At 58.1% G+C, this 57,671-nt stretch carries 48 protein-coding genes and 2 tRNA genes (1 of these 50 running past the window's edge); 36 read left to right on the top strand and 14 right to left on the bottom strand.

Annotated features, from left to right (window positions below; all coding sequences use genetic code 11):
- From HMPREF2920_RS01360 to HMPREF2920_RS01350, 3 genes are all read left to right on the top strand, one after another.
- Nucleotides 1–736, top strand: the end of a protein-coding gene (locus tag HMPREF2920_RS01360) for an ATP-dependent helicase (RefSeq protein ID WP_070601186.1). The gene continues 2,759 nt to the left of window position 1, outside the view; 736 of the gene's 3,495 nt are visible here — the last part of the coding sequence; the start codon falls outside the window, past its left edge; its stop codon occupies nucleotides 734–736.
- A gap of 115 nt (nucleotides 737–851) precedes the next feature.
- Nucleotides 852–1,919: a potassium channel family protein gene (locus HMPREF2920_RS01355; protein WP_070601184.1), complete on the top strand. Its 1,068-nt coding sequence runs from the start codon at nucleotides 852–854 to the stop codon at nucleotides 1,917–1,919.
- A gap of 119 nt (nucleotides 1,920–2,038) precedes the next feature.
- Nucleotides 2,039–4,108, top strand: coding sequence for an ATP-dependent DNA helicase UvrD2 (locus tag HMPREF2920_RS01350; RefSeq protein WP_246816254.1), 2,070 nt, complete (start codon nucleotides 2,039–2,041; stop codon nucleotides 4,106–4,108).
- 26 nt (nucleotides 4,109–4,134) lie between these two features.
- On the opposite strand, the gene HMPREF2920_RS01345 is transcribed toward HMPREF2920_RS01350, so the two are convergent.
- Nucleotides 4,135–5,070 (bottom strand): TOMM precursor leader peptide-binding protein, encoded by a 936-nt coding sequence (locus HMPREF2920_RS01345; RefSeq protein WP_242458713.1) that lies wholly within the window; start codon nucleotides 5,068–5,070, stop codon nucleotides 4,135–4,137.
- A gap of 68 nt (nucleotides 5,071–5,138) precedes the next feature.
- Between HMPREF2920_RS01345 and HMPREF2920_RS01340 the strand changes: the two genes are divergently transcribed.
- On the top strand, nucleotides 5,139–5,669 hold the full coding sequence (locus HMPREF2920_RS01340) for a YgjP-like metallopeptidase domain-containing protein (RefSeq protein WP_016422236.1): 531 nt from the start codon (nucleotides 5,139–5,141) through the stop codon (nucleotides 5,667–5,669).
- A 4-nt stretch (nucleotides 5,670–5,673) separates the two neighbouring features.
- Here HMPREF2920_RS01340 and HMPREF2920_RS01335 read toward each other — a convergent pair whose 3' ends face one another.
- Complete coding sequence (locus HMPREF2920_RS01335; protein ID WP_070601180.1) at nucleotides 5,674–7,176, bottom strand: zinc-dependent metalloprotease; 1,503 nt, start codon at nucleotides 7,174–7,176, stop codon at nucleotides 5,674–5,676.
- Nucleotides 7,177–7,315: 139 nt separating this feature from the next.
- Between HMPREF2920_RS01335 and HMPREF2920_RS01330 the strand changes: the two genes are divergently transcribed.
- Entirely contained in the window at nucleotides 7,316–8,389 is a 1,074-nt protein-coding gene (locus tag HMPREF2920_RS01330; protein ID WP_070601179.1) for a YlbL family protein, read from the top strand.
- A gap of 37 nt (nucleotides 8,390–8,426) precedes the next feature.
- On the opposite strand, the gene HMPREF2920_RS01325 is transcribed toward HMPREF2920_RS01330, so the two are convergent.
- From HMPREF2920_RS01325 to HMPREF2920_RS01315, 3 genes are all read right to left on the bottom strand, one after another.
- The gene (locus HMPREF2920_RS01325) at nucleotides 8,427–9,854 is read right to left on the bottom strand and encodes an alanine/glycine:cation symporter family protein (RefSeq protein ID WP_070601177.1); all 1,428 of its coding nucleotides are present in this window, start codon (nucleotides 9,852–9,854) and stop codon (nucleotides 8,427–8,429) included.
- 69 nt (nucleotides 9,855–9,923) lie between these two features.
- The gene (locus HMPREF2920_RS01320) at nucleotides 9,924–10,349 is read right to left on the bottom strand and encodes a fluoride efflux transporter FluC (RefSeq protein WP_070601175.1); all 426 of its coding nucleotides are present in this window, start codon (nucleotides 10,347–10,349) and stop codon (nucleotides 9,924–9,926) included.
- Nucleotides 10,346–10,765, bottom strand: coding sequence for a fluoride efflux transporter FluC (locus HMPREF2920_RS01315; protein WP_246816247.1), 420 nt, complete (start codon nucleotides 10,763–10,765; stop codon nucleotides 10,346–10,348). Before HMPREF2920_RS01315 ends, HMPREF2920_RS01320 begins: the two co-directional genes overlap by 4 nt.
- 283 nt (nucleotides 10,766–11,048) lie before the next feature.
- Here HMPREF2920_RS01315 and pgm point away from each other — a divergent pair, with 283 nt between their 5' ends.
- The 6 genes from pgm (at nucleotide 11,049) to HMPREF2920_RS01285 (ending at nucleotide 15,687) form a co-directional block, all read left to right on the top strand.
- Nucleotides 11,049–12,704 carry a phosphoglucomutase (alpha-D-glucose-1,6-bisphosphate-dependent) gene (gene pgm / locus HMPREF2920_RS01310; RefSeq protein WP_070601171.1) on the top strand — a complete coding sequence of 552 codons (1,656 nt, stop codon included), beginning with the start codon at nucleotides 11,049–11,051 and terminating at the stop codon, nucleotides 12,702–12,704.
- A 54-nt stretch (nucleotides 12,705–12,758) separates the two neighbouring features.
- A complete protein-coding gene (locus HMPREF2920_RS01305; protein WP_070601168.1) occupies nucleotides 12,759–13,199 on the top strand; it encodes a MauE/DoxX family redox-associated membrane protein in 441 nt (146 codons plus the stop codon).
- A gap of 161 nt (nucleotides 13,200–13,360) precedes the next feature.
- The gene (locus HMPREF2920_RS01300) at nucleotides 13,361–14,092 is read left to right on the top strand and encodes a DsbA family protein (RefSeq protein ID WP_070601166.1); all 732 of its coding nucleotides are present in this window, start codon (nucleotides 13,361–13,363) and stop codon (nucleotides 14,090–14,092) included.
- Between the two features lie 175 nt (nucleotides 14,093–14,267).
- A tRNA-Ala gene (locus HMPREF2920_RS01295) sits at nucleotides 14,268–14,343 on the top strand.
- Between the two features lie 134 nt (nucleotides 14,344–14,477).
- On the top strand, nucleotides 14,478–14,912 hold the full coding sequence (locus HMPREF2920_RS01290; protein WP_070601164.1) for a pyridoxamine 5'-phosphate oxidase family protein: 435 nt from the start codon (nucleotides 14,478–14,480) through the stop codon (nucleotides 14,910–14,912).
- 178 nt (nucleotides 14,913–15,090) lie between these two features.
- The gene (locus HMPREF2920_RS01285) at nucleotides 15,091–15,687 is read left to right on the top strand and encodes a TetR/AcrR family transcriptional regulator (RefSeq protein WP_246816246.1); all 597 of its coding nucleotides are present in this window, start codon (nucleotides 15,091–15,093) and stop codon (nucleotides 15,685–15,687) included.
- Between the two features lie 127 nt (nucleotides 15,688–15,814).
- Here HMPREF2920_RS01285 and nadE read toward each other — a convergent pair whose 3' ends face one another.
- The gene (gene nadE, locus HMPREF2920_RS01280) at nucleotides 15,815–16,666 is read right to left on the bottom strand and encodes an ammonia-dependent NAD(+) synthetase (protein ID WP_070601163.1); all 852 of its coding nucleotides are present in this window, start codon (nucleotides 16,664–16,666) and stop codon (nucleotides 15,815–15,817) included.
- A gap of 38 nt (nucleotides 16,667–16,704) precedes the next feature.
- On the opposite strand from nadE, the gene HMPREF2920_RS01275 reads away from it, so the two are divergent.
- From HMPREF2920_RS01275 to HMPREF2920_RS01225, 11 genes are all read left to right on the top strand, one after another.
- Nucleotides 16,705–18,186 carry a sugar porter family MFS transporter gene (locus HMPREF2920_RS01275; RefSeq protein ID WP_141744329.1) on the top strand — a complete coding sequence of 494 codons (1,482 nt, stop codon included), beginning with the start codon at nucleotides 16,705–16,707 and terminating at the stop codon, nucleotides 18,184–18,186.
- A 251-nt stretch (nucleotides 18,187–18,437) separates the two neighbouring features.
- Entirely contained in the window at nucleotides 18,438–18,560 is a 123-nt protein-coding gene (gene ykgO, locus HMPREF2920_RS01270; protein ID WP_005511141.1) for a type B 50S ribosomal protein L36, read from the top strand.
- A gap of 752 nt (nucleotides 18,561–19,312) precedes the next feature.
- On the top strand, nucleotides 19,313–19,537 hold the full coding sequence (nrdH, locus tag HMPREF2920_RS01265) for a glutaredoxin-like protein NrdH (RefSeq protein WP_005511161.1): 225 nt from the start codon (nucleotides 19,313–19,315) through the stop codon (nucleotides 19,535–19,537).
- Nucleotides 19,538–19,622: 85 nt separating this feature from the next.
- Complete coding sequence (gene nrdI, locus HMPREF2920_RS01260; protein WP_049181994.1) at nucleotides 19,623–20,045, top strand: class Ib ribonucleoside-diphosphate reductase assembly flavoprotein NrdI; 423 nt, start codon at nucleotides 19,623–19,625, stop codon at nucleotides 20,043–20,045.
- 174 nt (nucleotides 20,046–20,219) lie between these two features.
- The gene (gene nrdE, locus HMPREF2920_RS01255) at nucleotides 20,220–22,364 is read left to right on the top strand and encodes a class 1b ribonucleoside-diphosphate reductase subunit alpha (protein ID WP_187400023.1); all 2,145 of its coding nucleotides are present in this window, start codon (nucleotides 20,220–20,222) and stop codon (nucleotides 22,362–22,364) included.
- Nucleotides 22,365–22,599: 235 nt separating this feature from the next.
- The gene (gene deoD / locus HMPREF2920_RS01250; protein ID WP_016422251.1) at nucleotides 22,600–23,325 is read left to right on the top strand and encodes a purine-nucleoside phosphorylase; all 726 of its coding nucleotides are present in this window, start codon (nucleotides 22,600–22,602) and stop codon (nucleotides 23,323–23,325) included.
- A 50-nt stretch (nucleotides 23,326–23,375) separates the two neighbouring features.
- Complete coding sequence (locus tag HMPREF2920_RS01245) at nucleotides 23,376–24,821, top strand: MFS transporter (protein WP_016422252.1); 1,446 nt, start codon at nucleotides 23,376–23,378, stop codon at nucleotides 24,819–24,821.
- 338 nt (nucleotides 24,822–25,159) lie between these two features.
- Nucleotides 25,160–26,176 carry a class 1b ribonucleoside-diphosphate reductase subunit beta gene (gene nrdF, locus HMPREF2920_RS01240; RefSeq protein ID WP_016422253.1) on the top strand — a complete coding sequence of 339 codons (1,017 nt, stop codon included), beginning with the start codon at nucleotides 25,160–25,162 and terminating at the stop codon, nucleotides 26,174–26,176.
- 328 nt (nucleotides 26,177–26,504) lie between these two features.
- On the top strand, nucleotides 26,505–28,205 hold the full coding sequence (ctaD, locus tag HMPREF2920_RS01235) for an aa3-type cytochrome oxidase subunit I (protein WP_048732989.1): 1,701 nt from the start codon (nucleotides 26,505–26,507) through the stop codon (nucleotides 28,203–28,205).
- A 284-nt stretch (nucleotides 28,206–28,489) separates the two neighbouring features.
- A complete protein-coding gene (gene serB, locus HMPREF2920_RS01230) occupies nucleotides 28,490–29,782 on the top strand; it encodes a phosphoserine phosphatase SerB (RefSeq protein ID WP_070601161.1) in 1,293 nt (430 codons plus the stop codon).
- On the top strand, nucleotides 29,782–30,579 hold the full coding sequence (locus tag HMPREF2920_RS01225; protein ID WP_070601159.1) for an aminoacyl-tRNA hydrolase: 798 nt from the start codon (nucleotides 29,782–29,784) through the stop codon (nucleotides 30,577–30,579). The genes serB and HMPREF2920_RS01225 overlap by 1 nt, the downstream gene beginning before the upstream one ends.
- Here HMPREF2920_RS01225 and HMPREF2920_RS01220 read toward each other — a convergent pair.
- The 3 genes from HMPREF2920_RS01220 to HMPREF2920_RS01210 all read right to left on the bottom strand — a co-directional run bounded on the left by HMPREF2920_RS01220 (nucleotide 30,576) and on the right by HMPREF2920_RS01210 (nucleotide 35,769).
- Nucleotides 30,576–32,159: an AMP-binding protein gene (locus HMPREF2920_RS01220; RefSeq protein ID WP_070601158.1), complete on the bottom strand. Its 1,584-nt coding sequence runs from the start codon at nucleotides 32,157–32,159 to the stop codon at nucleotides 30,576–30,578. The genes HMPREF2920_RS01225 and HMPREF2920_RS01220 overlap by 4 nt on opposite strands.
- Before the next feature lie 182 nt (nucleotides 32,160–32,341).
- Complete coding sequence (locus HMPREF2920_RS01215) at nucleotides 32,342–34,330, bottom strand: ATP-dependent DNA helicase (protein ID WP_172954634.1); 1,989 nt, start codon at nucleotides 34,328–34,330, stop codon at nucleotides 32,342–32,344.
- Between the two features lie 128 nt (nucleotides 34,331–34,458).
- Complete coding sequence (locus HMPREF2920_RS01210; protein WP_016422259.1) at nucleotides 34,459–35,769, bottom strand: nicotinate phosphoribosyltransferase; 1,311 nt, start codon at nucleotides 35,767–35,769, stop codon at nucleotides 34,459–34,461.
- Nucleotides 35,770–35,850: 81 nt separating this feature from the next.
- Between HMPREF2920_RS01210 and clpS the strand changes: the two genes are divergently transcribed.
- From clpS to HMPREF2920_RS01170, 8 genes are all read left to right on the top strand, one after another.
- Nucleotides 35,851–36,144 carry an ATP-dependent Clp protease adapter ClpS gene (gene clpS / locus HMPREF2920_RS01205; RefSeq protein WP_005511165.1) on the top strand — a complete coding sequence of 98 codons (294 nt, stop codon included), beginning with the start codon at nucleotides 35,851–35,853 and terminating at the stop codon, nucleotides 36,142–36,144.
- A 30-nt stretch (nucleotides 36,145–36,174) separates the two neighbouring features.
- Nucleotides 36,175–36,726, top strand: a complete 552-nt coding sequence (locus HMPREF2920_RS01200; RefSeq protein WP_070546264.1) for a DUF2017 domain-containing protein — start codon at nucleotides 36,175–36,177, stop codon at nucleotides 36,724–36,726.
- A gap of 85 nt (nucleotides 36,727–36,811) precedes the next feature.
- A complete protein-coding gene (locus HMPREF2920_RS01195; protein ID WP_070601156.1) occupies nucleotides 36,812–37,915 on the top strand; it encodes a P1 family peptidase in 1,104 nt (367 codons plus the stop codon).
- 16 nt (nucleotides 37,916–37,931) lie between these two features.
- Nucleotides 37,932–38,606 (top strand): rhomboid family intramembrane serine protease, encoded by a 675-nt coding sequence (locus HMPREF2920_RS01190; RefSeq protein WP_016422263.1) that lies wholly within the window; start codon nucleotides 37,932–37,934, stop codon nucleotides 38,604–38,606.
- A gap of 108 nt (nucleotides 38,607–38,714) precedes the next feature.
- Nucleotides 38,715–39,581: a glutamate racemase gene (gene murI, locus HMPREF2920_RS01185; RefSeq protein WP_370546129.1), complete on the top strand. Its 867-nt coding sequence runs from the start codon at nucleotides 38,715–38,717 to the stop codon at nucleotides 39,579–39,581.
- 73 nt (nucleotides 39,582–39,654) lie between these two features.
- The gene (locus tag HMPREF2920_RS01180) at nucleotides 39,655–40,437 is read left to right on the top strand and encodes an MBL fold metallo-hydrolase (protein ID WP_042388494.1); all 783 of its coding nucleotides are present in this window, start codon (nucleotides 39,655–39,657) and stop codon (nucleotides 40,435–40,437) included.
- Nucleotides 40,438–40,505: 68 nt separating this feature from the next.
- A complete protein-coding gene (gene rph / locus HMPREF2920_RS01175) occupies nucleotides 40,506–41,267 on the top strand; it encodes a ribonuclease PH (protein ID WP_049193334.1) in 762 nt (253 codons plus the stop codon).
- Nucleotides 41,264–41,965, top strand: a complete 702-nt coding sequence (locus tag HMPREF2920_RS01170) for a non-canonical purine NTP pyrophosphatase (RefSeq protein WP_016422267.1) — start codon at nucleotides 41,264–41,266, stop codon at nucleotides 41,963–41,965. The genes rph and HMPREF2920_RS01170 overlap by 4 nt, the downstream gene beginning before the upstream one ends.
- Before the next feature lie 22 nt (nucleotides 41,966–41,987).
- Here the strand turns inward: HMPREF2920_RS01170 and HMPREF2920_RS01165 are convergent, their stop codons facing one another.
- Nucleotides 41,988–42,341: a DUF3817 domain-containing protein gene (locus HMPREF2920_RS01165; protein ID WP_005511118.1), complete on the bottom strand. Its 354-nt coding sequence runs from the start codon at nucleotides 42,339–42,341 to the stop codon at nucleotides 41,988–41,990.
- Nucleotides 42,342–42,374: 33 nt separating this feature from the next.
- On the bottom strand, nucleotides 42,375–42,770 hold the full coding sequence (locus tag HMPREF2920_RS01160; protein ID WP_016422268.1) for a hypothetical protein: 396 nt from the start codon (nucleotides 42,768–42,770) through the stop codon (nucleotides 42,375–42,377).
- Nucleotides 42,771–42,972: 202 nt separating this feature from the next.
- On the opposite strand from HMPREF2920_RS01160, the gene HMPREF2920_RS01155 reads away from it, so the two are divergent.
- From HMPREF2920_RS01155 to HMPREF2920_RS01135, 5 genes are all read left to right on the top strand, one after another.
- Nucleotides 42,973–43,054, top strand: a tRNA-Leu gene (locus HMPREF2920_RS01155).
- Between the two features lie 156 nt (nucleotides 43,055–43,210).
- Nucleotides 43,211–43,630, top strand: a complete 420-nt coding sequence (locus HMPREF2920_RS01150) for a hypothetical protein (RefSeq protein WP_070601287.1) — start codon at nucleotides 43,211–43,213, stop codon at nucleotides 43,628–43,630.
- Nucleotides 43,631–43,812: 182 nt separating this feature from the next.
- A complete protein-coding gene (locus HMPREF2920_RS01145) occupies nucleotides 43,813–44,010 on the top strand; it encodes a hypothetical protein (protein WP_016422270.1) in 198 nt (65 codons plus the stop codon).
- Between the two features lie 352 nt (nucleotides 44,011–44,362).
- A complete protein-coding gene (locus HMPREF2920_RS01140; protein ID WP_246816257.1) occupies nucleotides 44,363–53,500 on the top strand; it encodes a type I polyketide synthase in 9,138 nt (3,045 codons plus the stop codon).
- Nucleotides 53,497–53,901: a holo-ACP synthase AcpS gene (locus HMPREF2920_RS01135; protein ID WP_016422272.1), complete on the top strand. Its 405-nt coding sequence runs from the start codon at nucleotides 53,497–53,499 to the stop codon at nucleotides 53,899–53,901. Before HMPREF2920_RS01140 ends, HMPREF2920_RS01135 begins: the two co-directional genes overlap by 4 nt.
- A 12-nt stretch (nucleotides 53,902–53,913) precedes the next feature.
- Here the strand turns inward: HMPREF2920_RS01135 and HMPREF2920_RS01130 are convergent, their stop codons facing one another.
- The 3 genes from HMPREF2920_RS01130 to bcp all read right to left on the bottom strand — a co-directional run bounded on the left by HMPREF2920_RS01130 (nucleotide 53,914) and on the right by bcp (nucleotide 57,097).
- Complete coding sequence (locus HMPREF2920_RS01130; protein ID WP_080971516.1) at nucleotides 53,914–55,674, bottom strand: neocarzinostatin apoprotein domain-containing protein; 1,761 nt, start codon at nucleotides 55,672–55,674, stop codon at nucleotides 53,914–53,916.
- Nucleotides 55,675–55,834: 160 nt separating this feature from the next.
- On the bottom strand, nucleotides 55,835–56,494 hold the full coding sequence (locus HMPREF2920_RS01125) for a TetR/AcrR family transcriptional regulator (protein WP_049172878.1): 660 nt from the start codon (nucleotides 56,492–56,494) through the stop codon (nucleotides 55,835–55,837).
- 75 nt (nucleotides 56,495–56,569) lie between these two features.
- Complete coding sequence (bcp, locus tag HMPREF2920_RS01120) at nucleotides 56,570–57,097, bottom strand: thioredoxin-dependent thiol peroxidase (protein ID WP_049172881.1); 528 nt, start codon at nucleotides 57,095–57,097, stop codon at nucleotides 56,570–56,572.
- 150 nt (nucleotides 57,098–57,247) lie between these two features.
- On the opposite strand from bcp, the gene HMPREF2920_RS01115 reads away from it, so the two are divergent.
- A complete protein-coding gene (locus HMPREF2920_RS01115) occupies nucleotides 57,248–57,529 on the top strand; it encodes a DUF3618 domain-containing protein (protein WP_038628049.1) in 282 nt (93 codons plus the stop codon).
- Nucleotides 57,530–57,671: the final 142 nt, after the last annotated feature.

Genomic DNA, 57,671 nt, shown 5'->3' with positions numbered 1-57,671 from the left:
GGATGAGCGTCCTATTGCAGGTGACCTGTCTGAGGTATGGGAAACGGAAACGACCATTCTCGTGGATGAAATCCTTCGGGCTAAGGCCGCGGAGATTCATCTACCAATGCCGACAAGCATGTCCACAAGCGAATACCAAGCCATGATTGCGGATCCGGTCGCGTTTGCTCGTCGGAAAGCACGCCCGGTGCCGTTTAAGCCAAACCGATTCGCCCGCCGAGGTACGGCATTCCACGCTTGGTTGGAGAATCGCTTCGGTGCACACAGCCTGCTGGACGATGAGGATCTGTTCGGGGATCAACTGGATGACTTCCTCGGCACAGAACAAGTCGCGTCCGAACGCGAACTTGAGAAGTTGAAGGCGAATTTCGAGGCATCCGAGTGGGCTGACCGCACGCCAGTGCATGTGGAAGTGCCGTTTGAAATTGCTATTGGGCAACGGCGGGTCGTCGGCCGAATCGACGCGGTGTTTAAGGACAACGGGAAGTGGAGCGTCATTGACTGGAAGACAGGCCAGATGCCGCGCGGAAAGGAAAGGGAAGTAGCGGCGCTACAGCTGGCGATTTACCGCCTGGCGTGGTCGGATAGGCTGCGCGAGATGGGATTGGAAACGGCCCCCGAAGACATTGAAGCCGGGTTCTTCTATGTTTCGACAGGACGAACGCTAATACCAGATGAAGCGCTGCTGCCAAGCAGGATAGAGTTGGACAGGAAAATGCGCGAGCTGATTGGATAATCATCTACGTATGTAACTGCCGCGTGGCCGTGGCCAGTTATCCAGGTGAAAGCAGCAGTTTGTATGCGCTATTTTTCACCTGGAGGAGTTTTCATGAAAGGCAGGCGAGGAGCGGTTGCGTAATCCAATTCGGAAATCTTCGGGATACGAAGCCGGGCTCAATGATCTTCCCGGGCATGCACTGCTGGGAGTCATTGGGCTGCCTGAGTCCGCGCCGAAGAATCCTTGGCGGCTAATCATACGTCGTTTGAACTACGCCGTGTTTTTGCTGCTGATTGCATCCGTCGTGGTCTACTACGACCACGACGGATACACGGAGCCTCTCACCTTCATCGATGCGGTGTATTACTCGGCTGTCAGCCTGTCGACGACGGGCTACGGTGACATCACGCCGGTGACTCAGAGGGCTCGATTACTCAATATTTTGATCATTACGCCACTGCGTGTGGCCTTCCTTGCTCTCTTGGTCGGTACTACTCTGACCGTTTTGACCCAAGAGTCTCGGAAAACCCTGCAAATTCAGCGCTGGAGGAGACAGTTGCGCAACCACACCGTCGTTATCGGATACGGCACCAAGGGTCGTTCTGCCATTGCAGCTCTTCTCGCGGACGGCGTAGATCCGGCAGAAATCGTTGTCATTGATACGGACAAGGAAGCACTCGACCACGCTTCGAATCAAGGCTTGGCGACGGTGCATGGGTCGGCTACTAAATCTGATGTGCTGAAGTTAGCTGGTATTCAGCGTGCCCGCTCTATAGTCGTTGCACCAAACAAAGATGACACAGCGGTGCTGGTCACGTTGTCTGTCCGCGAGTTGGCACCGGGTGCCTCAATTGTGGCTTCAGTGCGTGAATCAGAAAACCGCCACTTGTTGACGCAGTCAGGTGCGGACCAAGTGGTCATTTCTTCTGAAACCGCCGGCCGAATGCTGGGGCTGGCCACAGTGACTCCTTCGGTGGTGGAGATGATGGAAGACCTCCTGAGCCCGGATGAAGGATTCTCTGTTGCAGAGAGGCTCGTCACCGAAGAGGAAATCGGTGCCAGCCCACGGCACCTCGCGGATATTGCACTCGGTGTGGTGCGCTCGGGTGAGCTGTACCGAATTGATTCACCGGAGTGTGAATCGGTGGAGCCAGGCGACCGGCTGCTGTACGTCCGCCGTGTCTACAGCAATGACGAATAGCACTCGACAAGTTTAAAAATGGGGTCTAACAACTTTTGACTTACTCAGAGGCGGATGTGAACGAGCCGGACTATCTAGCTGGGCTGGATCCAGATCAGCGCGAGGCAGCCACGGCTCCGATGGGGCCGGTGTGCATTCTTGCCGGAGCCGGTACAGGTAAGACCCGAACAATTACTCATCGCATCAAGTACCTCATTGACCAGGGGTTTGTGCAGCCGCAAAAGGTATTAGCGGTGACATTTACCTCGCGTGCCGCAGGGGAGATGCGCGAACGCCTGGCAAAGATGGGAACGCCTGGAGTCCAGGCGCGCACTTTCCACTCGGCATCACTTCGCCAGCTGCGCTACTTCTGGCCCCAAGTCGCCGGTGATATGCCCTGGCAGCTGTTGGATGACAAGAAATTCCGTGTTGTCGCCCAAGCAGTACGTCGAGTGGGCTTGGACACCTCTAAGGAAACAATCCGAGATGTCATGGGCGAGATTGAGTGGGCTAAGGCCACTCTGGCCGGTGCGGATCAGTACCAAGCCGCGCTGCGGGAGCATGGGCGCACGGCGCCTCTGTCTGCGGAGAAAATTGTCGATTGCTATCGCGCTTACGAGGACATAAAAACCACCCCTGACGGGCTATTGCTCGACTTCGACGACCTACTCATTCACACCGCCGGTGCGATGGAGAATTCCCGTGCAGTGGCGGAGGAATTCCGCAACCAGTATCGGTGCTTCGTCGTCGATGAGTACCAGGATGTCACCCCGTTACAGCAGCGAGTTCTCAACGCCTGGCTGGGAGACCGTGACAACCTGACAGTTGTCGGGGACGCCAACCAGACGATTTACTCTTTCACAGGCGCGACTCCGCAATACCTGATGAACTTCTCTCGGGACTACCCGGAAGCCACAGTGGTCCGCCTGCAGCGGGACTACCGATCGACCCCACAGGTCGTCGAGCTGGCCAACAATGTCATCGGCCGTGCGCAGGGACGTATCGCCGGCTCGCGGCTGAAGCTGATTGGGCAGCGTGAAGACGGCCCGGAGCCGACTTTCAATCAGTACGACGATGAGCCGATGGAAGCTCGCGCGACCGCGCGCAGCATCAAGCGACTTATCGACGCGGGTACGCCGGCATCGGAGATTGCCGTTTTATACCGGATTAACGCACAGTCCGCAGTTTTTGAGCAGGCTTTGTCCGAGGTAGGAGTCGCCTACCAGGTTCGTGGCGGGGACGGTTTCTACCAGCGTCCCGAGATTCGCGATGCCATCGCAGCACTTGTGCGAGTTTCCCGTTCCTCACGGACTGTTCCGACATTGCAGGGCACGAATCTGTTGGATTTGGTCAAGCAGGTTTTCGCGGGTCTTGGCATGACTGACCAAGAGCCGGAAGGCACTGGTGCCAGGGAACGTTGGCAGTCACTGCGCGCCCTATTCGACCTGTGTAAGGACATCGTTCATGCCAACATCGAGGTCAATATCCAGGCGCTCCTCGGTCAATTGCACACTCGGCAGCAGGCCAAGCATCCGCCGACGCTGGATGGCGTGACGTTGGCTAGCCTGCATGCAGCCAAGGGGCTGGAGTGGGATGCGGTGTTCCTTGTTGGGCTTACCGACGGTTCGCTGCCTATCCAACATTCGCTGAATAAATTCGACCGATCTCCTGCACAGGGAGAGGAAGCCATCGAGGAAGAGCGCCGTCTGTTCTATGTCGGCATTACTCGAGCCCGTGAACATCTGGAGCTATCTTGGTCATTGTCGAGGACAGAAGGCGGCCGCAGGTCACGTCGCCGCACACGATTCCTCGATGAACTCGACATTGATGTCTCTGACTACTCGGCGGAGGCACAGCGAAGCTCAAGGAGCTCTAGTTCCCGTGGTAAGCGTCAGCAGTCCAAACAGTGCAAGGGCTGCACTAAGCCATTGCACACCGATGCGGAGCGGATCTCAGGGCGCTGTGAAGAGTGCCCGGTCAGTGCGGATCCTGCGCTACTGGAAGCATTGCGTGCATGGCGCCTGGAAATGTCGAGAGAAATGACTGTCCCCGCATTCGTGATCTTCTCCGATGCGACCCTTCTGGCCATCGGTGAGCAGCAACCGACTACGCCGGAGGAACTTCTGCAGATTCCCGGAATTGGAGAAGCGAAGCTCAATCATTTCGGCGAAGGCATCTTGGGAATCGTCAATTCTTTTGTGAATTCCTAGTCAGATTCTGCTCAAGGCACTTCGAATTACATGAACTGCATCTGCGAGTTGCCATGACCACACACTGGGCACTGCGGGTGGGGAGCAACCGTAGTGCGGGTGATATCGAGGCTTTCCAGATCTATGCGCACCTCTGTCGCACATAGATCTGAGAGGTCCGGTCGCCGCAGCTGTCCAACCAACAGCGGCACCGCTGTGTTCAGCCATTCCGGTGCGGTTACGGGCGTAAAAGTGCGAAGCTGCAGCGCAATCAGTGCCCGGACGGGGTCGCGGTCTCGTCGATAAGCTTCGAAACACATCGAGCAGGGCCCTTGACCTGGCTGAACAAGCGGCCCAAGAATCAGTGCTCCATCGCGGAAATGCGTGTGCAGATGCTCAATTCCACGATGAAACAGAGCGCGAACCAAGGGCATGCTCGGTACTTCCATGCCCGTGACCACCGCGAGCCCGATGTCTTCCGGCGTGGATTGAGATATCTTCAGCGTCGCATTGCGAGTAGGCGACATTGCCGTCGTCCAACTACCACAACCCGTGCGACGAAGCTCTTTTAAAAGTCCAGTGCGCAAACTGTCCCGACCGATCAGTGTAATCCTCCGCCGTGTCGGTGGTTTTTGGACCAGTGCGGCTCGGTGAAGGTCGGAGATAAGTGCGGTAATGAACTGCGGTGACAGTTTGTCGTGACTGTCAGCAAAGGCCTCGCTTAAGGTGCTACCTCTATGAGCTGCAAGAAGTGCCGAGAAGACAGGCCCCGGCGGGGTGCCGTCGGAAAGCGGCAGAATCATGCTGCGCTCCGGTTCCACGCCGAACTGAATCCGCGCGCCTGGGCGCATGACAATCGGTATCTCCGGCCGCAGCGCGTAGTCCGTGGTAGGCGCGGCAAGCGTTTGTGCTGCGGGTGCGTCCGAACCTATTACGCCAGCCGTACCATCCCGCCCCCGAGACGTATCCCTGTATTCCCCCATAAAAATATCTTTTACCCCGGGGCCAGCTTTTACGCAATCGCAGCGCAGAGCATATACGCTTAAAAAGCATGAGCACCAAGCGACCTGAGTACGGCCCGGATGTTGAGGTTCGGCGCTCGAAGCGCCGCCGCCGTACTGTGTCCGCCCGCGCGGAGGGAAACCGGATCATTGTCATGGTTCCGGACGACCTCAGCGCCGCTGCGGAAAAACAGCAGGTCAATGAAATTGTGGCGCGAGTGCGGAAGAAAGTTGGCAGCAACCTGGATAATTCCGAGCTGGAGCGCCGCGCGCGGCTGCTCTCGCGTACGGTGCTGGAAGATCGCCCGCGGTTTGAGTCAATCAAATGGGTCAAGAACATGTCGCGCAGGTGGGCATCGGTCACCGGCGGCGTCGATAGTCCGGGGCGTATTCGCATTTCGCACAGGCTTGCCGACGTCCCGGGGTACGTCCTCGACGATGTCATTGTGCACGAACTGGTGCACACTTTCGTCGACGGGGGTCATACCGAAGAGTTCTGGTATTGGGCGGCAAAAGCCCCGTACCACGAACGGGCACGGGGCTATTTAGAGGCGTATCAGCGCTGGGGAACCCAGAGCTAACTAGCTACTTATCGTCATCGGTGTCGCCAGAATTGTCCTCGTCGGTGTCACTGTCCTTGCCCTCAGCCGCGCGTTTTTCGGCTTCTTTGCGCAGCTGCTCTTCAAGCTCTGCGATCGGGTCGAAGTCATCGTTGTCCGAGCCACCAAGAACCGAGTCAATAAAGGCCGCGGGTTCATCCAAATCTTCTGCTACGGGCAGGAAGTCCGGGTGATCCCAGACCTTGTCACGTCGCTCGATGCCCACAGCGGTGGTCAGGCGGTGCCACAAGTTGGTTGCCTCACGCACCTTGGGGGAGCCGAGGTCAATGCCGGTGGCCTTCTCCAGCGCCTGCTCAGCACCTTCGGTGGCGCGGCGACGACGCCAGGCTTCATCCAATTGTGCGGCACCCGGTAGACGCTCACCGAGGGCATCGGTGACAACCATGTCCACCCACCCTTCGACCAGTGCTAGCAGCGTCTGGAAACGAGTACGAGCATTCTCGTTACGAGAACGAATCTTCGGGCTCAGATCCATATTTTGCAGCTGACTCATAGCCTCCTGCATACGCTGCGGATCCTGCATGTTCTCAATATCCAGACCGCGGGCGGCCTCTTCAATCGCGGAGTAGTCGATGACGATGCCAGCGGCGTACTCCTCGACAGAGGAAATCATGCGTTCAGCCAGCCATGGCACGCGGTCGTAAAGACGTTGGTGCGCAGCTTCGCGGGCAGTGGCGTAAATAAACAGATCGCGCGCTGGAACCTCGAGTTCCTCTGCGAGAGCAACGAGATGCGTTGGCAGCAGTACCGCCGCACCAGTGGTGTGTAGCGGCAGCCCGAGGTCAGAACCAGTCAGGCTCGTCTGTGCCAATTCAGCCAGCGCATTCCCTAGCTGAGTACCGAAACTCATCGAGTTCATCTGGCGCATGATGCCCAGCATCGGGCCCATCATCTCGCGAGCTTCTTCTGGAACGCCCTCGAGGGAGGCATCACTCATGCGGCTGGCGACGGGATCGACAAGGCGAGTCCATGTCGACTTGGTGTTCTCCAACCACTGCAGGCTATTCCACGCTTCTACGCGGTTGACACCAGCGGGAAGGGAGGTGACGTCATCTAGCCACAGTTCGGCCAGGCGCAAGGAATCAGTCAGCGCCTCGCGGGCCGAGTCCTTCACCGGAGCTGGGTTACCAAGACGGGTCCGCGCAACGCGCTCGGCCGCGTCGTAGTTGACAGGGCCAGAGTTCGACTCCTGGAATCGCTGCCCCATGCCGGAGAACATCTCGCCGAACTGGTTGAGAATATCGCCCAAGTTCGGCTGTTCTCCTTTGCCAGAGGCGCCGCTGCCGGGCTGCCCGGGGCCGCCGAAACCGAAGCCACCGGCGCCGCCCATGCCGCCGAAGGGAAACCCGAAGAAACCGAAAGGACCGCCCTGGCCGCCCTGACCGCCCTGGCCGGAGTCATTGTTGCCAGCGTCGTCACGATCGTCATCATTGTCGTTCGGACCAAAGCCAAATCCGTTAGAACTCATGCTCCCACCGTACCGGGCAATGACCCGCGTGAGTACTTAAAAGCACCACTTTATTGGCAACTTCGCGCCCAGCGAACAGACACGGACAAGATTCATCAGGTGTCCAGTAGGCAGATAGCGAGAATGTAGGGTGTTATTTGTGAATCGTCGTACCCAAACTCTTGTTGCGGGCGCTGTGCCCATCGCCGCGTTGGCAACTGTGCTTTCGCTGCCAACGCTGACAGTGCCCTATGCCGCGCAGGGGCCTGGCCCGGTTTTCGACGTCCTCAGCGATGTCGAGGGAAAGAGCATTATCTCAGTCAGCGGCAGTGCTGCGGACTCCGAACGCTCTAAGGGCACGCTGGATATGACAACCGTCGCAGTCAGGCATAACCTGACATTGCCGCAGGTCATTGGCCTGTGGTTCGATCGTGACAACGATATCGTCCCTATTGAGGCGGTATTCCCTCCGGGCCAGAGCCAGGACGAGGTGGAAGAGGAGAACAAGGCTGCATTCACCGAGTCGGAGGCCAACGCCACCTCCGCTGCACTGGCACATCTCGGGTTGCCGATGGAAGTCACCGTCGCCTACACAGTGCCGGATAGTCCCGTTGATGGGCGACTGCATGAAGACGATGTGATTCTCGCGGTGGATGGGGTGGCAGTAAGCAAGCCCGAGCAAGTCAAGGCGATTATTGCCGGACGCAACCCGGGCGATACTGTCACGTTGAGGGTCAAGCCTGCGACCGTCGATAAGCAGAAGGCTACTAAGGGCGAGGACTCTGACCCCGAGAAAGCCGTTGATGTTTCTGTGACACTGGCGGAAAACCCGCATCAGAAGAATGCCGCGCTGCTCGGCGTTGGGATGGGGGCGCAATCCGCGGACGACACCAAGGTTGAGTACCAGCTCAGCGGCATTGGAGGTCCGTCGGCGGGTCTCATGATGACGCTCGGAGTGATCGACAAGCTGAGTCCTGGCGATCTGACCGAGGGGCAGCACCTCGCTGGCACTGGAACTATTGACGCTGCCGGCAACGTGGGCGAAATCGGTGGCATTACACACAAAATCTCGGCTGCCCGAGATGAGGGCGCCGAGATGTTCTTCGTGCCGGAAGGCAATTGTGCAGAAGCTGTGACTGCCGACCGAGGCGATATGAAGTTGGTAAAGGTCTCTGTGCTTGACGACGCGCTTGCGGCAATCGAAAAGCCGGAGACCGCGCAGACCTGCTCGTAGTTTTGCCGTAGCCCTTACGGGCAGCAGGTAGTTTCAGTTAGTTCTTGCTGAAAGCCTCGAAGTCCTGCGAAGACTGCCACTTGTCGATTTCCGCAGCCGTTGCGCGAAGTTGAGGGTCAAATTCGAGGTATGCCTTTGTCTCACGCGCGATGAGCCCGGACAGGGCAATCAGGCCGATGAGGTTCGGCAGCGCCATCAGGCCGTTGAGAGCCGAGGCGACGGACCAGACGGTTTCCAGCTGAGTTACCGCGCCGACGAAGACCACGCAGGTGAAGATTGCACGGTAGAGGCCGGTGCCGCGGCGACCGACCAGGGACTCGAAGGCGCGCTCACCGTAGTAGGACCAGCCCAGCATGGTGGAGAATGCGAAGAAGACAACCGACAGCGTGACGATGGTGCCACCCCAGTGGCCCGGCAGACCGCGGGAGAATGCCTCAGCGGTCAGAGCACCAGTGTCGACGTTGCCATCCTGCCAAACACCGGTGCTGATGATAACCAGGCCGGTGAAGGACACGACGATGATGGTGTCAATGAAGGTCTGAGTCATGGAGACCAAACCCTGACGAACTGGGTGAGTCGTCGATGCGGCGGCAGCGGCGATAGCCCCGGAACCCAGGCCCGACTCGTTGGAGAACAGACCGCGGGCAACACCCATCTGCAGGGCGAGAATGAGCGTGGACCCTGCGAACCCACCAACGGCCGCGGTGCCGGTGAAAGCATCGGTGAAGATGAGCTTGAAGGTTTCGGGCAGCGCCGAGACATTGGCGACGAGCACCCACACGGCCGCACCGATGTAGAGCACAATCATCATCGGCACAAAGCTGGCGGTGATGCGGCCAATCGACTTAATGCCACCCATCAGAGCTGCACCTACCAGGATGAACATAATCATGCCGGAGAGCGTCGGATCGATGTCGAAGCTGTTTTCCAGGTTCGAGGCCACGGCATTGCCCTGGGTCAGGTTGCCGATACCAAAGGCTGCCAGCGCAGCGAAGACGGCGAAGAGAATGCCCAACGTCTTACCAAAACCATTCGGGATGGCCTTGCGCAGGTAGTACTGTGGGCCGCCGGACTGTTCGCCAGCTGCATCGGTCTGGCGGTACTTCACACCCAGGAATGCCTCGGAGTACTTCGATGCCATACCAAGCAGGCCGGTCACCCACATCCAGAACAGCGCACCGGGGCCACCCAGACCGATAGCGGTAGCGACACCGACAATGTTGCCGACACCGACAGTCGCCGCGAGAGCCGTCGCCAGCGCCTGGTAGTTGGTGATATCTCCTTCGGCATCGTCGTCGCTACGGTCGATGAGTCCGAGACGCAGTGCCGGGCCGAGTTTGACCAGGTGAATTGCGCCCAGACGAATGGTCAAAATGATTCCGGTGCCAATCAGCGCGGGGATCAGGAGGTACGGACTCCAAATGAAACTATCCGCCGCTGAGGCAAAATCGCTGAAGCTTTCCATGCTGTGGAACTTTACTGGTAGAAAGCCTAAATCCGATCATTAAATTCTCAGAAAATGATTATTGTGCTATTAATTCGCCACAAGTGGGGGTAAACACATTCCGGCGAAAGCAAAGATAATTCCGCCAATCAGTGTGAGAGCAACGTACCCACATGCCCTCCAAAAGTGTTGGTTCTTAAGGCGTACGATCTCTCCGGCGAGCGTCGACCACGTAGACAGGCCACCGGCGAAACCAATCATTACCGCCGCATAGGCCAGGGCAGGCGTCATGCCATTGCTTATCGACGTTCCCCGCGACCACACCACAGCAGCGACACCGGCGACGAAGCAGGCAATCATATTTGCGGTCCACGTTCCGGGCAGTTTGGAATCAGCCCACTTCACCGCAAGTTCGGCCAGCGCATAGCGCAGCGCTCCACCTACTGCGGCGCCAAGTGCGATAGCGAGGATGGCCGACAGCGCCGAGGAAAAAGAGCCGAGGAGATCGCCGGTCATTCCGCGACCTCCCGTGCGCACTTGGTGCCCAGCCAGTAGGCGAGAGGACAGCACAGCAGGTGAATAAGCCCAACACTGATAAGAAGAGCGACTGACGTTTCCGCCTGTGCCAATAGGAGAATGACAAATGCGGAGAAAGTGGTGAAGCCGCCACAAAAGCCAGTACCGCAGAAAGCGGAAAGCCGAGGATTAGCAAACGCGATACTGCTGACCAGGCCGAAGAGAAAGCAGCCCAGTAAGTTGATGACAGTCGTCGAGATTGCGCTAATTCCCGAGCCAACGATTGCATCGATCGCCGCTCCGAGCAGAAAGCGACTTACTGCGCCAACAGCGGCACCGCCGGCCACGGCCAGAGCCATGAGAACCTGCGCTCGTCCTGCTGATGGCAGTTTCGCAGCGCCAGATTCCTCATTCACGGTGAAAACGCTAGCACAGTGGTTAAAAGGGGAGGTAGGCGCCGACAATTCGGGATCTTTCACGAAAAGGTGTTCCCGTCGGCGCGCGACAATCTACCTACTGCACCCTATTGCAGGGGCGAGTTTGCCTTACCGAGTGGTTCTTGCCATGCGCGCTGTCCCTAAAACGGGGACACTGGAGAGGAGGAAGCGCATCTCAGTTCGGTTTCCCAATTCCGGCCGGCTGGTCGGCGGTGAAATCGGTGGTTGCGCAGTTCGCCGATTCAGCAGGAGGATACCCACAATGGCTCATGAGCGCGCCGGGCAATTGGCCCAGCCATCCGACCTTATCGATGTCGCGGAACTGGTCACTGCCTACTACACGAAGCACCCGGACCCGAATAACCCCGACCAGAAGGTCGTCTTCGGTACTTCCGGTCACCGCGGTTCCTCCCTCGACGGCGCTTTCAACGAAGACCACATTCACGCCACTACTCAGGCCATCGTGGATTACCGCAAGGGCCAGGGCATTGAAGGCCCACTGTACGTTGGCCGCGATACCCACGGCCTGTCCGAGCCGGCAATGATTTCCGCTCTCGAGGTGCTCACGGCCAACGGCATTACCGTGATGGTTGACGCTCAGGATCGCTACACGCCGACCCCGGCCGTCAGTCACGCGATTCTGACGTATAACCGCGACGTGGAGGGCGGTCCGTCGGGTAGTAGCTCCGCGCGTGCCGACGGCATCGTGATTACCCCTTCCCACAATCCGCCACGGGATGGTGGTTTTAAGTACAACCCGCCGACCGGTGGTCCGGCGGATGCAGATGCAACGGACTGGATTGCAGCTCGTGCCAATGAATACCTGGCTAAGGGCCTGGATGGGGTTAAGCGCCAGCTGGTGGATAAGGCAGGAGACCTCGTCGTAAAGCACGACTACCTCAATGCGTACGTGTCGGACCTGCCAAATGTTGTCAACCTCGACGCCATCCGTGATGCCGGCGTGCGTATCGGCGCCGACCCAATGGGTGGTGCGTCGGTGGATTACTGGGGCGCAATTGGCGATGCGCATAACCTAAACCTGACTGTGGTCAATCCGCTGGTTGATGCGACCTGGCGTTTTATGACGCTGGATACAGACGGCAAGATTCGTATGGACTGTTCCTCGCCGAATGCGATGGCGTCCCTGATTGGTAACCGCGATAAGTTCGACATCTCCACCGGCAATGACGCGGACTCGGACCGCCACGGAATTGTGACACCGGACGCGGGTCTGATGAACCCGAACCACTACCTGGCCGTTGCCATTGACTACCTCTTCGCACACCGTCCGGGCTGGTCGCAGGAGACCGCGGTCGGTAAGACGTTGGTGTCTTCGTCGATGATCGACCGCGTCGTTGCCAATTTGGGCCGCAAGCTCGTGGAAGTTCCAGTCGGCTTCAAGTGGTTCGTCCCGGGTCTGCTCGGCGGCACCATCGGTTTCGGTGGTGAAGAATCCGCTGGTGCATCGTTCCTGCGTCACGACGGCACTGTGTGGTCTACCGACAAGGACGGCATCATCCTGGACCTCCTGGCCAGCGAGATCAAGGCCGTGACCGAGAAGACTCCATCGCAACTCTACGCAGAGCTCGCCGATAAGTACGGTGCCCCGGCTTACGCCCGCACCGATGCGGACGCAACCCGTGAGCAGAAGGCAATCCTGAAGAAGCTCTCGCCGGAGCAGGTCAAGGCCGACACCCTGGCAGGGGAGACCATCACAGCCAAACTGACCGAAGCGCCGGGCAACGGCGCTGCGATTGGTGGCCTCAAGGTGGTTACGGAAAACGCATGGTTCGCGGCGCGTCCGTCGGGCACTGAAGATAAGTACAAGATCTACGCGGAGTCTTTCAAGGGCGCGGATCACCTGGCACAGGTTCAGGCTGAGGCACAGGACGTGGTCTCGGCGGTTCTGAACGGGTAAACGGTATCCGTTGGGCTAGCTGTAAACAGTTAGCCTGTACTAATATTTCTATGCATGAAGAATTTCGTAGGCGTGGTGGCACGATTCGGCCTGGCTGCAGTTTGGTTGTACTCGGGTCTAATCAAACTGCTGAACCCGCTGGAATCGCGTCAGGCAGTGCAAGCTTATGAGCTGCTGCCGAGTGATTTGGTGCCGATGGTAGCGGTTGCGCTGCCCGCCTTCGAAGTCATCCTCGGACTCTTACTGGTATTGGGGCTTTTCCTGCGTCCGGTAGCAGTGCTGTCGGGGTTGCTCCTACTGGCGTTCATCGGCGGCATTATCTCGGCGTGGGCGCGCGGCCTGCAAATTGACTGCGGTTGTTTTGGTGGCGGTGGCTACGACGAGAACGCTGACGCAGTTTCATATCTCACATCAATTGCCCGAGATATAGGTTTTCTGGCCTTGGCTGTATTTGTGTACGTATGGCCGTGGAAGAAGTTTGCCATCTACGCCTAGCCCGCTGGCTAGAGGTTGAAGTCTGGGGGAAGGGACAGGGGGGGGGCTGGGGTCAAGGCGATGGGCCTAGTGATGGGGCTAGTGATGGGACCTAGTAACCATTTCCGTTTTCTCAGGCGCAATTGTGTCATTGGCAAGAAAACACCGCTATCGTAAGCGGTGTGAGTCAGAAGATTAAGAATCCAAATGAAAAGAGCAGTGGCTTCGTCGTCGGCCTGATTGCTCTTCTTGCTGTCGTTGCAGTTGTTATTGGTGGCGTTATCTACATCGGCCGGTCGCAGCCGATTGAGGGGCTGCCAGATGAGGACGTCGACTTCTCTGTCGCACTCGACGGCGATGTCATCCGACTAAGCAAGGACGGCGCCGAAGGGGCTAAAACAGCCACGATTTTTGAGGACTTCTCGTGCCACTACTGTGCTCAGATGAGCGAAGAGGGCCACGATGATGAGCTCAAGGCGCTAAATGACGGCAAGCTAGTCGCTGAATACCGCACGCTGAACTTCCTGGATGGTCAGGAGAAGGAGCAGCGTGACGGTCACTCCACTCGCATCTACGCGACTGCCCGCAAGATTGCTGAGACCGGGGATGCTCGCGCATATTGGAACTTCCGCACAATGGTGATGGCTGACCAGCAGAACTCCGTCACGTGGAGCAATGACGAGCTGGCTGACCGCCTGGAGCAGCTCGGTGTCGCCGACGAAATTGTCAGCGAAGTCCGCTCCGGCATCGACACCACCGAGGCCAAGGCAAGCGCGAATGCCAACTTCGATGACCTTGAGAAGCGCTTGGGCAAGGTTTCCTCGCCGCACGTCTTTGTCGATGGCAAGGATATTCTGGAGAACATTTCCGGTGATGGCGGACTGGGGCAGTGGGTCAAGGTGGCCCTGCGCTAGGTTCCGTGCACGCTCACACGATTCATCTTCAGTTCATGTTCGGCAGATCCGCTCTGGAGCACTCGGCGAATGCGTAAAAGAGTGTTCTACATGCGGATTTGGTGATACATGACAGTGCCATGTAGCCTTTGAGGAGTCCACAGCGGAGGGTGAAAGCCACTTCGATGTTGATTCTGGGGCTATGGCGCAGCTGGTAGCGCACCACACTGGCAGTGTGGGGGTCACGGGTTCGAGTCCCGTTAGCTCCACCAGTATGAAATCCCTCGGTCGAAATGACCGGGGGTTTTCTTGTATCTACCCTGGGTAGTGTGCTCGCCGTTTACCTCAGTGATTGGTAATCCGTATGGCTGTAGCAACTTTGTCTAAACGGTGGAATACTGGGGGTATGGCACACAACGACTCCGTTATCCAGAAACTGTCCACCGAAGAATCCCTCGAGCTGCTGGCTACGCAGACTTTTGGGCGCCTGGTTGTTCGTCGTAAAGATGATATGGATCTTTTCCCGCTGAACTACGTCGTTCATGAGGGGAGCATTTACTTCCGCACTGCCGAGGGGTCGAAGCTTTTTACTGTTTCTCTGAACCGCGATGTTCTTTTTGAGGCCGACTTTGTTGACAAGGATGCCCAGAAGGCATGGTCGGTCATTGTAAAGGGTGACGCAGAGGTTCTCACCTCCCGCGCGGATATTAACGCTGCAGATGAGCTGCCGCTGAAGCCCTGGCTGCCGACGTTGAAGTACAACTACGTGCGCATTACTCCGAACGATGTTTCCGGTCGCCATTTCCACCTCGGTGAGGAGCCGAATCGTTACGAAGTGTAGCGGCGGCATACGGTGCTTTTGCTTTACGACGGTGGAGGCTCCGTCGTAAAGCAAAGCTAGCAGCGCGCAAAGGCAGCATTTAGTGACTGAGCACCGCCGTTAGCTGTTTTTTTAAAATTGTTAGGTTAAATTACCCAAAAGCGCCCTAAGTGAGATTCAACGCGTTACAGTCACAAATGTGACGTGCACCATAGAATCGACCGATGGGGTGTCAGCGCAGCCCGATGTGCGCAGGCAGTCCCCACGTATGCAGAAGATCGTAGATGAAGCGCGCGCGATGCTGCGCGAATCGGGTTGGAGCGCAATCAGTATGCGCCGTCTAGCGGCGCGGCTCGATGTGAAGGCGCCATCGCTGTATAAGCACATCAGCGGCAAAGAAGAGCTCCTCCAGCTGCTGCTGACCGAGAGTCTCGAGAATCTGGGCAAGCGTATTCATGCTGCCATTGATGAGGAATGTACTTCGGCGTCTCTGCTGCAGGCGTACCGCCAGGCAGTTCTCGACGATCCGCATGGTTACCGGCTGATGAGTCGCACTAATTTCGTGAATGTCGTCTCGCCTTCGTCATTGGATGCCTGGATTCGCGATGCATTCATTAAGGTTGCCGGCGATGAGCCTAAGGGATTGGCCATGTGGGCGTTCGCCCACGGTTTGGTGACCGCCGAGCTCGTCCAGGATGGTTCACCTGCGCTGGAACCAAGTGCCGAAGCCGGTGCGGCAGACAGCTTGGCCGCAGTTGGAGCTATTTGGGACGCTGGCGCGGAGGCCTTCTCTTAAGGGGTTTCTCTTAAGAGGTTTGCTGCCCTGTCTGGAACGTTAATCCAGCCCGCTCAGGTGGGCGATAGTAGGCGGGGAAGTTTTTGAGCAGGATGACAGTGTTGAATCGGTGGCCCGGGACAGTAGCCTAGCGCCACCAGGAATCGGCCGGTCCGGGAGGGACGGCTCGCTTGTGCCGGGAAATGGAGTAGAGATGCTCGATTCGCGCGGCATCCTCATCTGAGACGGCCTTGCCTTCGAGGTAGTCGTCGATGGCGGTATAGGTCACCCCGAGTGCAACTTCGTCGGGAAGCGCAGGGCGATCTTCTTCCAGGTCGGCCGTCGGCACCTTCTCCCACGTACTGGCTGGTGCGCCGAGGTGACGGAGTAAGGCCGCGCCCTGGCGCTTGCTCAGCCCCTGCAGCGGGACGAGGTCGCAGGCGCCGTCGCCGTGCTTGGTGTAGAAGCCGGTGACAGCCTCCGCGGCGTGATCTGTGCCGATGACCAAAGCGCCGTCAACACCCGCCACTGCGTACTGGGCAATCATGCGCATGCGGGCCTTAATATTTCCCTTGTTGAAGTCGCTGATAGCGCTGCCGGCCAGGGCATCGGTGACCTGGGCGGTCATCGCGGCGGTGGCCGGTTCGATATCGATAGTTAGCCTTTGGTCAGGTTGAATGAATTGCAGTGCCACCTGTGCGTCGTCCTCATCGGCCTGCACGCCGTGGGGGAGGCGAATGGCAATGAAGGTGGCGTCCTCGCCGCCGTCGCGAAGCTTTTCGACGGCCAACTGCGCTAGACGTCCGGCTAGCGTGGAATCTTGACCGCCGGAAATTCCGAGCACGAATCCCTTGGCGTGCGCGGCGCGGAAATAATCGCAGAGAAAATCGACTCGGCGGCTGATTTCCTCGGCGGCATTGATGGTGGGCTGGACGTGGAGGTCGTTAATAATCTCCGACTGGAGGGGGTGTGGGAAATCCTGTGTGCCTACTGGTGTCATGAGCCTCACTCTACCGCTAGTTCAGGACGGGAAAAGGGATGATTTTCCTGCCAGAAGAGTGCCAAAACTCTCATCTTTATCGAGTAAGTGCTGTTCGGATAGGGGGTCTTTGGCCGGACGGTGGCAAGATTTCCAGCGTGAGTACAACCGAACAGAATAAGACTGGACCGAACCGGGAAACCACCACAACTCGGTCGATAGCCGTGGCTATCATCGCCGCTCTGGGCGGCCTCCTCTTTGGTTACGACACCGGTGTCATCTCGGGCGCGCTGCTGTATATCCAGCGCTCTTTTGAGCTGACTCCAGGACAGGAGTCCACTGTCACCGCCATGCTCTTGGTCGGTGCGGCTATCGGTGCGTTCCTGGGCGGTCGCGTAGCGGACTCCCTGGGGCGCCGTGGCACCATCCTGCTCGGAGCGGTCGGCTTCATCATCGGCAGTATCTGGTGTGCTTTCGCTACTAGTGCGTTTTCGCTGGGTGCTGCGCGTACTTTGCTCGGCGTCTGTATCGGTGGTGTTTCCATCGTCGTACCGATGTACATCTCCGAAATGGCACCACCGCATGTGCGTGGACGCCTGGTCAGCCTGAACTCGCTGATGATCGTGATTGGTCAGCTGGTGGCGTTCCTCACCAACTCCGCCCTAGCCTCCTCCGGTAACTGGCGACTCATGCTTGGACTCGGCGCTGTCCCCGGCATCGTGCTGCTCATCGGCATGCTGGTTCTGCCGGACACTCCGGCCTACCTCGTCCGTCGAGGACAGGAGGGCAAGGCGCTGGCCGTGCTGCGTCAGATGCAGGGAGATGAGGCGACCCTGGCTGAGGTTGCCGTTGATGAGGCGTCGTCAAGCGCCGATCAGCGTGCAGCCGAGCGCCTTGCCGTGAAAACCCCGTGGGTGCGACGCACCGTCATTATTGCGATGCTCATTGGTGTGACGCAACAGGTCACGGGCGCGAACGCGATTATGTATTTCGCGCCGACGATGATGAACAAGGTTGGCTTGTCGACGGAAAGCTCTGTCTATACCTCCATCATCATCGGTATCGCCTCGGTGATTTCGTGTGCAATTGGTATGAGCATCATTGACCGCGTTGGTCGTCGGCGAATGCTGATTATCGGTTTGGTGGGCTGTGCAAGCTCGCTGCTCGTGCTGGCGCCCGTCTATGGTTTGTCGAGTAACTCTTCGACGGGTGCCATGATGTCGCTTCTGCTGATGACCGTATTTATCGTGTTTCAGCAGGCGGCTGTGTCGGTGGCGACCTGGCTCCTGATTTCCGAGATCATCCCGACAGAGGCTCGTGGCCTGGGTATGGGGCTGGCAGGGCTCGCGCTATGGGTTGCGAATTGGTTTGTGGCGCAGGCTTTTCTTCCGATGGTGGATGCTGTCGGTGGTGCGTGGTCGTTCTTCTTCTTTGCCATTACGGGCGCAATTGCGCTGGTATTCACCATCAAGGCGGTGCCGGAGACCTCAGGTAAGACGCTTGCCGAGGTCCGCGAGTACATGATTGCCGCTGCCAAGTAGAGAAGTGGAAGCAGTTGCAACGTGGGGAGTCGCGATCTTGGGGTTGCCCGTCAAAGAACATGTTTCCCCCGGATTTTTGGAGTTATTCCGCTTATTAGGTAGTATGGCAACTCGTGTCGTAACGCATCCTCTTTGATATTTCTTCGGATTATCAGGAAGGGTGCGTTGCCAGGCAGTCACTGGGGTGATTGTCCGGGGAGAGTGCAGTGTGCACATTCCCGTTTCGGAGCCGAGTAGAAAGGAGCGCCCGAATGAAGGTCCGCAAGTCCCTTCGGTCGCTGAAGAACAAGCCGGGCGCTCAGGTCGTGCGCCGTCGTGGCAAGGTCTACGTGATCAACAAGAAGGAGCCGCGCTTCAAGGCCCGTCAGGGCTAAGCCTTATTTAGGCTAGCGCGAAGCAAATAGCTTCCTCATTTATTGCCAAAACCGCAATCTGAAGTCGCAGTTTTACTGTGGCCAAAGGTTGCGGTTTTTGGTTTTTGGAGGAGGTAGGTTCAGGCGGTGACAGCGTTTATGGCTGGGGGCGGTGGGGCGATGGAAGTTACTGACTGCGTTTATGTCAAAATTGGCCCGAAAATTGGCTTGAAAGTGTCATAAACTCGCACAGTTTCATATGTGCAGCCCGTGTTCATATGTGCAGCCCGCGATTTTTGAGATCGCTGCGGAATCCGAAGTTGGGTAGGGGAGGGACAAAGGCAGGGCGGGGACACTGCGGCGCCTGGAATCGGTGCGGTCGGCTGCGGGGCGTCATGCAGTAATTGGTTTAACCAAAATCCACCGATAGTTGTTTTTCTACGATTTTCTAGAATTTTTAGCGTGAAATTACAAGGTTGTGGTGCGTCTGTGTACAACATCTTGTGCGCCAGAGATCTCCGAACAGGGAATACCATGGTTGTGAGTACTACATCTAGTATGACTAGAGTTTTCTAGGCACCAAGTGTAGTGTTTTCGATGTCGAGCCAAGGAGAGCTAAAAGGACCTGTCTGCCACCCGTACTCGGTTTCTCATGAACCCTGGGAGCTTTCGGTCATTCAACCAATCCGCTGATTCCTCGGCCGCTTCCGTTGTTTGTACGAAGTCGATCCGATTCATTGGTCTTACCCAAAGCCAGAAAGTTTGTGAGAGTCATGGTTACCGTTTACAGCAAGCCTGCATGTGTCCAGTGCCGCGCTACCACTCGTGCCCTCGATAAGGCTGGAATTGCCTACGATATCGTCGACATCACCATGGACGATGAGGCTCGGGACTACGTCATGGCTCTCGGTCACCTCCAGGCGCCGGTCGTTGACACTGGCACTGAGACCTGGTCGGGTTTCCGTCCGGATCGCATCAAGGCTCTCCAGGCAGCGTAAGAATCACACACCTCTCCGCAGATTTCGTTGACCACCCGGGAAGCGAAGATTGCGGGGGTTTTGCGATGTAAAGGGTGAAGCTCTCATGCTGGTGGTGTATTTCTCCTCGGCGACGGGGAATACACACAAGTTTGTTGAAAAGCTAGGTATCAAAAATGCCCGCATTCCCATCCGTCGTAATGAGCCGGAGCTTATCGTCGATGAGCCCTATGTCCTCATTTGTCCGACTTATGGTGGTGGCGTTTCCATCAGCGGTGGTAACTCAAGGCCAGTTCCTCCGCAGGTCATCAAATTTCTTAATAATGAGCACAACCGCTCTTTCATCCGAGGTGTGATTGCTGCCGGCAATCTCAACTTCGGTGAGGACTTCTGTAAAGCAGGGGATGTCATCTCCTACAAGTGCAAGGTTCCATATCTATATCGCTTCGAGCTGATGGGAACCGACCACGATGTGCGGCGAGTCCGAGAAGGGCTAGAGGAATTCTTCCACGGTAGAGCCAGCGCCTAAGTTGGCAAGCCTCAGTGTCGAGGGAAGGGGCACTGAGGACAACCGAATGGATACGCTCGCGGAAGCCGTCGTAAAGCGGTGTGCGAGGAAAATAGCTAGATTGGATTGCTCTGGGCAGTGTTGGAACAGACCCTGTGCAGGCAAATGAATATTAAAGGAGTCAACGTGTCGGAAATGGGCAAGCAGGTCGCGGAGCCGGTGGGTGAGGACAAGCTGGATTACCACGCGCTCAATGCGCTGCTGAATCTGTACGGTGAAGACGGCAAGATTCAGTTCGATAAAGACCGCATGGCTGCGCGGCAGTTCTTCTTGCAGCATGTCAATCAGAACACTGTGTTCTTCCACAACTTGCGGGAGAAGCTCGATTATCTGGTAGAGAACCATTACTACGAGGCTGAGGTTCTGGAGAAGTACGAATTTGAGGACGTCAAGGCACTGTTTAAGCAGGCCTACGCCCACAAGTTCCGTTTTCAGACTTTCCTGGGTGCTTACAAGTACTACACCTCGTACACACTGAAGACCTTCGACGGCAAGCGTTACTTGGAGCGCTACGAAGACCGTGTCTGCATGGTTGCTCTCACGCTTGCCGACGGCGACTTGGGGCTCGCGCAGCACCTGGTTGATGAGATCATCACCGGACGTTTCCAGCCTGCTACTCCTACATTCCTCAACTCCGGTAAGGCCCAGCGCGGCGAGCCGGTGAGCTGCTTCCTGCTGCGTATCGAGGACAACATGGAGTCCATTGGTCGCGCCATTAACTCCTCGCTGCAGCTGTCCAAGCGCGGCGGTGGTGTGGCGCTGCTGCTGAGCAACCTGCGTGAACAGGGTGCTCCGATTAAGCACATCGAGAATCAGTCTTCCGGTGTCATCCCGGTTATGAAGCTGCTGGAGGACTCCTTCTCCTACGCTAACCAGCTGGGTGCTCGTCAGGGTGCTGGCGCTGTCTACCTGCACGCGCACCACCCGGACATCATGCGCTTCTTGGATACCAAGCGTGAGAACGCGGACGAGAAGATTCGCATCAAGTCGCTGTCGCTTGGCGTTGTCATTCCGGACATCACGTTTGAGCTGGCCAAGCGTAACGACGACATGTACCTCTTCAGCCCGTACGATGTCGAGCGTGTCTACGGTAAGCCGTTCGCGGACATTAATATCACTGAGAACTACGCGGATATGGTCGAGGACCCGCGTATTCGTAAGCAGAAGATCAACGCGCGTCAGTTCTTCCAGACCATCGCTGAGATTCAGTTTGAGTCCGGCTACCCGTACATCATGTTCGAGGACACGGTTAACCGCGCGAACCCGATTGAGGGCCGCATTAACATGTCGAACCTCTGCTCGGAGATTCTGCAGGTCAACACCCCGTCGACCTACAATGCGGACCTGTCCTACGAGCACGTGGGTGAGGACATTTCCTGTAACCTCGGTTCGCTGAATATTGCGATGACCATGGACTCGCCGGACTTTGGTCGCACTGTCGAGACTGCCATCCGTGGCCTGACTGCGGTCAGTGAGCAGACTTCTATTGACTCGGTGCCATCGATTCGCAAGGGCAACGACGGATCTCACGCCATCGGCCTGGGGCAGATGAACCTGCACGGCTACCTTGGCCGCGAGAAGATTATGTACGGCTCGGAAGAGGGCCTGGACTTCACCAACGCCTACTTCGCAGCAGTGCTCTACGCAGTCCTGCGCGCATCCAACAAGATTGCTCGCGAGCGCGGTCAGAAGTTCGTCAACTTTGAGAACTCTGACTACGCCAGCGGCAAGTACTTCGATAACTTCGATCCGGCAGAGTTCCAGCCGAAGACTCAGCACGTCAAGGAGATCTTCGAGAACTCCACCGCGCACATTCCGGACGCTGAGGACTGGGCGCAACTGAAGGCCGACGTCATGGAGTACGGCCTGTTCAACCGTAACCTGCAGGCAGTGCCGCCGACCGGTTCGATTTCCTACATCAACAACTCGACCTCGTCGATTCACCCGATTGCATCTCAGATTGAGATTCGCAAGGAGGGCAAGATCGGTCGCGTATACTATCCGGCTCCGCACTTGGACAATGACAACCGTGAGTACTTCCAGGACGCCTACGAAATCGGCTACGAGAAGATCATTGACACTTACGCGGTCGCTACCAAGTATGTTGACCAGGGACTGTCGCTGACCTTGTTCTTCAAGGACACGGTGAGCACTCGTGACCTCAACCGTGCGCAGATTTACGCATGGCGCAAGGGTATTAAGACTCTGTACTACATCCGCCTGCGTCAGGTTGCGCTGGAGGGTACTGAGGTCGAGGGTTGCGTATCCTGCATGCTTTAAGCAAGCGTGCTTGAGGGCTAGGCATCTAGTGCTTCAGTTGTAGCGCATTGAAGGCGCGAGAATTTCCCCGAGTTTTGCCGGGAGATTCTCGCGCCTTTTTCGTCACTCCACCCAATTGGGAACAAATGTAAATATCACTATTGACGGTTGTAATCCAGGTAATTAACCTGGGCAGTGGTACACCAATGTTCGCATAATTTTCACCCACGGCTAGTGGGGGAAGGGGCTGGAAGCCATGTCCGATACCACTGGTAAGAGCACTCCACACATCAACCCAAAGGGTGCGCCGATTGCAGAAACCATTTTGTTGCCAGGTGACCCGCTGCGTGCCAAGTTCATTGCGGAGACCTATTTGGACGATGTCGTTCAGTTCAACAAAGTTCGCAACATGTTGGGCTTTACCGGCACCTACCAGGGGCAGGAAGTGTCCGTCATGGGATCCGGTATGGGCATTCCGTCTATCTCGCTGTACTCCTGGGAACTTATCCATGTTTTCGGCTGCAAGAAGCTGATTCGCGTCGGTTCCTGCGGCGCGTTGCAGCCGGAGCTGGACCTGTATGACGTGGTTATCGGCCAGACGGCATCGACGGACTCCAATTTTCTATCGCAGTACAACTTGCCGGGAACGTTCGCCCCGTCCGCATCTTTCCGTCTGATTGAAGATGTTCGCGATCGTGCCCGCGAGCAGGGCATCACTACACACGTCGGCAACATCTTGTCCAGCGATATTTTCTACAACTTCCAGGATGATGTGAACGACCGTTGGGCACGCATGGGTGTGCTGGCGGTGGAGATGGAATCTGCTGGCCTTTATGCCACCGCCGCCGAGGCCGGTGTGGAGGCCATGGGAATCTTCACTGTGTCGGACAACATCGTCACCGGTGGAAAGACCACTCCGGAAGAACGTGAGAAGGCCTTCACGACGATGATGGAGCTGGCATTGCCGCTGGCTCGACTCTAGTGTCCTGGTCCGCAATCAATTGGCTTGAAGTGTGAAATAGGTACAGTGCGATGAGCAATCCCGCCAGCAATACCAGCTTGAACGTGAATCCCCGTGAAAGCGCAGCGTCCAAGGCTGCCGCGCCAAACCCTAAGGCCGCAGTCCCGGTCTTGCTGTTTTCCTTTGTATTCTGTTTGGTCTTGGACAATGGCTTTAAGTTCATGACCAAGCCGATTGCGGAATCTCTGGACCTCAGTGTCTCCACGGCCAGTCTGCAGGCGACACTCGCCGGTATCTTGATTGGCATTGGAGCGGTGGTGTACGCCGCATTGGCGGACAGCATCAGTATCCGCAAATTGATGATTGTCGGTATCGGCTTCGTCGCCGTGGGCTCTCTACTGGGTTATTTCTTCCAGGGAGTATGGCCAATCGTGCTTACTGCCCGCATTATTCAAACTGCCGGCCTGGCGGCGGCTGAGACACTCTACGTCATCTATGTCACCAAGTACCTAAGCCCAGAAGATCAGAAAACCTACCTCGGCTTTTCCACCGCGGCCTTCCAAGCCGCGCTGCTGATTGGAACGTTGACCTCGGGAATCGTGGCTACCTACATTTCCTGGCCGGCTATGTTCCTGATTTCGCTCATTCTGATAGTTGCCATTCCGTTCCTGATCAAGACAGTTCCGGAGGAGCAGCAGCAGAAGAGTCACCTGGATATCTTTGGCCTGTTCCTCATCGCGGTCATCGCCACTGCGGTGATGCTGTTCATGCAGCAGTTCCAATGGTGGTGGCTGGTTGCCGCTGCGCTGGGCGTCGCGCTCTTTGTCTGGCACATCCGGACACATGACAACGCCGTGGTCAGCCCGTCGTTCTTTACCAATGCTCGCTACGTTTGCGCGCTGATTGTTGTGCTCGTGGTTTACATGGTCCAGTTGGGGTATTCGGCCATTCTGTTGCCGTATATGGTCGACGAGCTCTATGGCATCAACCTCGACGGTGCTGCCTATATCCTCGCGCCGGGCTACCTCTGCGCTGTCATCGTCGGTGTAATGTCTGGCAAGGTTGCCAAGTTCCTGCCCTCGAAGCAGGCCATTGTCGCGGCTATCAGCATCATCATCGTGGCGTTGCTCATCCCCGCAGTGCTGCCGGGGGCCGGTGTTGCCACGGTTATCGTCTCCATGATTCTGTTCCCATCAGGGTTCGCGCTCATGTATGCGCCGTTGGTCGCGACCGCACTGCAGAACATTCCTGCCGCCAAGTCCGGTGTTGCAATCGGTTTCTACAATCTGACGATCAACATTGCCGTACCGGTTGGCATCGCGTTAACGGCCATGCTTGTTGATTCTCGACCGGCCTTCTTCAGCACCCTCTCCATCGCGCAGTCTGAAGCAGAAGGGGTCTCCGCTACCATCGCTTGGTTGCTCGCGCTCATGGCTGTCGTAGGTTTGCTGGTGTACGTCATCTCCGACCGCATCATCAACGACACGGCGGAAAACCGAGAGAAGGTTCACGCCTAGGTTCGCGCAACATCTTGCGCTTGGTGCTTGACGACGGACATTGCGTCGTCAAGCACCTTGTTCTTTGTGTGACGTGGGGTTAGGGGAGGGGCACCGGGAACAAGACTCGGCAAGTGGGGCGATTTCTTCTAGGCCGCGTGCTTAATAATGCGGGTGTGGGTAAGCTGCTAAGGGTAGTGGCTCCTTTCATCGGGAGCCTGACGTTTTGTAGTGGGACAAGGCTGGAATAGCCACCGCTGCAGCCGCTGTTTTGAACTCACTAAGAGTGAAGGACGTTCCTTATATATAAGGTGCGTTCGAAAAACGGCAATTTCAATGAAAAAGGGAGAGGTTTCCACGTGAGTTTCGATGATTGCCCACCCTCGACTCCGGCCCACCGTGAGAAGAATCCAGAGTCGCGTGCATGCCCAGTTGCGGCTATTGACTGGAACACGATTCCTGATGACAAGGATCTCGAGGTTTGGGATCGTCTGACCGGTAACTTCTGGTTGCCGGAAAAGGTGCCGCTGTCGAATGACATCAAGAGCTGGAATACGCTCAACGCGCTGGAGCAGCGCACCACGATGCGCGTGTTCACTGGTCTGACCATGTTGGACACCATCCAGGGCACAGTTGGCGCAGTATCGCTGATCCCCGATGCGCTGACTCCGCACGAGGAAGCTGTGTACACCAATATCGCCTTTATGGAATCGGTGCACGCAAAGAGCTACTCGTCGATTTTCCAGACGCTGGCGTCGACTCCTGAAATCCAGGATGCGTTCCGTTGGGGCGAGGAAAATGAGTACCTGCAGAAGAAGGCCAAGATCATCCTCGACTACTACGAGGGCGATAACCCGCAGAAGAAGAAGGTCGCTTCCACTTTGCTGGAGTCCTTCCTGTTCTACTCGGGCTTCTACCTGCCGATGTACTGGTCCAGCCACGCCAAGCTGACCAACACCGCGGACATTATTCGCCTGATTATTCGTGATGAGGCAGTTCACGGTTACTACATCGGTTACAAGTACCAGCGCAACCTGGAGCGTCTGACCCAGGCTGAACGTGACGAGCTGAAGGATTACACCTTCGATCTCATGTTTGATCTCTACGACAACGAGATTCAGTACACCGAAGAGATGTACGACGAACTCGGTTGGACCGAGGATGTCAAGCGTTTCCTGCGTTACAACGGCAACAAGGCTCTGAACAACTTGGGCTATGAGGGTATGTTCCCGGCCGACGAGACTCGAGTTTCGCCGTCAATCCTGTCGGCTCTGTCGCCGAATGCTGACGAAAACCACGACTTCTTCTCAGGTTCCGGCTCTTCCTATGTCATGGGTAAGGCTGAAGTAACCGAGGATGAGGACTGGGACTTCTAAAAGCACAGGTGTAGGGAGCATTCCGCACCGAGCCCTATTCTGGTGACAGCACACACGGGGGTAGTAGTCCTAGCCTCGACGGTTCCTGCTAAAAAGGCGTTAGCCCAGGTTAAGACAATTCTCAGGAAACTAATAGTGTGCTTAGCTGAGTGGGGAAGTTGGCCGGAAAATCCCTTGGCCTTAACTTTTTCCAAGGTTCAGACTAGAATCTGGCACATAGTGGTAGGTGGGTTCGCCGTCGCGTACTCACCTGCACTATTCTCACAAGGACAAAACTTCAAATCCCTGTAGTGAGTTACAGGAAATCTTCGCGTAGTAAGGAGGAAGAATGACTGCAGTAGCGCCTCGTCCAGATCATGGCGTTGTAGCGCCGGAACGGCCGCAGCCGTTCGGACATGAGCGTAAGGGCAGCTGGGCGTGGGAAATGCTGACCACGACCGACCACAAGAAGCTGGGCATTATGTACATCATTATGTCCTTCTCGTTCTTCTTTGTCGGCGGTCTGATGGCTCTGCTTATCCGTGCTGAGCTCTTCGCCCCAGGACTTCAGTTCCTTTCTAACGAGCAGTTCAACCAGATGTTCACCATGCACGGCACGGTGATGCTGCTTCTGTTCGGTACCCCGATTGTTTGGGGTTTTGCTAACTACATTCTGCCGCTTCAGATTGGTGCTCCGGACGTGGCTTTCCCGCGTCTGAACGCTTTCGGCTTCTGGCTGACCACTGTTGGTGGCATTCTGATGCTGTCGGGCTTCCTGACTCCGGGTGGTGCTGCTGACTTCGGTTGGACCATGTACTCTCCGCTGTCTGACCCGATTCACTCCCCGGGTGTCGGTTCTGACCTGTGGATTGTCGGTGTCGGTATCGGTGGTGTCGGTACCATCGCTTCCGCTATTAACATGACCACCACTGTCCTGTGCCTCCGCGCACCGGGCATGACCATGTTCCGTATGCCAATCTTCACCTGGAACATCCTGGTTACCTCGATTCTGGCTCTGCTGATTTTCCCGATTCTGACTGCAGCTGCTCTGGGTGTTCTGTACGACCGTAAGCTGGGCGGTCACATTTACGACCCGGCAAACGGTGGCGCCATGCTGTGGCAGCACCTGTTCTGGTTCTTCGGCCACCCAGAGGTCTACGTTCTGCTGTTGCCGTTCGTGGGCATCATTACTGAGGTTGTTCCGGTCTTCTCCCGTAAGCCGCTGTTCGGCTACGCAGGTATGGTCTTCGCAACCCTGTCTATTGCAGGTCTGTCCATGGCTGTGTGGGCGCACCACATGTTCGTGACCGGTGGCGTTCTGCTTCCGTTCTTCTCGTTCATGACCTTCCTGATTTCGGTCCCGACCGGTGTTAAGTTCATCAACTGGATGGGTACCATGTGGCGCGGCCACATGACCTTCGAGTCCCCGATGACCTTCGCTCTCGGCTTCATCGTGACCTTCCTGTTCGGTGGTCTGACCGGTATTATGCTGGCTTCCCCGCCGCTGGACTTCCACGTCTCCGACACCTACTTCGTCGTGGCACACTTCCACTACACCCTGTTCGGTACCTTGGTCTTCGCTTCCTACTCGGGCGTTTACTTCTGGTTCCCGAAGATGACTGGTCGTATGCTCGACGAGAAGCTGGCAAAGGTTCACTTCTGGCTGACTTTCATCGGCTTTAACCTGACCTTCCTGGTCCAGCACTGGCTGGGTAACGAGGGTATGCCGCGTCGTTACGCCGACTACCTCGAGACTGATGGTTTCACCACCCTGAACATGATCTCCACCGTTGGTGCGTTCATCCTGGGTCTGTCTGTTATCCCGTTTGTCTGGAACGTCTTCAAGTCCTGGCGCTACGGTGAGGTCGTCACTGTTGATGACCCGTGGGGTTACGGTAACTCTCTCGAGTGGGCTACCTCTTGCCCGCCGCCGCGCCACAACTTCACCTCGATGCCGCGCATCCGCTCGGAGCGCCCGGCGTTCGAGCTGCACTACCCGCACATGGTTGAGCGTCAGCGCGCAGAGGCCCACGTTGGTCGCCAGCTCTAAGAGCTAGTGGCTACATGGCTGATGCAACTCTGAGTTAATAACTACGCGAAGCTACGGCCCCATCACGGAGAACCGTGATGGGGCCGTAGTCTTGTCTTTGAAAGTCTTTCCTAGGGAAGGCGCAGTAAGGGGGGGGGGCGCAGGGAGCGCACCAAGGGAGCTGAAGGGGAGAGCAGCGGAGAGCAGGGGGGCGACAGCTAATGGCTGCGACTGGCCACCCTCCGAAGTGCGGAATCCCGCAATGCGATGAGCACTCTGCCGGGGCTTCATGCGATACTGGATTGGTGAATGAACAGGTAATTACCTCTCCCAGTCAGTCCGCAGATACCGATGCCTTGTCGGTTTCGTTAGCACCGGGACTAGCTCCGGTGCTTATTACCGCTGTTGGCCGAGACCGCCCGGGTGTCTCGGCATCCTTCTTCCGTGTGCTCGCGGCCCACGGAGTTCAGATTCTTGATGTGGAGCAGTCGGTGTTCCGCTCTAATTTGAGTCTCGGTGCGCTTGTTGGCGTCACAGAAGAGAAGGTCGGCGTTCTGCGTGAGGGGCTCATTGAAACACTGAAGCCTCACGGCATGACAGTCAGTTTCCAGCTTGATGCCCCGATTGAGCGCAGCGATGGATCTACCCACGCACTTGTCGTATTGGGTAATCCGGTCAATGCTGAGGATATTTCCCGTATCGGCCGTACTCTCGCAGATTACGGTGCAAACATCGATTCCATTCGCGGTATTGCCGACTACCCAGTTACTGGCCTGGAGCTGCTTGTCTCTATTCCGGACCCGAAGCCGGGTGCGGGCATTCCGCTGCGTAAGGCGCTGGCCGAGCTTGCACAGGACCAGGACATTGACATCGCAATTGAACGCGCAGGTTTGCAGCGCCGATCCAAGCGCTTGATTTGCTTCGATGTGGACTCCACTTTGATTACCGGTGAGGTCATTGAGATGCTGGCCGCCCACGCTGGTCGCGAGGCGGAGGTTGCAGCGGTTACAGAGCGTGCTATGCGCGGTGAACTGGACTTTGCTGAGTCATTGCACGAGCGAGTTAAGGCTCTGGCAGGCCTGCCGGTCAGCGTCCTTGAGGAAGTTACCAACTCCATCGAGCTGACCCCTGGCGCCCGCACTACGATCCGCACGCTGAAACGTCTCGGTTACAAGTGTGGTGCTGTCTCCGGTGGCTTTATCCAGATTCTGGAGCCACTGGCAAAGGATCTCGGTCTGGACTTTTACAAGGCCAATACCCTCGAGATTGAGGACGGAAAGCTGACCGGGCGCGTGGTCGGCGGTGTCGTTGATAGGCAGGAAAAGGCCCGCAGTCTTAAGGCGTTCGCCGCGGAGTCAGGGCTTCAGATGCACCAGACCGTCGCTGTCGGAGATGGCGCCAATGACATCGATATGTTGTCAGTCGCGGGCCTCGGTATTGCTTTCAACGCGAAGCCGGCGCTGAAGGAAATCGCTGACACGTCGGTCAACGTTCCATTCATGGACTCGATTCTGTTCATGTTGGGCATTTCCCGCGATGAAATCGACGATGCCGACCGCGAAGATGGCACCTTCCGCCGCGTGCCGTTGGAGCAGTAGTGCGACGCGAGGATCACAAGAATCTCGCTGTCACGGACGCATCATCGGTGCCGGAGTGGTTCCGCACTGCCCATAGCCTCCTGCCACAACCCGATAGGGAAGACCATGGCGAGGATGTGCCGTGGGCAATGGCTATTGTGCTTGAGGTTCCGAAGAAGGAACGCCCCTCGCGCACTGCGCTGCTCCGCGCCGCCGCGATGGCTGTTGTTGCTTGTTGCCTCGACGAGCGTGCAGGCGATGACACTTCGGCCTATCAACAAGGTCTGGTGTCTTGGTACGGTGCGCGCATCCGCAAGCTCACACGTCGCGCTCGCAATATCGGCTGGCAACGCGCTCAGCTTGCACCGGGTGTCACCGTGGACGTCGACGGCGCGCAAGCTCGCGCACTAGTGCCAACTCCTGTCGACGATACCTACCCGGAGATTGCCAAACTACAAATTTCCGGCACCGATTTGCCTTACGACGACCCGGAGACCACACCTCCCGACGACTCGGGCAACCATGGGAGAGCTGACACCTTTGCTCCGCCAGTGATTTGGGTGGACAAAAACCTGAATATGTCCGTTGGAAAGGTGGCCGCACAAGTTGGACACGGCTCAATGCTCTATGCGGCCAGCCTGTCGGTCGAGGAAGCGTGGGCGTGGGCGCAAAGTGGCTATGCGTTAGATGTTAAGGAAACACCCCGGGAGCAGTGGCCAGCGCCAGAGCTCCGCGCGGTTGAGGTTCAGGATGCCGGGTTTACTGAGATTGCACCCGGCTCAGTGACTGTCGCTGTGACTCCTGGGGCGGCAGCTTAAAGCTGAGCGCGTGCTGCCTCCATGGCCTTGAGGTCCTTCCGCAGAATCTTGCCCGTTGCTGACTTCGGGATTTCCTCCATGAATTCGACGACCCGCACCTTTTTGTACGGTGCGACGCGGTCGGCGACGTAGTCCATAATTTCGTCTTCAGTCACCTGCTTGCCTGCCTTGAGGACGACGTAAGCCTTTGGAATCTCCTCGCCGTCGGAGCGAATGACACCGCTGCAGGCGGCATCGGCAATACCCGGGTGGCTGAGCAGCACGGACTCGAGCTCAGCCGGCGGAACCTGGTAGCCCTTGTACTTAATCAGTTCCTTAAAGCGGTCGACGATGTACGCATTGCCGTGTTCGTCGAGTTCCGCAACGTCGCCGGTACGCAACCAACCGTCGACAAGCGTTTCTGCCGTAGCTTCTGGGTTGTTGAGGTAGCCCTTCATGACCTGCGGACCGTAAACCCACAGTTCGCCTGGCTTCGAGCGCCCCTGGGAGGGGACTGGAATCTCCTCGAAGCCGTCGGCCTCGAGGTCCACGATTTTGTATTGGGTATTCGGCACCGCGCGGCCGATGGAATCCAGCGGGCTATCGTGACCGATACGGATGTGGGCGGCGGGAGAGGACTCGGTCATGCCGTAGCCCTGAGCGACGACGCAGTCGAGGCGCTTTTCCACCTGTTCCGCGAGATCGAGCTGCAGGGATGCTGCGCCGGAGAAAACAGTCTCCAGGCTGGACAAATCGAAGGAATCGACAGCCGGGTGCTTAGCCAAGCCGACAGCAACAGGCGGTGCGATGAATGCGAACTTGACCTTGTGCTCAGCGATGATGGAGAGGAAGTCCAGGAGGTCGAACTTGCCCATGGTGTACTGAGTCGTGCGACGCCACAGGGACAGGTTCAGGAGTGCAGTCAGGCCGTAGATGTGGAAGAACGGCAGGATAGTGACGGCCGGGGTGTCCTCAGTCAGCGCGTTGACTGTGGCTCCGCCTGCCTGAGCGACGTTGGCCACCAGGTTGCGGTGGGTGAGCTGGACGCCCTTCGGCACACCGGTGGTTCCGGAGGAAAACGGAATCACGGCAACGTCATCGGGTGATACCTCGACGTCCGGGGCTGCGTGTCCCTCTGCAAGCAGCTCGCCCATGCCGTGGAGACCCGTCAGGCCGATAATCATCTCTTCCGGGAGACCAGCGGCCTCAGCGCCGTTAGCACCGGCCCAACCAATCGACGAAGTCGTTAGCATCATCTTGGCGTCAGAAATACGCAGCTGCTTTTCAACGTCCTCAGCAGTTGCCAGCGATGCAACCGTCGTGCAGACAGCCCCCGCGCGTAGGACACCGTGAAGAGCGACCGCGAAGGTTGTCGAGTTGGGGCAGTGGAGAGCCACAACGTCGCCCTTCTTAATCCCACGTGCTGCCAGCGCACCCGCAAACTTCTCAATGCTGGCCTTCAGATCACCGAAGGTGACCTCGGAGCCTGAGTCAACGATTGCAAGCTTGTCCTGGTGACGTGGCTCAATTTCTCCGAAGAGGAACTCAAAGAGTGAGGTCTCCGGGATGTCGATGTCGGGGAGGTTGCTGGAAAGGGGCATGCAGGAAATCGCCTTTCTAATCTCGTGCACGGCTGCCAAGTGTCCTGCTTCATTAGCTCGGGCACTGTAGCAGTGCTGTGTTTCACATCACAATAATGTATTGGATAGAAAAGCGTGGGATTTTTTCCAGAAACTATGCCTAATCCAGCGTCACCTCGTGAGCCCAGACAGCCCCCTCTGAATCAGCTTTGGGTCAGCCGCTGCAACGCTCCAGCCGCAATATCCAGGTTGGTCGTCCGCCAGAAGTCAGGCATCGACGCGGCAATCCAGGAACCATAGCGTGCAGTAGCCAACCGTGAATCCAGTACCGCAACAACCCCGCGGTCATCGACTTGGCGTAGCAGACGACCAGAACCCTGCGCCATCAGCAGCGCTGCATGTGTCGCTGAGACCTCCATAAAACCGTTTCGGCCAGCGGCATTAGCCGCATCGGAGCGCGCGGACAAAAGCGGGTCGTCGGGGCGGGGGAACGGGATGCGATCGATGATGACACACGATAGCGATGGGCCAGGAACATCGACGCCTTGCCACAGCGTCAGCGTGCCAAACAAGCATGTCTGCGGATTAGCTGCGAAGCGATCAACCAGAGCACCGATAGAGTCATCGCCTTGGCACAGCACGTCGTAAGGCAGGCGCTTGCGCATTTCCTCCGCCGCTGCCTCGGCGCCTCGGCGAGAAGAAAACAGCCCGAGCGTTCGCCCACCAGCGGCGCGGATGAGGCGCTCCATGATCGCGAACTGCTCCGGTGTGGCGCCGTCGCGTCCAGGTCGTGGCAGGTCGCGTGCGACGTAGAGGATGCCAGATTTCTGCGGGTCAAAGGGCGTGCCGACGTCCAAGCCATCCCACCCACCGGAGGGAAGCCCCCAAGCGGCGGCCATGGCATCGAACTTGCCGCCAAGAGCAAGTGTTGCTGAGGTCAAAACGACGGTGGATTCGCCGAAGAGGCGTTCGCGAAGCAGTGCTGCGATGGACAGGGGAGCGACATAAACTGTCTTGTTCTCGCCAAGCCATACGACATCGTCGCTACTGAACTCTAGAATTCGCACGACTGTGTCGTGCATATTCTCCACGGCAGCGCGGACGGTCTGGCGCTCAGTGTTGTCAGAGTCAGAACTCGAACCACCGGAGCCCGACCCGCCAGAGCTGCCTGAACTAGAGGTGCCTAGCGTGGTCTGTAGTTGCCACAGGCTATCGCGGAGCGAAGCTAGCGCCGCTCCAAGCTCACCGGGAATTTCTTCGAGTGCGCCGCTGTAGGCGTCGGCAAGCAATGCGACGGTCTCGCCGAGTAGATCCGTGGCATCGGTGACATCATCCACCTGCTCTGCGGCTCCGAATTTGCGGGCGCGCCGGGCCATCATGGTGATACCGGCAGGGGAGAGCTCGTCGGTGGCAACAGAGGTGATTCGACCGTCGAGCTCGTGAGCCTCGTCAATGACAACGCAGTCGTGCTGCGGCAAAATCATGGCGTCGGAGAGCGCATCGATGGCCAACAGTGCGTGATTGGTGACAACGATGTCAACGTTGGAGGCCTCGCGGCGGGCTTGTTCGGCGAAACACTCCTCGCCGAAAGGGCAGGAAATGGCACCGACGCATTCGCGAGCCGTGACGGAGACCTGCCGCCAGGCTTCGTTGGAAACGCCCTTGTCCAGGCTGTCGCGGTCGCCGGTGTCGGTGTCATTGGCCCACTCGCGTAGCCGCATGACCTCGGCAGCGGTTCGGCTGAGCTGCGCTTCGCTGAGGAGGGCAGTGGGGCCAACGGCGTCACCTGAGCTGGCCTGCTCGGATTCATCACCGTCCATGACGGGATCTTTGATGACATTTCCGACCTTGGACTTGCACAGGTAGTTCGAGCGGCCCTTGAGGATTGCGAAGGTTGGCGTGCGGGACAAGTGTGGCTCTAGCGAACTGACTAGCCGCGGCAAGTCGCGTTCGACCAGCTGGCGTTGCAGCGCAATGGTCGCCGTGGAAACGATTACAGACTCGTCGGACTCCATTGCTTGCACAATGGCAGGCACCAGGTAGGCCAGCGACTTACCCGTACCGGTGCCTGCCTGTACCGCTAGGTGCCGCTCGCGCGCAAAGGCGGAGGCCACCGACCGGGACATTTTGACCTGATTCGGTCGAGTCGTTCCGCCGAGTCCCTTCACTGCCGCATCGAGAAGAGCTTCGATGCTATCCGCGTTATGGACGCTGGCTCTCGGTGAAGCTAGCTCGTCAACATCGTCAAAGTCCTCAAAGTCGTCCGATAGCTCAGCAAAATCTGCGTGCCCGATACTGTCCGACACAGTTCCCCCGCCGCCTAAACGCCGTGAAAACGGACGGACAGTACCGGCTCGTCACGGGAAAGTGCAAGTCCCTCCCACGGGAGGCTGACCAGCGCTTTAACCAAGTGATCGCGGGACTCCTCCAAGGTCGGTAGACCATCGACGACCTCGCCATCGCGCATCATCGGAATGGTCAGATCGCGGTAGTGCAGGTTGCCCACATCCGGGATTTCTGAGCCGAGCGGGAAAGCGATTTCCTCCACGGCGGTACCGGAACGACGGCAGGTACGAATAGCCGCCTTCACGCCACCGTGGCTTCGCTTGTCCAACGAGCGCTTGGCGACGGGCACCCCATCAACTTCGACCATCTTGTAGACCAGGCCCGCAGTCGGTGCGCCGGAGCCAGTGACTACAGAGGTGCCCACGCCGTAGACATCGACCGGCTCTGCCCTCAGCGCCGCAATGGCGAACTCGTCGAGGTCAGAGGACACTACGATGTTGGTGTTGTGCGCCCCCAGCGAGTCGAGCTGCTGACGCACCTGGCGAGCGAGAACTCCGAGGTCGCCGGAGTCAATACGTACACCGCCGAGTTCCGGACCCGCGACCTCAATAGCCGTATTGACGCCCTCGGTGATGTCGTAGGTATCCACCAACAAAGTGGTGTCGGTTCCCAGTGTGTCAATCTGAGCCTTGAAGGCCGCAGCCTCGTTCGTCGTGCCATCTGGGTTGGTGTGCAACAGAGTCCACGCGTGCGCAGCGGTACCGGAAGCTGGGATGTTGTACCGTGCCGCTGCCTCCAAGTTGGAGGTGGCGCTAAAACCTGCCAGGTAGGCGGCACGGGCAGCAGTCACAGCTGCTTCTTCATGAGTGCGACGCGAACCCATTTCAATAATCGGGCGCCCACCGGCAGCCGTGACCATTCGGGTTGCTGCCGAGGCGATGGCGGAGTCCGCATTGAGAATGGAGAGAATAACAGTCTCCAAAATGACGCACTCGGCGAAGGTGCCTCGCACCGTCAAAATGGGCGAGGCGGGGAAGTAGAGCTCTCCCTCGCGGTAGCCGTCGACTTGGCCACTGAAGGAATAGTTACGCAGGTAATCCAGCGTCCTGTCATCGAGGAAGTCCAGCGAAGCCAGCTGTTCCTCGGTGAAGCGGAAGTTGCGGATAGCATCCAACACACGCGCTGTACCAGCGACAACGCCATAGCGACGCTCATTCGGCAGGCGACGGCCAAACACCTCGAAGGCGACCTGGCGCTCGCCGGATCCGTCGGCAAGCGATGCCTGCAGCATCGTCAGCTCGTACTTATCGGTGAGAAGGGCGGTGGAGGAATGCTTATCAATCACGGTCAATAGTCTAGTCGGCTGAAGCGGGCCGGGGCAGTCGGTTCCGGCGAGCGCGCGCCACTCCGTACTATCCTGGTGCCTATGAGCATGCCAGCAGCAACACCGATGCCCACTATGGATGCCGATGTCGTGACGGAATCGAACCGACCCTGGCAGTGCATTGTGTGGGATGACCAGGTTAATTCGATGAGTTATGTCACCTACGTGTTTCAGATGCTCTTCGGCATGGACCGAAAGAAGGCGCACGCGCTAATGATGACGGTTCACACGGAGGGCAAGGCAATCGTGTCTTCCGGTGAGCGTGACAAGGTGGAGGCCGATGTGAAGAAGCTCCACAAGGCAGGCTTGTGGGCAACAATGGAGCAGGCTGACTAAGCCGATATTCGACAGCGGGAGAGAATTTACATGCGTCCTTGGAAGCGCAAGCGATCCCTTCTCGGCGGTGGCGTCAAGTACGTCACGGCTTTTGAAGGCACGGAGCGGGATTTGCTGCTGAATCTGGCTGCTACTGTGGCGGACTCGCTGATGGAGCGAGCCCGGTCGGCGCCGAAGGATGAGCTCGCGGAAATGACGGGAATGCCTGTCGGACACTCCGAAGCCCCATCCGATCCGAAGCTTGCGCGACTGTTGCCGGACTTCACCAAGCCGGGTGAGGAGAGCGTGGAGGGGGAAAACGCTTTCATGCGCCAGCTGCATGAATCGGAGATTGTAGAGAGCAAGCTCCATTCCCTGCGTGCGATTATCGATGCCCTGGAGCCCGCCGAGTCGGGGCAGGTATCCATTTCGGAAAGTGATGCCCATGCCTGGGTAGCGGGTATCAATGACTTACGTATTTACCTGCATGTTTCCATGGAGAACCTCAATGGCTCCATCGAACAGATTGAGCAGACCGACGCGATGTACCAGTGGCTGTCCTACAACCAAGAGTCACTGTTGGACCAGCTCATGGGTGAGTAGCGAATCCGAGCAAAACCCCGAAAAGATGCAGTAATCAACTGAGGTTAGCTGCCATGAACTGTGGTGAAAGGTGCCGTGGTCGACAATGAATTCTGAGATCTTCGCAATCAGCCCCACCGACATTCGACACCAAGCCAGCAGTGCTGCGCTGGGCACGAGCATCGACATCGGCGCAGGCTGTCTCGACTCCATCGACGGCATCTCCATCGGCCATGCTGCTGAGGGGGATACCGGAGTCACCGTCATCGCCGCTCCAGGCGGCGCTGTCGGCGCTGTCGATGTCCGCGGCGGCGGTCCGGGCACCCGCGAGACCGACCTGCTCGCACCGGAGAATACGGTCGAACGCGCCCACGCTGTCGTTTTGGCTGGCGGCTCCGCGTACGGCCTCGCAGCTGCCGACGGAGTTATGCGTGAACTGCGCGACCGCGGCATTGGCTTTGAGGTCACCCCAACTCGTCCGGATATCCTCGTGCCCATCGTTCCCGGTGCTGTCATCTTCGACTTGCTGTTGGGGGAGCCGACGCTGCCCACCGCTGCGCTAGGGCGCGAGGCGTTGTCTCACGCGCTTGACGACGTCCCGGAGGACACTCCCTCCGGCACAGTAGGTGCCGGTGTCGGCGCTATGGCTGGGGCAATCAAGGGTGGTTTTGGACAAGCCCGTGTGACCTCCGCCGATGGTAAGTACTTTGTGGCTGCCGCAATGGTGGTGAACTCCTTTGGTGCGGTCATTGACCCGGAGGGACACCTTTACGGAATGCCGGCGGCTGCCGGTGCCAGCAAGGAGGCATTGGCCCAGCTGGACCAGGTTTTCGTCGGTAGAACCAAGATTCTCGCCGATGCGGCTGGCGACGGGGAATCGTCGGCAAGCACGCGAAACACAACGATTGGCACGTTGATAACCAATGCGCCGGTGACAACTGCGCAGTTGAAGCGGTTGGCGATGTGCGGTCATGATGGGCTGGCACGAGCGATTCGGCCGGCCCATGCGCCGATGGACGGTGACACGCTGTTTGCCCTCAGCTCGGCCGAGGCGGCGGATAGCGGAAACGCTGAACCCGTGGGCTCGGATGTGGTGGCCCTGTTGGCTGCGATGGCGGCCGATGCGGTGCAGATGGCTATTGTCGATGCCGTGATGAGTGCAACGGGACGCGCGGAAGTAGCCGCGCTGTCAGAGATGCTGGACAAGTAGTGAAGGAAGTTCGCCAATGAATCCGCAATGGAGCTCGGGACAACAGCAGAATTACCAGAACTATGCGCAGTACCCGATGGGCGGTCCCGTGCAGACGCGGCGGAATAATCAGATTGTTCCACAGGATCGCGACGGCGGGCTCGGGGCGGCCATCAGTACGGCTATTGGGTACCTGGCACTTATCTGGACGGTCTTTCTTGTCAACGAATTCATCTTTGGTGGGGCGCTGAACAACTTCGGTGTGCGCCCACGCGAAACCTCGACGCTGTGGGGAATTTTGACCGCACCGCTGCTGCACGCAGATTACGGGCACATTGTGGCGAACTCTCTGCCCGGGGCGTTGTTCGCCGGTTTGATTGCAATGTCGTCGAAGCGGCTATTTTGGCAGGTCACACTCTTGATTACGGTCGTTGGTGGCGGTCTGACATGGCTGGTCGGCGGTGTAAATACCGTCCACATCGGTGCGTCCGGCCTGATTTACGGCTGGCTGGCGTTTTTGGTGGTACGCGGTTTCGTGAATCGTCGGGTGATGCAGATTATTTTGGGCGTAATTCTGGCATCGATGTATTCGGGTCTTATCTGGGGAGTGCTGCCAACACAGATGGCTGTTAGTTGGCAGATGCACCTCTTCGGCGGGCTTGCGGGCATCTGGGCTGCGGTGATGTTTAAGCGTGGTCGTGCGCGTGGCTAAGAGTGCACGTGGTTAAGAGCCCGAGGTACGTGGCATCAGCTCCTGGCGGAATCGGCCTAGAATAGGAGCTTCGGTGTTTGACCAACGATATGAGGAGTCCAGATAGCGGTGGGAGCAGGAGCAGAAACTCAGGTAGTCAATCAGCTGACAGCGCAGGATAGCGGCTTCCCCGACCGAACAGCGCCGATTGGCATCTTCGACTCCGGCGTCGGTGGGCTGACAGTGGCACGTGCCATCATGGATCAGCTTCCGCACGAGTCGATTATGTACATCGGCGATACTGCCAACGGCCCTTACGGCCCGTTGCGCATCGCCGAGGTTCGTCAGCACGCGGAAGCGATTGCCGATGAACTGGTTGCACGCGGCTGCAAGATGATTGTCATTGCCTGCAACACTGCTTCGGCCGCATTTTTGCGTGATGCCCGCGAGCGCTACCCAGTCCCAGTAGTCGAGGTTATTCTGCCTGCTGTGCGCCGTGCGGTCTCGACCACCAGGAACGGAAAAGTCGGCGTAATCGGTACCTCCGCCACAATTCGCTCTCGTGCCTACCAAGATCTCTTTGATGCAGTGCCCGGCGTGGATGTCTCCGCGGTCGACTGCCCGCGATTCGTGGACTTTGTCGAGCGAGGAATCACCTCTGGTCGCCAGATTCTCGGACTTGCAGAGGGCTACCTCGCGCCATTGCAGGCCGATGGTGTAGACACCCTCGTTCTGGGCTGCACCCATTATCCGCTGCTGTCTGGTGTGATTCAGCTGGCTATGGGGGAGGACGTCGCCCTAGTGTCGTCGGCGGAGGAGACGTCGAAGGATGTTCTGCGCATCCTCACAAAGACCGACATGCTCGCTGACCCGGAGAGTAATCCGAACCCTGTGCGCACATTCGAATCCACTGGAGATCCGCAAGTTTTTGCATCCCTGGCAAAGCGCTTCCTTGGGCCGGGTATTAGCCAGGTCACTATGCATTCCCAAATGTGACCTTTCTTATTAAATCCAGACACTCCATTGGTTTTTTGCTCGTTTTTGATCAATTACATGGCAAGCTTGAAGTATGCGATTGAAGGTTCTGGGATGTACAGGCAGCATGGGTGGCCCATCGGCGCCAGCATCTGGCTACCTCATTGAGCTGGATAACGGTCGAACCTTTGTCATTGATTTGGGTCCCGGTGTCCTCGCCGAATTGCAGAAGATCTCTGATCCTGCAGCTTGTGATTTGTTACTAACTCATGTGCACCCAGACCACACTGCAGACATTCCAGGGCTGCTCGTCTGGCGTCGCTTCCACCCGACAGCCCCGGCGAGTTCCCGGAATCTCCTGGTTGGCCCCGGAGACATTCACGACCGGATAGGCACCATGTGCAAAGCACTGGGAAGTGAAGAAGATGCCAACCTGGAAGACACTTTTGACCAGGTTGTGAGTAACCCAGGTGAGCCACTGTTAGTCGGTGGGGGCGAAGCGGACGGAGGCGCCGTCGTCACGCCGTATAACATGGTCCACCCGGTGCCAGCTGTTGGATATCGCATTGAAGCAGATGGTCTGACCATTGCGTACACCGGAGATACTGCGTGGACCGATGAATTGGTGGAGCTGGCGCGGGATGCGGATATCTTCATCTGTGAAGCCACATGGTGCAGCAACGAAGAGGGCACCCCACCGGACATGCACCTGACAGGCTTTGAGGCCGGAAAGGCAGCGACGCTGGCGGGGGTTAAGAAGCTGGTGCTGACTCACATTCCGCCATACGCCGACGGTGAAGAAGCACTACGTGCTGCGAAGAGTACCTTTGCCGGTGACGTTGAATTGGCCTACCTGGGCATGGAGCTAGGCGGCTAGTCACAGCGACTATCGGGTTTCCGTACAGCTGTCGCACCGCTTCCGCGCCGGGCGGTAGGGTAGTTGGCATGACTACAGCTAATTCCGATTTTCGCCGTGCCGATGGACGCGCGGTTGATGAAATGCGCAAGGTGACCATCACTCGCGGCTTCACCGACAATCCGGCCGGTTCTGTGCTGGTTACTTTCGGTAATACGCGTGTAATGTGCACCGCTTCCGTCGAACAGTCGGTGCCACGATTCAAGCGTGACTCCGGCGAGGGCTGGTTGACCGCTGAGTACTCCATGCTGCCGGCCTCTACCCACGAGCGCATGCCCCGCGAGTCAATGCGCGGCAAGGTCAAGGGTCGCACTCACGAGATTTCCCGTCTGATCGGTCGCTCCTTGCGAGCTGCTATCGACTTGAAGGAACTCGGTGAGAACACCATCAACATCGACTGTGATGTTCTGCAGGCGGATGGTGGTACCCGAACCGCTTCCATCACCGGTGCGTACGTCGCGCTGGCTGATGCCCTGACCTACCTGCATGCAGCGGGTGCAGTTCCGGGCACCCCGCTGAAGGCACCAGTCGCAGCTGTTTCGGTTGGCATTATTGATGGCCGTGTCTGCCTGGATCTGCCTTACGAGGAGGACTCTCGCGCTGAGGTCGACCTCAACGTGGTGATGACCGCAGAGGGTAAGTTCGTCGAAATCCAGGGCACTGGCGAGGAAGGCACCTTTGACCGAGGTCAGCTGAATGACATGCTCGACTCGGCGGAAAAGGGTCTGCGTGAGCTCGTTGCCCTGCAGCAGGAAGTTCTGCGTGCGCCGTACCCGGGTGAGCTGCCGTGAAGCTCCTCGTCGCTACCCGAAATTCTAAAAAACTAGTCGAGCTCGACCGCATCCTGCGTGCGGCGGGTATTGATTCGGTGGAACTTCTTTCGCTTAGCGACGTCCCGGAGTACCCAGAGCGCCCCGAAACCGGTCGCACTTTTGCGGACAACGCCTACATCAAGGCTTTCGATGGTGCGACACACACCGGCTACGCGTGCTTGGCAGACGATTCGGGGCTCAGCGTCGATGAGCTAAACGGCATGCCGGGTGTGCTCTCGGCGCGCTGGTCCGGCACTCACGGCGACGATGTCGCTAACTACGAGCTGCTGCTCGCCCAGATGGGGGACTGCCCAGATGAGCGTCGTACGGCGTCCTTCCGTACCGCCTGCGCGTTGGTCGTCCCCGGTGTCAAGGAGGTGCCGTCCGCGCTTGCCGACGGCGGTTTCCCAGCCGTCCTCGATGAAGCCGGTAATCTGCTGCTGGTTGTAGAGGGCCGCTGGCCTGGCGCCATTCTGCGCGAGCCTGTTGGGGACAATGGGTTCGGCTACGATCCGGTGTTCGCGCCCGCAGTTGGGGAGGGCAACGAAGCTGAGGGGGCCTTGTCTGCGGCACAAATGAGCGCCGAAGACAAGGACGCTTTTAGCCACAGGGGGCGTGCACTGCGTGCCTTGACTCCGGCGCTGAAAATTCTGGCTGAGGTTGAGGCTAAGGGGTAGCCCTCGGGCTGCCGAGAGCCCGCTACTTCAGCTGGAAAGCGGTCTCGACTTCCTCACGACGCTTCTTCTCGACGAAGAAGGAGAGGAACGGGACCACGCCACCGAGCGCGGTGATAATCCACTTTGCTGGTTCCCAGCGGGCCTTGGTACCCAGGTTTACGGTGGCAATGAGGAATGCCATGTAGCCGAAGCCGTGAATCTGGGCGGTGTAGAAGAACCACCGCGGCGCGTCGGCGGAGTTGTCGAGGATGAGGTACTTGTAAATCATCTCGGCACACAGCAAGAGCAGCATCACACCCGTGAAGTAGGCGGTGACGGAGAAGTACGTCAGTGCCTTCCTTACGCGCTCTTGACGATCTGGATTGATGTTGGTCACTAAAAGTCCTTTTCTCGAATAAGCAGTTATCGCCTAGGCGTTGGTGCCAGAATCCGTCGATTGTGTCTCATCCACACGCTGCACCTTTCGCGAGCCATCTGGGTTGGTCGGCAGGAATTCGTCTGGAATTTCCGTCATGACATCGTCTTTAGCCTCAAATGCGGCCTCGCTATTGCCGCTCAGGCGTTCGCGTTCGTACTCCATGTATTTGCGGTAGGCCCAAATAAAGAACAGGCCGAAAGCTGGCCACTGCAGTGCGTAGCCCAGGTTTTGGAATGAGCTGGTTGTGTTCCACCTGCTGAGCTGCCAGTAGGCGAGTGCAAGAGTGGCGCCGACTGCAAGAGCCAAGAAGATTAGTTGCACCACGCGGGTACGAGTGGGAATCTTCGCTGGCTTGTCAGTGGTATTGGAATGCTGTGAAGTGGACACATAACCACCATAGCTAGTCCGTGACCTGCCAAGCTAGCGCGCTCGCTGGATAGGCAGGGGATGGGACATTAGGAAATCTGCGGCAAACCCGTTAAAGTGTGTACAGTCCAAATGAGCTGTGAAAGTTCGTTGTGCCTGTAGGTGGCTAATAGGTAGTCCATGCTTACGGGGACTGTACGTAACTGTCACGGATTCGCGACGGGCGCCTGTGGCGGAATTGGCAGACGCGCTGGATTTAGGTTCCAGTGCCTTAGGGCGTGGGAGTTCAAGTCTCCCCAGGCGCACACATAAATACCCCGTGACTATGCAGGTCACGGGGTGTTTTCGTTCTCCAGCCCGCCAGATTTTTCGCCCTCATTACGCTGCGTGCCCAAAATCTGCCCCATTTCCCGCCCGAAGCTATTCCAAGGTCGCTAGTCTCCCGTGCACGGTGTAGAACCATGACTATGAAAATTGTTGTCTGCGTCGTTTATCCCCGCTATCCGGATAACACTGAACCTCTCGGCGGGTTCGTCGAGTCCGAGGAGACCGCCCGCAAGATAGACGACTGGTGGCGTGCACAACCTGGCGACATGATTGGTACCTGGGAAGATTTCGAGGTCGAGGTCGAAAGCCGCGACCAACTCCTCTATGGAGTATTCACCGGCACCCCCACTCTCGAAATCACCGATAGCAACTTCTGGGACCCTATCTGTTACGGGGTGTACACCGACCGCAAGGTGGCTGAACACGCAGCTAAGCCGGAGACAATGTGGGAGGCCAACAACTGCCCTCCTAAGTTTGTGCTTCCGTTCCGCCTGGGCTGGAAGTTTGACCGGTATTTCCCCGATGGAAAACCCTGGCCGCCAGACCGGTCGTAGACCTGCGACAGTTTTCGCATCGATAAGGGGAACGCAAGACGGGGCAGCCGCACAGCGCGCGTGAGTACCATTCTGGGAAACCTCTGTCCGCTCATTCCACTGCGTAGGGCAATCGAATCTGTCGATACAATGACGCTGATCGAATCGTATCTTGAATCGTAAGGTGGAAGCAGGGAGGCAACATGAGCATCTCGATGCATCTGGATGAGTACATGGCGCGTCGTGGCATAGTTCCCGACGACACTGTGGTCAACGATGATCCCTGCGCAATCTTCGACGGCAAGGTCGAGCGCGATGGTAAGTCGCAGCAGGACCTTGAAGAGTCAGAGCGGCGCTTAGAAGAAGCGGAGTCCACAATTCTGGATATGCTAGGCGATTAATCGAGGAAAGATTGAGCGTTCTCGGCGCCCATTGACACGCATTCCGGGTGTGATGTTCATCACCGATTGGGCATAAATTGGCTCAGTCTTCCGGGCTTCATTTTCCACTGCCGGTGCTGACAGAGTGGTGAAGTGCAAGCAATTTCTCGACAGGGGAACACTGTTTTCTACCTGCGAAGTTCTTTCATTTTAGAAGCGTTGTACCCGCTGATTTCGCAGCCGTGTTCGGCCTCTCGTTTTGGGGTTGCAAATTATCTTCGCGTTGATGGCATCACAAAACCGCACGAGAAAAACATGATGGATTCCTCATGATTTATGGCATAGTGTCCTGGCAAGGATTTGGAAACAAAAGATGTTTTCATTTCGTACTCCACAAGACAAGGACCTCAGCCACGTGAAATACGAAAAACTCGCCACTTTGCAGACCAATGTCGTAACTGCTCCAGACCTGGGTACTTTTGCAGTCACTTTCGCCGGTCAATCGCAACCATGGCTGGACACTCTCTCCAGCGTCATGGCCAGTGGCAACTCAAAGAAACTACGGGAAGTTTTCACTCGCGCTGAGGAACTGCTCGCACCGCTTGACGACGATCTCATCGGCCAGCTTCCCGCAGGTTTCGACCCCTTCGGCTGGGCAATCTCACTCGTTACAGACGAGCCATTTACCGGAGATACAACCAACCCTGCGGTCAGCGTCCCGGGCATCGTCTTGGCACAGTTGGGCATTGTCGAGTTGCTGGAAAAGCAGGGAATTAATATCACCGAAGCGGTAGCGGTAACCGGTCATTCGCAAGGTGTTCTTGCCGCTGAGATTGTCGCTCGCCCAGAGAAGGCAGCAGAGCTTCTGGCGCTAGCTCGCCTCATCGGTGTGGCGTGTGCGCGCGGAAGCCGAGTAGCCGGATTTGGGCGCGCGCCGATGATGAGTATCTCTGGCCTGACGGTCGAGGAGTTGGAGCCTTTCCTCCCCCAGGGCTGTGTCATCGGTCTGAAGAATACGCAGACTACCAGCGTAGTTATCGGCAAGCAGGATGAACTAGACCAGCTGGCAGAGCAGCTCACAACGCAGCAGCCGAAGGGTCGGAAAGTCGAATGTACAGTTCTGCCAGTTAGTGGCGCATTCCATCACCCAGCGCTGGTACCTGCTGTGGCATGGGTAGTGGAGCGAGCTGAGCGCATTGGGCTAGATGCGGAAACGGCGGACCGGCTTGCGCGTGCAATCTTGGTTGACCCCAGTGACTGGAGCGCCGAGGTACGGGGGCTCATCGACCAAGGAGCAACCACCATTTTGGATTTGGGGCCGAACACAGGCGTCGTCAAGCTGACAGAACGTAACGCTGAAGGCTATGGCGTGGCGGTGATTCCTGCGGCGACAGCTGCGGGTAGGGGCGTCCTGTCTGAGAGCGACATTGAGCATCCGACATCGTGGCTGGAGTTTGCGCCGCGTCTGGTCACTGGAGACAAGCCCCGTGTCGAGACGAAGTTCACCAAGTTGACCGGGCGCTCGCCAATTCTGCTCGGCGGTATGACCCCGACAACCGTTGACCCTGAGATCGTGGCGGCTGCTGCGAATGCGGGGTTCTGGGCGGAGCTGGCCGGTGGCGGCCAAGTCACGCCGGAAATCTTCGAGGCTAATGTGGCGCGACTCTCCGATCTGCTCGAGGAGGGGCGCAGTGCACAGTTCAACACCATGTTTTTGGATCCGTACCTGTGGGGTTTGCACATTGGAAGCCGCCGTTTGCTCCCGCGCGCAGTGGCAGCGGGGCGACCGATTGATGGCGTCACCATCTCCGCGGGAATCCCCGAGGTGGACGAGGCAGTTGAGCTAGTAAAGCAGCTGCGTGAGGGCGGGATTCCGCATATCTCCTTCAAACCGGGCACAATCGCTCAAATCGAGTCGGTGCTCGAAATTGCAGACACCTTGGCGCAGCAGGGCACGCCGTATCCAATCATCATGCAGGTTGAAGGTGGGCGTGCCGGTGGCCACCACTCCTGGGAAGATCTCGATGACCTGCTAATTAACACCTACGCAAAGATCCGCAAGCGAGATGTGGTGCTTGCTGTTGGCGGCGGTATCGGCAAGCCAGAGCAGGCCCGTGATTATCTGATGGGCACGTGGTCGACACGGTGCGGATTGGCGCCGATGCCGGTAGATGCTGTCATCATCGGCACAGCTGCGATGGCAGCAAAGGAGTCGACCGCCTCCGAGTCCGTGAAACAAATGTTGGTCGACACCGTCGGCACTGACAACTGGATTCCCGCTGGTAGCGCCATGGATGGCATGGCGTCGGGGCGCAGCCAGTTGGGTGCTGATATCCACGAAATTGATAACGCCGCAGCACGCGCAGGCAGATTGCTTGACGAAGTCGCAGGTGACCTCACTAAGGTGACTGAACGACGCGCAGAGATCATCGAGGCGATTAACGCCACCGCGAAGCCGTACTTCGGAGATGTCAGCACCATGACGTATGCCGAGGTGCTGAACCGCTATCTCGAACTGTGTGCGCCCGAAGGGACGTTCCTCGATCCAACGTGGTCGACGCGCTTCGTCGCACTCGTCGACCGCGTAGAGGCACGACTGAATGCAGTCGACGCGGGCACGTTTGACGCGCTTGCCGACGGCGACAGCTTGCACACCCAGCCGCAGAACGAAATCTCGCGACTGTCCGGCCTGCTGGATCTGGATACCCAGCTCCACCCAGCAGATGTCACCTTCTTTATCTCTGAGCTCTGCCGCACACCTGGCAAACCTGTGCCATTCGTTCCGGTTATCGATGATGAGGTTCGTCGCTGGTGGCGATCGGACTCCCTATGGCAGGCGCATGACTCTCGCTACGATGCGGATCAAGTCTGCATCATCCCAGGGCCGCAGGCTGTTTCGGGCATTACCCGCGCGAATGAGCCAGTAGCGGAAATTCTGGGTCGGTTTGAAAAAGCTACTGCACAGGCATTGACGGATACCGGCTACCTGCCGGAGGCACCTGTTGACGCCCTCAGCCGGATGCTCGCAGCACCTGTGATTTGGTGGGCTGGTCGACAGCAGCCGAATCCGGCGCTGGCACTTGGCGCGGAACATGAGTGGGTATGTGTATCTGACGCAAGTGATGTCTCTCGTTCACAACGCCTGGAGCACCCAGGTACTGGTGCCATTTTGGAGACCATTGGAGCTGATGGCAGCAATGATGAGGGCGGGGAGGAGCTCGTCTGGGCACAGCTGACCGTTCCGCTGCCCGATGCTGCGGGGGAGAATACGCAACTGCGAATTCGCCTGTGCCAGAGTGCAGCGGTGGGCGCAGTGCCCGTCGTCAAGCATGAGGATGCGGCAGCCGCGATGCGGGAGCTGACGCGAATCGCGGCTGGCGGTGAGCTTGCAAACATCGTCGATGGGGTCGCGGAGTGGGAATCCGTGTGGGATCCGATGGCGATGGCTGACTACGATGCGGTCACTATTGCAGCTGCCGGCGATGAGTCACAGGCGACGGTGCCGGACGCGTTGGTCGGGCATGCTTGGCCAGCGATTTTTGCGGCAGTCGCGCAGGCGCGTACTGAGACCGGCATTGATGTTGTTGAGGGCATGCTCGCGCTTGTTCACCTTGAGCATCACATTCGTATGATTGGAGCTCTGCCGCAGGAAACCACAACGTTGCGGATTAGTGCGCGTGTCGACGAGGCCGTTGATACGGACTTAGGGCGACTAGTTGTGGTGCGCGCGGAGGTTCGTGATGGCGATACGCTGCTCGCCACCTTGAGTGAACGCTTTGCCATTCGTGGCCGAAACGGCGGCGAGACAGCGCGGACCAATACTGTGCCATTTCCAACGGTCACGGATACGCCACGGAGTTTCCGCGGTGCCTTGACCGTGGAAGCGCCTAAGGCGATGGAGCCATTTAGCTGTGTCACGGGCGATCGCAATCCTATCCACGTCGATTCCCGGGCAGCAGCGCTAGCTGGTCTACCAGGGGTTATTGTCCATGGAATGTGGCTGTCGGCGATGGCCGAGCATGCGGCTGTTGCCACGTCGGATGCCGGCATTGGCAATCGGGTGATTGAGTTCACTGCGACTATGCTGAGTCCGGTTCTACCTGGTCAGGAAGTGAAATTCTCTGTCGAACGCCGTGGTTTTGATGACCGTCCAGGCGCCGGTGAAGTCCGTGAAGTCACGGCCACAGTAGAGGGCGAGCTGGTACTGACTGCCACTGCTGTAATTGCCGCACCGACGACTGCATATGTCTTCCCTGGCCAGGGGATTCAATCACAGGGGATGGGGCTGTCTGCCCGGACTCGCAGCGTAGCGGCCCGCCGCGTGTGGGACCAGGCGGATGCGATGACCCGAGAGAAGCTTGGCTTTTCCGTACTGGCTATTGTTCGGGACAACCCGGTAGAGGTGGTTGTGGATGGTGTGCGCTATTTCCACCCAGAAGGTGTCCTGAATCTGACTCAGTTCACCCAGGTTGCGATGGCGACGTTGGGGCTGGCGCAGGTTGCGGAGCTCCGTGAAGCAGGGCTGCTGGATGAAACAGCTCACTTTGCGGGACACTCTGTCGGTGAGTACAACGCGCTGGCGGCTTTCGCTGGTGCGCTTGACGCAGATGCCGTGTTGGAGGTTGTCTACCGCCGCGGTTTGACCATGCATGAACTGGTCGAACGTGATGAGCAGGGGAGGTCCAACTATGGTTTGTGCGCCCTGCGTCCGGACAAGATCGGCGTACGCGAGGACGAGGTCACTGAGTTTGTTAATCGGTTGTCGCAGGAAACCGGTGAGTTCCTCGAAGTCGTAAATCTCAACCTGGCAGGCAAGCAGTACGCCGTCGCCGGCACCGTCGCGGGCCTTGCGGCACTGGCTGAACAGTGCGAGCGCCGCAGCTCGGACGGCAAGGGATACGTGCGTATCCCAGGTATTGATGTGCCATTCCACTCCAGTGTCCTACGCGACGGTGTGGATTCCTTCCGTAAACACCTGGAGCGGCTGCTGCCAGCGGAAATCGCTCCAGAACGCCTGGTGGGACGCTATATCCCGAATCTCACCGCGACCTCTTTTGAGCTGACCGAGAAGTTCGTCCGCCAGATGGCTGCAGTCGTCGACTCAGACATTCTGGAAAACATCCTTGCCGACTTTGATACTGCTGCTGAAAACCCGGCGCGCCTGGCCCGCATGTTGCTGGTCGAGTTGCTGGCCTGGCAATTCTGCTCACCGGTGAGGTGGGTCGAAACTCAGGATCTGTTGCTTGAGGATCTCGGTGTCAGCCGCATTATTGAAGTCGGTGTAGGTACAGCGCCCACACTGGCAAACCTGGCTGCCCGTACCTGCCAGTTGCCCCGCCACCGAAGCCGTGACATTCGAGTGCTCAATCTCGAGCGTGATGCTGATGCAGCGTTTATGCGCGACCAAATTCAGCCGGAAAAGACTGAGCCCGAGTCGGAGGTGACACCAGAGCAGGACGCGGCGCAGACCCTATCTGGAGCAGCAGGAGCATCGGGAGAAGCAGGATCAGCGGCGCCGGCGGTATCCGCAGACCAATCCGCGGCGACCGAACAGGCAACCACGATCACGAGTGCTGCCACTCCGGCTGCCGAAGTTGCTGATATCGCAGTCAGCCCGGCAGAAGCGCTGGAAGTTCTTATTTGCCAATGGACGAAGGTGCGCCCCGACCAGCTCGGCGCCGCCGACTCCATTGAGACTCTGGTCGATGGAGTCTCATCTCGACGCAATCAACTGCTGCTCGATCTCGGAGTGGAATTCGACCTCGGTTCAATCGAAGGGGCCGCAGATGCGGAACTGGCTGATCTAAAGGACAAGATTGATAGCTTGGCCAGTGGGTATTCGGCATTCGGTCCGATTCTCTCCGAAGCCATTGCCGACGGTATTCGCCGGATTACCGGTCCTGCCGGTGCAGGCGCGAATTACATCGATGACTATGTGGTCGATGAATGGCAGCTCGGCAAGGGGTGGGCAACCGCAGTTAGCGCCGAGATGATGCTCGGTACTCGCGAGGGCGCATCCCTGCGCGGCGGTGATCTTGCGCATCTGGCACCGGCCGCCCCAACCAGTACTGCTGAACTCAACCAGCTGATCGATGAAGCAATCCTCGCGGTCGCCTCGCAGCGAGGTGTATCTGTCGCTAAGCCGTCGGCAAGCGACAGTAGTGCTGGGATGGTCGACTCGGCTGCACTCACTGAGTTTGCAGATAAACTGACTGGTCAACGAGGAATTCTTGCCACCGCTGCACGCACGATTCTGGAGCAACTCGGCCACGAGATTACCGGTGCCATTGACTTCGATGCCGAAGACGCCGACAGCAACCTGGTAAATCTCGTCACTGCTGAACTCGGTGCGGACTGGCCGAAGCTGGTCACCCCGACGTTTACGCCCACCAAGGCAGTGCTGCTCGACGACCGCTGGGCCACCTCCCGCGATGACCTAGCACGCCTCTGGGCAGCCGCTGATGAAGACGTGGCTGACACCGCGCCGGGCAGTATCCACGAAACCGCAGTCGAGCAGGCACAGTGGTGGGCTGCCAAGGCAGACGCGGCAGGGCGAACACAGTTGGCGAGTATCTACCGACAGCTGGCGGATGAGTCCATCACGAATGTGGACGAACTATCGATGAATGCCGACATCGCAGTTGTTACCGGTGCATCGCCAAATTCGATTGGCTCCGCTGTGACTGCACAGTTGCTGTCTCAGGGAGCAACCGTTGTTGTCACTACCTCACGCCTGGGACATGAGCGCCTGAGCTTCTACAAGCAGCTCTACCGCATGCATGCGCAGGGCGAGGCGAAGCTGTGGGTGGTACCGGCGAACCTGTCCAGCTTCCAGGACCTGGATTCCCTTATCGACTGGATCGGAACCGAGCAGACTACGACGATTGGTGCGGAAGTGGTTGTGACCAAGCCTGCACTGTCACCGACGTTGCTATTCCCGTTCGCGGCGCCTACGGTTTCGGGTTCGCTTGCCGACGCCGGTCCTGCGTCCGAGACCCAAATGCGTCTGCTTCTGTGGTCGGTGGAACGACTCATCGCAGGGATGTCAGCACTTGGCGGGGACAATAATCTGGACCATCGTTTGCATGTGGTGCTGCCGGGTTCACCGAACCGTGGTCGCTTCGGCGGTGATGGTGCCTATGGTGAAGCCAAGGCCGCACTCGATGCAGTGGTGGCGCGCTGGAATGTGGAGGACGCTTGGCGCACCCGCACCACTCTGGCTCATGCACAGATTGGTTGGGTTCGAGGCACCAACCTGATGGGTGGAAACGACCCATTGGTTGCTGCAGTGGAAGCAAAGGGAGTACGCACCTTCTCCACCGAAGAAATGGCAGCTGAACTCATTGAGCTCGCGAGCTCGGAGGCTCGGAAGAAGGCACAAACCCGCCCGATTCAGGCCGATCTCACCGGCGGATTGGGTGACGTCGACCTCAACATTGCGCAAATGGCGCAGGAGGCTGCACAGGCGGCTGCCCCAGCAGCTCAAAACTCTGAGATCTCTAGCGGGGCGAGCTCGCAGGAGCCGTCGTCAAGCCGTGTTTTGAGCGGCCTGCCAAGCCCTCGCCGACCAATTGCGCAGACAACACCGACCTTTGGTGACATCGCAGCGGCTCTGGAGGACATGGTGGTCATCGTGGGCGCCGGTGAGCTTGGGCCGTACGGTTCTTCCCGGACGCGCTTTGAGGCTGAAGTCGATGATATTTCTGCAGCAGGAATTGTGGAATTAGCCTGGTCAATGGGGTTGATTTCCTATGAGGGTGGCTGGCGCGACGCCGACGGGCAACCGTTGGCAGAAAGCGACATTGCTTCGCGTTACCGCGATGAAGTGCTGGCGCGAGTTGGTGTGCGTCGTTACGCCGATGATGGCGATTTGGTTGATAATACGATGACTGAGCTGACCACGGTCTACCTGGATCGTGCGTTGAGCTTTGCTGTGCGTGACCGCGCGGCAGCGGAGACTTTTGTCAGTTCCAACCCGGACAACACCACTGCGAGCTTCGATGCCGAGACAGGGCAGTGGCTTGTGACACGAGCCGCTGGCACACCAGTGCAGGTTCCGCGCCGAATGGCGATGAGCCGCTATGTTGGCGGTCAAATTCCGCAGGGCTTTGACCCGGCACGATACGGTATTCCGGCAGACATGATGGACAATCTGGACCGCGTGAGCTTGTGGAACATTGTCTGTACTGTCGATGCCTTCTTGTCATCGGGCTTCAGCCCAGCGCAACTGCTGGAAGCGGTCAACCCGGCGCGAGTGTCGTCGACCCAGGGCACAGGTATTGGTGCGATGGAGTCGCTGCGCAGTCTCTACATCGACGGCCTGCTGGGGCAACCGCGAGCCAATGACGTCCTGCAGGAGGCATTGCCAAATGTTATTGCCGCCCACGTTATGCAGTCTTATGTCGGTGGCTACGGGCAGATGATTCACCCTGTCGCAGCCTGTGCGACGGCAGCGGTGTCGGTGGAGGAGGGCGTCGACAAGATTGCCCTGGGTAAGGCAGATTTCGTTGTCGCAGGTGGCTTCGATGACCTATCCACAGAGGGAATTACAGGTTTCGGCGACATGGCCGCCACAGCTGACTCCGCCACCATGGAAGACAAAGGCATCGACCATGAGTACTTCTCCAGGCCGAACGATCGTCGACGCGGAGGCTTTGTGGAATCGCAAGGCGGTGGCACGGTGCTGTTGGCTCGCGGAGACATCGCTCGTGACATGGGGCTCCCCGTGCTCGGTGTCGTCGCATACGCCCAGTCCTTCGCCGACGGCGCGCACACGTCCATTCCGGCGCCGGGTTTGGGTGCGCTAGCGGCCGCTCAGGGCGGCGAGAAGTCTCGATTGGCTCGCGCACTTGCAGTACTCGATGTCACTGCGGATCAGGTCGCGGTGTTGTCCAAGCACGACACCTCGACCAATGCCAACGACCCAAATGAGTCCGAACTGCATGAACGCATTGCAGATGAACTCGGTCGCGAGCGCTCTAACCCGCTGTTGGTGGTCTCTCAGAAATCGCTGACGGGACACGCTAAGGGTGGTGCTGCAGCGTTCCAGATCATTGGTCTGACCCAGGTATTGCGCAGCGGCATTGTGCCAGGTAATCGATCGCTGGACTGCGTCGATCCCGCATTGGCTGCGCATTCGCGTCTGGTATGGCCAACGAAGGCAGTCAATTTCGGCAATACGTTGCCGCTGAAGGCTGGCTTTGTTACCTCGCTCGGGTTCGGACATGTCTCGGCACTGGTGGCAGTCGTCCATCCGGAAGCTTTCTACCAAGCGATAGTGCAGCACGATGGCGCTGAGGCTGCGGAGCGTTGGCGGTCCGCGGCGCACAACCGCGAAGCGGCTGGTCTGCGTCGCATTGATGAGGCTATTTACGGTGGGGAAGCTCTCTACGAGCGTCCACGCGAGCGAAACCTGGCGGACGGTGGTCGGTTCGGTTCACCCGCTGCATTGGAAAAGGCAGTTCTGCTTTCCGACGGCGCCCGTCTGATCGATGGTGTCCTCCAGCCATGATTGGCGTAGACCTCGTCTATATTCCGGGCTTCGAAGAGCAGCTGAATATGCCAGGAAGTCAGTTCGCGCAGGCTGTTTTCACACCTGCGGAGCTACTGGTAGCTAGGCGCCGCGGAGCAGTCGGCGGCGCTCTGGCGCGTCACTTAGCGGGCCGCTGGGCTGCGAAGGAAGCCTTCATCAAGGCCTGGTCGCAGACTCTCTTCGGCAGCCAACCGCCGATTGCGCGCGATCAGCTGGACTGGCGGGAAATAGAGGTGCAGCCGGATGCCTACGGTCGCGTGAGCATCAGTCTCCACGGGGCTGTGAGCCGCCATTTCCACGATCAGGAGTGGCAGCTGGGGCCGTCGTTAAGCATCTCGCACGACGGCGACTACGCAATCGCCGTCGTACGCTTGGACTAGCCCGGCGCCGTGCTAATCGACGGACTTCTGACGGCGACCGACCAAGATGCCGGCACCGAAGATTAGCGCGCCCAGGATTGCGCCGGTTCCGGCGACTGCGGCGGTTTGGAGCGGGGAGTTGGTCGCGGCCTGCTGAGTCTGCACATCAACTTCGTCGAGGCCATTGCCGGAAGCGTTGGACTTTGCGGAAGCCTTGCCAGATGCCTTGGATGAGCCGCTGGCCTTGGACTCTCCGGTCTTGGAGGCACCGGTCTTCACAGCTTCTTCGCGTTCCTTGGCGGAGCCGCCGACGCTGAGGTCCGTGGCCGTGTCCTGGCTGCGGTCGGAGGAACCGTGAGCAGCAAAGGTGTAGAGTGCGCAGTCATTTTCGACGCAGTTGGCGGCCGATGTGACGGCCTCGACATTGAGCGTTGTGGAGAAGCTGCCGTCGGAGGACATCTGGGAGGTGCGGACAAACTCAGCGGCGGAGAAAGCATCAGCGTTGGTGGTGGAGAACTTGTTCTTCTCAGCCACTGCGACGTAGATGCCGTTGCCACTGGTCTTGAATCCGGTGCCGGAGACGGTAATTGGGGTGCTGCCCGATGGATTCAGTTCCGTGGTGGACAGGCTTACCGACGGGGTGCCGGTCGAGGAGCTGCTGCCGTTGGAGCTGCTGGAGCCGCTGGAGGCGCTGGTGCTACTCGTTCCACTAGACCCTGTGCTGCCACTGGTGCCGGAGCTTGCGCTGCCTGCGGACTGTGAGGAGCCACCGCCGGAGGGCAGGGTAGCGTCCTGCTTGGCAGCTCCGCCGGCAAACGATACCGCGGTCGCCGTGTCCTGGCTGCGGTCAGAAGAACCGTGAGCAGCAATGGTGTAGACCGAGCAAGCGTTCTGCATGCAGTCTGCCGTGCCGAACTTCGCGCTGACCGGAAGATCCACGCTGAAGCTGCCGTCGGACTTCAGGTTGCCGCGAGAGGTAGACACAAACTTGGTATCCGGGCCGAAGGAATCGGCGTTGGTCACATCCATCTGGTCATTTTGCGCGATACCGACGTAGATGCCCGGTCCAGAGGTCTTGAAACCCTTGCCTTCGACTCGAATGGTGTCGCCGCTCGGGTTCAAGTCTGAGGTCTTGGACAGGCTCACCGATGCGTTACCCCGTGACTGCGACGGTGACTGCGAGCCCGACTGTGACTGGGAGCCCGAACCAGCGCTCTGGCCACCGCTCGGCGCCGCGCCGGTGGAACCCTGCGATTGAGCAGCCTGGGAAGTAGCACCCGCCTTGAAGGTGATGGGGACCCACTGGTCATTGCTGCGGTCAGAAAGATTAGGGAACGCAGTAAAGGAGGCTACGTAGCACTGGGTAGAGGTGCAGTCGACATCGCCAAAGCTGGTCGCGACCTTCATCTCCTGCGTAAAACTTCCGTCCGCGCCAACCGTGACCTTGGCCGCTTCGCCGTAGGTCGAAGGGTAGCCCGACTTTGGCTTCTCGATTGTCTGGGCCAGGTAAATATTTGCGTTAGCGGGGTAGCCGACTCCCTTGATGGTCACGGTGGCGCCGTCGGACAGATCGGTGGCAGGGGTCACGGAGAGCTGGCGCTCAGACTGATCGGTGCTGCCGCCGAGAAGGTCGCCGATGCCGGGGAGCGAACCGCCGAGCTGTCCAATCGATGGCAGTGACTGTGCCGATGCGGGGACTGCGGGTAAAAATCCCGTACTCACTACGATTGCCGAAGCTAAAACAATAGAGCGGGGAAGCAGGCTCCGTCGGAAAGCGCCCTGCGTCGTGGACATGTGAACCTCTGATTCTGTTTGGGAGTTCCGGCGCAGGCGCGGCGAAAAACAGGGAACCCCACCGCGCTGACCAGAGTAAAGCGTAAACTAAGGCAAGCCTACCCTCCGCGTATTGATAAGGGCAATAAATGCCCCTGCCGAGGTGGGCGAGGGGCGCTCTCTAGTCTGCGGCCTCCGCGACGCTCATGAGATAAGAGATTGTCATGCGTTTGATTTCCTGCACCGTCAGCTCGTAATGAGCTTCCCGCTCAGCATCGCTTCCCGGATGGTCCACCGCATAATTCAGCAGGGCGTACGTGGCGTTAATCATGAGGTCGGAGATGAAGTTCAGTTCCGCATCGCTTGACGACGGCACCAGCGGGCGCAGCACCTTTGAAATCTCGGTGACCAGGCGTGACTTCGTATCTTCTGCGGTTGCGCGTGTGGCGGGCGTTGATTGAACAGCCAGCCATACGGCTCTTCTGGAAACGTCCTCGCGCCAGAGTTTTGCCAGGTGATCGATGAACTCCGAGAGAAACTCCGGCCATTTCAAGGTGGGGACTGTTTCGCCGAAGCGTGAGACTTCCTCGATGACGGCCTCGGTGTCCTGACGGTCGAGCTCGCAGATCATCACATACTTGTTTGCGAAGAATTGGTAGAGCGTGCCAATGGGGATATCTGCGATGCGAGCGACTTCGTCGAAAGTGAAAGACTCAAACCCGTGCTCGATGAGCACTGTGCGTGCCGAGCTGAGCATGCGTGCGTACCGCTCTCGGCTGCGTTGCTGAGCCGGAGTGCGACGGGGACGAAGAATATTCGGTGCGTCCTGGGATTGAGTCACTACTACGAAACCGTCTAATCGGGATGATGTGGGAGGAGAGTTTGGGGCCAGGGTCAAAGTAGGCCTTGCGGCTAGTTAGCTTTCGGAAGCCTGTGATTCCACGCCCAAGTCACGCAGTACGCGCTGGACGTGCCCCTTGGCGCGAACGTTGTACCAGGCCTTTTCAATTTCTCCTTCGGCATTAACCAGGAAAGTCGAGCGGATGACGCCCTGGACAATCTTGCCGTAGTTCTTCTTCTCGCCGAAAGCGCCGAATGCGGTCATGGTTTCCTTGTCCGGATCGGACAGAAGGGTGAAGTTTAAGCCGTGGTCCTCGCGGAACTTTGCGAGTTTCGCCGGCTTGTCCGGAGAAATACCTACGACAGGAATGCCGGCATCGTTCAGGGCAGCGGATTCATCGCGGAAGTCGCATGCCTCAGTGGTGCAACCTGGGGTGTTGGCCCGCGGGTAGAAGTAAATCAGCACGGGCTTGCCCGCGTAGTCCGACAGAGAAACCTGCTCTTCGGCGTCGTTGAGAAGAGTAAACGCTGGGGCAGGGTCGCCAGCTTCCAGACGGATGTTGTTCTGGCCGTATTCTTTGTCGCTGGAGGAAGAAGTAGTCATGGCTTCATCGTATCGACTCTGGAGCGGTGCGTGTCGACTCTGAAGCAATGCGTTGAGTTTTTCCCCGTGCTCGCCCACGTTGCTGTAGTGGAAGTGTTAGTCTTTTAGGCGAACAATCACTTTAGATATTCAACTTTTTAGGGAGTTTACGTGGCTCGCAGCATTGAAGATATCCAGCGCGATATTGAGCGTAACCGTAACCAGCTCGCCCGTACTCTGGATGAGCTAACCGTGCGAACGAATCCGAAGAACGTTGCGGATGACGCAAAGACCCGTGTTTTCGATGCTCTGAATGAGCCGAAGGTGCAGGCAGCACTGGGCGTCGTTGCCGCACTTGTTGTTGGTGGCATCGCAATGGGCATTCGTCGCAACCGCAATCGCAGCAAGGAAATTGACCGCATTCGCGAGATGATTGAGACTGCTGCTAAATAGTTTTTCGGTAATTAGCGCACGCGCTTCGGGTGGTTGCCTGGGGTCGTGCGCTTTTGCGTATCTAACCCTTGTTTGAGTCAGGCGTGGGGTGCGAGCGAGGGTTGCAAGTTGGGGGTTAAGTAGCAAAAAGTGTGTCCGCTCG

The organism is Corynebacterium sp. HMSC075F02, from assembly GCF_001838335.1.
Classification (GTDB): Bacteria; Actinomycetota; Actinomycetes; order Mycobacteriales; family Mycobacteriaceae; genus Corynebacterium; species Corynebacterium jeikeium_D.
Note: the sequence above shows the minus strand (reverse complement) of the source record. Positions and strands in the feature narration are given on the sequence as shown.

Excerpts from the sequence above, each read along its gene's own strand:
- nrdH (WP_005511161.1), top strand. The coding sequence starts at position 19,313 with ATGGTTACCGTTTACAGCAAGCCTGCATGTGTCCAGTGCCGCGCTACC.
- ykgO (WP_005511141.1), top strand. The coding sequence starts at position 18,438 with ATGAAGGTCCGCAAGTCCCTTCGGTCGCTGAAGAACAAGCCGGGCGCT.
- HMPREF2920_RS01340 (WP_016422236.1), top strand. The coding sequence starts at position 5,139 with ATGAGCACCAAGCGACCTGAGTACGGCCCGGATGTTGAGGTTCGGCGC.
- ctaD (WP_048732989.1), top strand. The coding sequence starts at position 26,505 with ATGACTGCAGTAGCGCCTCGTCCAGATCATGGCGTTGTAGCGCCGGAA.
- HMPREF2920_RS01190 (WP_016422263.1), top strand. The coding sequence starts at position 37,932 with ATGAATCCGCAATGGAGCTCGGGACAACAGCAGAATTACCAGAACTAT.
- HMPREF2920_RS01350 (WP_246816254.1), top strand. The coding sequence starts at position 2,039 with ATGGGGCCGGTGTGCATTCTTGCCGGAGCCGGTACAGGTAAGACCCGA.
- clpS (WP_005511165.1), top strand. The coding sequence starts at position 35,851 with ATGAGCATGCCAGCAGCAACACCGATGCCCACTATGGATGCCGATGTC.
- HMPREF2920_RS01245 (WP_016422252.1), top strand. The coding sequence starts at position 23,376 with ATGAGCAATCCCGCCAGCAATACCAGCTTGAACGTGAATCCCCGTGAA.
- HMPREF2920_RS01150 (WP_070601287.1), top strand. The coding sequence starts at position 43,211 with ATGACTATGAAAATTGTTGTCTGCGTCGTTTATCCCCGCTATCCGGAT.
- HMPREF2920_RS01145 (WP_016422270.1), top strand. The coding sequence starts at position 43,813 with ATGAGCATCTCGATGCATCTGGATGAGTACATGGCGCGTCGTGGCATA.
- HMPREF2920_RS01335 (WP_070601180.1), bottom strand. The coding sequence starts at position 7,176 with ATGAGTTCTAACGGATTTGGCTTTGGTCCGAACGACAATGATGACGAT.
- HMPREF2920_RS01130 (WP_080971516.1), bottom strand. The coding sequence starts at position 55,674 with ATGTCCACGACGCAGGGCGCTTTCCGACGGAGCCTGCTTCCCCGCTCT.
- HMPREF2920_RS01320 (WP_070601175.1), bottom strand. The coding sequence starts at position 10,349 with ATGACCGGCGATCTCCTCGGCTCTTTTTCCTCGGCGCTGTCGGCCATC.
- HMPREF2920_RS01195 (WP_070601156.1), top strand. The coding sequence starts at position 36,812 with ATGAATTCTGAGATCTTCGCAATCAGCCCCACCGACATTCGACACCAA.
- HMPREF2920_RS01140 (WP_246816257.1), top strand. The coding sequence starts at position 44,363 with ATGTTTTCATTTCGTACTCCACAAGACAAGGACCTCAGCCACGTGAAA.
- nrdE (WP_187400023.1), top strand. The coding sequence starts at position 20,220 with ATGGGCAAGCAGGTCGCGGAGCCGGTGGGTGAGGACAAGCTGGATTAC.
- HMPREF2920_RS01135 (WP_016422272.1), top strand. The coding sequence starts at position 53,497 with ATGATTGGCGTAGACCTCGTCTATATTCCGGGCTTCGAAGAGCAGCTG.
- HMPREF2920_RS01345 (WP_242458713.1), bottom strand. The coding sequence starts at position 5,070 with ATGGGGGAATACAGGGATACGTCTCGGGGGCGGGATGGTACGGCTGGC.
- HMPREF2920_RS01275 (WP_141744329.1), top strand. The coding sequence starts at position 16,705 with ATGATTTTCCTGCCAGAAGAGTGCCAAAACTCTCATCTTTATCGAGTA.
- pgm (WP_070601171.1), top strand. The coding sequence starts at position 11,049 with ATGGCTCATGAGCGCGCCGGGCAATTGGCCCAGCCATCCGACCTTATC.
- HMPREF2920_RS01200 (WP_070546264.1), top strand. The coding sequence starts at position 36,175 with ATGCGTCCTTGGAAGCGCAAGCGATCCCTTCTCGGCGGTGGCGTCAAG.
- HMPREF2920_RS01220 (WP_070601158.1), bottom strand. The coding sequence starts at position 32,159 with ATGCCCCTTTCCAGCAACCTCCCCGACATCGACATCCCGGAGACCTCA.
- rph (WP_049193334.1), top strand. The coding sequence starts at position 40,506 with ATGACTACAGCTAATTCCGATTTTCGCCGTGCCGATGGACGCGCGGTT.
- HMPREF2920_RS01290 (WP_070601164.1), top strand. The coding sequence starts at position 14,478 with ATGGCACACAACGACTCCGTTATCCAGAAACTGTCCACCGAAGAATCC.
- nadE (WP_070601163.1), bottom strand. The coding sequence starts at position 16,666 with ATGACACCAGTAGGCACACAGGATTTCCCACACCCCCTCCAGTCGGAG.
- deoD (WP_016422251.1), top strand. The coding sequence starts at position 22,600 with ATGTCCGATACCACTGGTAAGAGCACTCCACACATCAACCCAAAGGGT.
- HMPREF2920_RS01305 (WP_070601168.1), top strand. The coding sequence starts at position 12,759 with ATGAAGAATTTCGTAGGCGTGGTGGCACGATTCGGCCTGGCTGCAGTT.
- bcp (WP_049172881.1), bottom strand. The coding sequence starts at position 57,097 with ATGACTACTTCTTCCTCCAGCGACAAAGAATACGGCCAGAACAACATC.
- HMPREF2920_RS01325 (WP_070601177.1), bottom strand. The coding sequence starts at position 9,854 with ATGGAAAGCTTCAGCGATTTTGCCTCAGCGGCGGATAGTTTCATTTGG.
- nrdI (WP_049181994.1), top strand. The coding sequence starts at position 19,623 with ATGCTGGTGGTGTATTTCTCCTCGGCGACGGGGAATACACACAAGTTT.
- HMPREF2920_RS01180 (WP_042388494.1), top strand. The coding sequence starts at position 39,655 with ATGCGATTGAAGGTTCTGGGATGTACAGGCAGCATGGGTGGCCCATCG.